Annotated in this window: 51 protein-coding genes and 1 pseudogene (1 of these 52 running past the window's edge); 50 read left to right on the plus strand and 2 right to left on the minus strand. The window is 44.9% G+C overall.

Annotated elements, in window-relative coordinates; translation table 11 throughout:
* A pseudogene (locus ABUA34_RS01525) lies at positions 1-332 on the plus strand (tRNA uracil 4-sulfurtransferase ThiI); the annotation flags it as partial.
* Between the two features lie 101 nt (positions 333-433).
* On the opposite strand, the gene ABUA34_RS01530 reads toward ABUA34_RS01525, so the two are convergent.
* Positions 434-667: an HPr family phosphocarrier protein gene (locus tag ABUA34_RS01530; RefSeq protein WP_015533130.1), complete on the minus strand. Its 234-nt coding sequence runs from the start codon at positions 665-667 to the stop codon at positions 434-436.
* Between the two features lie 92 nt (positions 668-759).
* Between ABUA34_RS01530 and mtaB the strand changes: the two genes are divergently transcribed.
* From mtaB to ABUA34_RS01575, 9 genes are all read left to right on the plus strand, one after another.
* Positions 760-2118, plus strand: a complete 1359-nt coding sequence (mtaB, locus tag ABUA34_RS01535; protein ID WP_022217237.1) for a tRNA (N(6)-L-threonylcarbamoyladenosine(37)-C(2))-methylthiotransferase MtaB — start codon at positions 760-762, stop codon at positions 2116-2118.
* Between the two features lie 66 nt (positions 2119-2184).
* The gene (locus ABUA34_RS01540; protein WP_022217238.1) at positions 2185-2442 is read left to right on the plus strand and encodes an IreB family regulatory phosphoprotein; all 258 of its coding nucleotides are present in this window, start codon (positions 2185-2187) and stop codon (positions 2440-2442) included.
* A 14-nt stretch (positions 2443-2456) separates the two neighbouring features.
* Positions 2457-2906 carry a Holliday junction resolvase RuvX gene (gene ruvX, locus ABUA34_RS01545; RefSeq protein WP_118016681.1) on the plus strand — a complete coding sequence of 150 codons (450 nt, stop codon included), beginning with the start codon at positions 2457-2459 and terminating at the stop codon, positions 2904-2906.
* A gap of 59 nt (positions 2907-2965) precedes the next feature.
* A complete protein-coding gene (locus tag ABUA34_RS01550) occupies positions 2966-3244 on the plus strand; it encodes a DUF1292 domain-containing protein (protein WP_015533126.1) in 279 nt (92 codons plus the stop codon).
* Positions 3245-3249: 5 nt separating this feature from the next.
* On the plus strand, positions 3250-4914 hold the full coding sequence (locus ABUA34_RS01555) for a ribonuclease J (protein WP_022217240.1): 1665 nt from the start codon (positions 3250-3252) through the stop codon (positions 4912-4914).
* A gap of 12 nt (positions 4915-4926) precedes the next feature.
* A complete protein-coding gene (locus tag ABUA34_RS01560) occupies positions 4927-5274 on the plus strand; it encodes a YlbF/YmcA family competence regulator (protein WP_238050404.1) in 348 nt (115 codons plus the stop codon).
* Between the two features lie 45 nt (positions 5275-5319).
* Positions 5320-5760: an endolytic transglycosylase MltG gene (locus ABUA34_RS01565; RefSeq protein ID WP_118757619.1), complete on the plus strand. Its 441-nt coding sequence runs from the start codon at positions 5320-5322 to the stop codon at positions 5758-5760.
* Positions 5761-5775: 15 nt separating this feature from the next.
* Positions 5776-6417, plus strand: a complete 642-nt coding sequence (locus ABUA34_RS01570; protein WP_349822747.1) for an O-methyltransferase — start codon at positions 5776-5778, stop codon at positions 6415-6417.
* 25 nt (positions 6418-6442) lie between these two features.
* The gene (locus tag ABUA34_RS01575) at positions 6443-7672 is read left to right on the plus strand and encodes a peptidase U32 family protein (RefSeq protein ID WP_349822748.1); all 1230 of its coding nucleotides are present in this window, start codon (positions 6443-6445) and stop codon (positions 7670-7672) included.
* Positions 7673-7691: 19 nt separating this feature from the next.
* Here the strand turns inward: ABUA34_RS01575 and sigK are convergent, their stop codons facing one another.
* Positions 7692-8312, minus strand: coding sequence for an RNA polymerase sporulation sigma factor SigK (sigK, locus tag ABUA34_RS01580; protein WP_117548740.1), 621 nt, complete (start codon positions 8310-8312; stop codon positions 7692-7694).
* 284 nt (positions 8313-8596) lie between these two features.
* On the opposite strand from sigK, the gene ABUA34_RS01585 reads away from it, so the two are divergent.
* The 40 genes from ABUA34_RS01585 to ABUA34_RS01780 all read left to right on the plus strand — a co-directional run.
* Positions 8597-10339, plus strand: coding sequence for a GspE/PulE family protein (locus ABUA34_RS01585; RefSeq protein WP_015533121.1), 1743 nt, complete (start codon positions 8597-8599; stop codon positions 10337-10339).
* Positions 10340-10413: 74 nt separating this feature from the next.
* Positions 10414-11475, plus strand: coding sequence for a type IV pilus twitching motility protein PilT (locus ABUA34_RS01590; protein ID WP_022217246.1), 1062 nt, complete (start codon positions 10414-10416; stop codon positions 11473-11475).
* Positions 11476-11695: 220 nt separating this feature from the next.
* Positions 11696-12904, plus strand: coding sequence for a type II secretion system F family protein (locus tag ABUA34_RS01595; RefSeq protein WP_161171708.1), 1209 nt, complete (start codon positions 11696-11698; stop codon positions 12902-12904).
* A gap of 18 nt (positions 12905-12922) precedes the next feature.
* Complete coding sequence (locus tag ABUA34_RS01600) at positions 12923-13339, plus strand: type II secretion system protein (protein WP_055144040.1); 417 nt, start codon at positions 12923-12925, stop codon at positions 13337-13339.
* A 144-nt stretch (positions 13340-13483) separates the two neighbouring features.
* Positions 13484-13909 (plus strand): type II secretion system protein, encoded by a 426-nt coding sequence (locus ABUA34_RS01605; RefSeq protein ID WP_022216710.1) that lies wholly within the window; start codon positions 13484-13486, stop codon positions 13907-13909.
* 560 nt (positions 13910-14469) lie between these two features.
* Positions 14470-16083, plus strand: a complete 1614-nt coding sequence (gene pilM / locus ABUA34_RS01610; protein ID WP_022216709.1) for a type IV pilus assembly protein PilM — start codon at positions 14470-14472, stop codon at positions 16081-16083.
* Between the two features lie 12 nt (positions 16084-16095).
* Positions 16096-16860: an acylphosphatase gene (locus tag ABUA34_RS01615; protein WP_117874719.1), complete on the plus strand. Its 765-nt coding sequence runs from the start codon at positions 16096-16098 to the stop codon at positions 16858-16860.
* A gap of 31 nt (positions 16861-16891) precedes the next feature.
* On the plus strand, positions 16892-18214 hold the full coding sequence (locus ABUA34_RS01620) for a prepilin-type N-terminal cleavage/methylation domain-containing protein (protein WP_349822749.1): 1323 nt from the start codon (positions 16892-16894) through the stop codon (positions 18212-18214).
* A 3-nt stretch (positions 18215-18217) separates the two neighbouring features.
* The gene (locus tag ABUA34_RS01625) at positions 18218-21034 is read left to right on the plus strand and encodes a hypothetical protein (protein ID WP_349822750.1); all 2817 of its coding nucleotides are present in this window, start codon (positions 18218-18220) and stop codon (positions 21032-21034) included.
* 12 nt (positions 21035-21046) lie between these two features.
* Positions 21047-21568 (plus strand): prepilin-type N-terminal cleavage/methylation domain-containing protein, encoded by a 522-nt coding sequence (locus tag ABUA34_RS01630; RefSeq protein ID WP_022216705.1) that lies wholly within the window; start codon positions 21047-21049, stop codon positions 21566-21568.
* A gap of 12 nt (positions 21569-21580) precedes the next feature.
* Positions 21581-22453: a prepilin-type N-terminal cleavage/methylation domain-containing protein gene (locus ABUA34_RS01635; RefSeq protein ID WP_022216704.1), complete on the plus strand. Its 873-nt coding sequence runs from the start codon at positions 21581-21583 to the stop codon at positions 22451-22453.
* A 17-nt stretch (positions 22454-22470) separates the two neighbouring features.
* Complete coding sequence (locus ABUA34_RS01640) at positions 22471-28764, plus strand: DUF5057 domain-containing protein (protein ID WP_349818529.1); 6294 nt, start codon at positions 22471-22473, stop codon at positions 28762-28764.
* A gap of 119 nt (positions 28765-28883) precedes the next feature.
* Positions 28884-30269, plus strand: a complete 1386-nt coding sequence (locus ABUA34_RS01645) for a shikimate kinase (protein ID WP_349822751.1) — start codon at positions 28884-28886, stop codon at positions 30267-30269.
* Positions 30269-31360, plus strand: a complete 1092-nt coding sequence (locus tag ABUA34_RS01650; protein ID WP_349822770.1) for a M24 family metallopeptidase — start codon at positions 30269-30271, stop codon at positions 31358-31360. Before ABUA34_RS01645 ends, ABUA34_RS01650 begins: the two co-directional genes overlap by 1 nt.
* Positions 31361-31610: 250 nt before the next feature.
* Positions 31611-32168: an elongation factor P gene (efp, locus tag ABUA34_RS01655; protein ID WP_055144922.1), complete on the plus strand. Its 558-nt coding sequence runs from the start codon at positions 31611-31613 to the stop codon at positions 32166-32168.
* Between the two features lie 195 nt (positions 32169-32363).
* The gene (gene spoIIIAA / locus ABUA34_RS01660; RefSeq protein ID WP_015533566.1) at positions 32364-33296 is read left to right on the plus strand and encodes a stage III sporulation protein AA; all 933 of its coding nucleotides are present in this window, start codon (positions 32364-32366) and stop codon (positions 33294-33296) included.
* 15 nt (positions 33297-33311) lie between these two features.
* Positions 33312-33830: a stage III sporulation protein AB gene (locus tag ABUA34_RS01665; protein WP_349822752.1), complete on the plus strand. Its 519-nt coding sequence runs from the start codon at positions 33312-33314 to the stop codon at positions 33828-33830.
* Positions 33831-33847: 17 nt separating this feature from the next.
* A complete protein-coding gene (spoIIIAC, locus tag ABUA34_RS01670) occupies positions 33848-34048 on the plus strand; it encodes a stage III sporulation protein AC (protein ID WP_015533564.1) in 201 nt (66 codons plus the stop codon).
* 22 nt (positions 34049-34070) lie between these two features.
* Entirely contained in the window at positions 34071-34463 is a 393-nt protein-coding gene (spoIIIAD, locus tag ABUA34_RS01675) for a stage III sporulation protein AD (protein WP_349822753.1), read from the plus strand.
* Entirely contained in the window at positions 34453-35661 is a 1209-nt protein-coding gene (locus tag ABUA34_RS01680; RefSeq protein ID WP_349822754.1) for a stage III sporulation protein AE, read from the plus strand. Before spoIIIAD ends, ABUA34_RS01680 begins: the two co-directional genes overlap by 11 nt.
* Positions 35662-35679: 18 nt before the next feature.
* The gene (locus ABUA34_RS01685; RefSeq protein WP_015533562.1) at positions 35680-36153 is read left to right on the plus strand and encodes a stage III sporulation protein AF; all 474 of its coding nucleotides are present in this window, start codon (positions 35680-35682) and stop codon (positions 36151-36153) included.
* Positions 36153-36761: a SpoIIIAG-related protein gene (locus tag ABUA34_RS01690; protein ID WP_022216696.1), complete on the plus strand. Its 609-nt coding sequence runs from the start codon at positions 36153-36155 to the stop codon at positions 36759-36761. The genes ABUA34_RS01685 and ABUA34_RS01690 overlap by 1 nt, the downstream gene beginning before the upstream one ends.
* A 12-nt stretch (positions 36762-36773) precedes the next feature.
* Positions 36774-37406 (plus strand): SpoIIIAH-like family protein, encoded by a 633-nt coding sequence (locus ABUA34_RS01695; protein WP_015533561.1) that lies wholly within the window; start codon positions 36774-36776, stop codon positions 37404-37406.
* 100 nt (positions 37407-37506) lie between these two features.
* Complete coding sequence (locus ABUA34_RS01700) at positions 37507-37926, plus strand: Asp23/Gls24 family envelope stress response protein (protein WP_161171714.1); 420 nt, start codon at positions 37507-37509, stop codon at positions 37924-37926.
* 36 nt (positions 37927-37962) lie between these two features.
* Positions 37963-38442: a transcription antitermination factor NusB gene (nusB, locus tag ABUA34_RS01705; RefSeq protein ID WP_015533559.1), complete on the plus strand. Its 480-nt coding sequence runs from the start codon at positions 37963-37965 to the stop codon at positions 38440-38442.
* Positions 38426-39706 (plus strand): exodeoxyribonuclease VII large subunit, encoded by a 1281-nt coding sequence (gene xseA, locus ABUA34_RS01710; RefSeq protein WP_349822755.1) that lies wholly within the window; start codon positions 38426-38428, stop codon positions 39704-39706. The genes nusB and xseA overlap by 17 nt, the downstream gene beginning before the upstream one ends.
* Before the next feature lie 2 nt (positions 39707-39708).
* Complete coding sequence (gene xseB, locus ABUA34_RS01715) at positions 39709-39942, plus strand: exodeoxyribonuclease VII small subunit (protein ID WP_015533558.1); 234 nt, start codon at positions 39709-39711, stop codon at positions 39940-39942.
* Entirely contained in the window at positions 39939-40823 is an 885-nt protein-coding gene (locus ABUA34_RS01720; protein WP_349822756.1) for a polyprenyl synthetase family protein, read from the plus strand. Before xseB ends, ABUA34_RS01720 begins: the two co-directional genes overlap by 4 nt.
* Positions 40824-40844: 21 nt before the next feature.
* Positions 40845-42722, plus strand: a complete 1878-nt coding sequence (gene dxs / locus ABUA34_RS01725) for a 1-deoxy-D-xylulose-5-phosphate synthase (RefSeq protein ID WP_349822757.1) — start codon at positions 40845-40847, stop codon at positions 42720-42722.
* 11 nt (positions 42723-42733) lie between these two features.
* Positions 42734-43537 carry a TlyA family RNA methyltransferase gene (locus ABUA34_RS01730; RefSeq protein ID WP_022216691.1) on the plus strand — a complete coding sequence of 268 codons (804 nt, stop codon included), beginning with the start codon at positions 42734-42736 and terminating at the stop codon, positions 43535-43537.
* A gap of 10 nt (positions 43538-43547) precedes the next feature.
* Positions 43548-44402, plus strand: coding sequence for an NAD(+)/NADH kinase (locus tag ABUA34_RS01735; RefSeq protein WP_349822758.1), 855 nt, complete (start codon positions 43548-43550; stop codon positions 44400-44402).
* A 1-nt stretch (position 44403) separates the two neighbouring features.
* Positions 44404-44853 (plus strand): arginine repressor, encoded by a 450-nt coding sequence (locus tag ABUA34_RS01740; protein ID WP_015533554.1) that lies wholly within the window; start codon positions 44404-44406, stop codon positions 44851-44853.
* 57 nt (positions 44854-44910) lie between these two features.
* Positions 44911-46596 carry a DNA repair protein RecN gene (recN, locus tag ABUA34_RS01745; RefSeq protein ID WP_349822759.1) on the plus strand — a complete coding sequence of 562 codons (1686 nt, stop codon included), beginning with the start codon at positions 44911-44913 and terminating at the stop codon, positions 46594-46596.
* A gap of 105 nt (positions 46597-46701) precedes the next feature.
* Positions 46702-47814: a SpoIVB peptidase S55 domain-containing protein gene (locus tag ABUA34_RS01750; protein ID WP_349822760.1), complete on the plus strand. Its 1113-nt coding sequence runs from the start codon at positions 46702-46704 to the stop codon at positions 47812-47814.
* Positions 47815-47924: 110 nt separating this feature from the next.
* Positions 47925-50042: a SulP family inorganic anion transporter gene (locus tag ABUA34_RS01755; RefSeq protein WP_349822771.1), complete on the plus strand. Its 2118-nt coding sequence runs from the start codon at positions 47925-47927 to the stop codon at positions 50040-50042.
* 245 nt (positions 50043-50287) lie between these two features.
* Entirely contained in the window at positions 50288-51091 is an 804-nt protein-coding gene (gene spo0A, locus ABUA34_RS01760; protein WP_015533551.1) for a sporulation transcription factor Spo0A, read from the plus strand.
* Between the two features lie 143 nt (positions 51092-51234).
* The gene (spo0A, locus tag ABUA34_RS01765) at positions 51235-52047 is read left to right on the plus strand and encodes a sporulation transcription factor Spo0A (protein WP_015533550.1); all 813 of its coding nucleotides are present in this window, start codon (positions 51235-51237) and stop codon (positions 52045-52047) included.
* Positions 52048-52207: 160 nt separating this feature from the next.
* A complete protein-coding gene (locus ABUA34_RS01770; protein ID WP_022216686.1) occupies positions 52208-53146 on the plus strand; it encodes a M14 family metallopeptidase in 939 nt (312 codons plus the stop codon).
* Positions 53139-54077 carry a M14 family metallopeptidase gene (locus tag ABUA34_RS01775; RefSeq protein ID WP_015533548.1) on the plus strand — a complete coding sequence of 313 codons (939 nt, stop codon included), beginning with the start codon at positions 53139-53141 and terminating at the stop codon, positions 54075-54077. The genes ABUA34_RS01770 and ABUA34_RS01775 overlap by 8 nt, the downstream gene beginning before the upstream one ends.
* Positions 54078-54246: 169 nt before the next feature.
* A protein-coding gene (locus tag ABUA34_RS01780) for a phosphoribosylformylglycinamidine synthase (RefSeq protein ID WP_161171719.1) crosses the window boundary here: on the plus strand, positions 54247-57671 show its 5' portion. 328 nt of this gene lie beyond the right edge of the window; the window shows 3425 of its 3753 coding nt (coding positions 1-3425); it begins with the start codon at positions 54247-54249; the stop codon falls past the right edge of the window.

A 57671-nucleotide genomic window follows, 5' to 3' on the forward strand; every position in this document is an offset into this window, starting at 1 on the left:
CGATAACAGGAGAGAGCATAGGCCAGGTTTCAAGCCAGACTGTGTTCAGCCTGAACGTTATCAACCAGGTCAGCACCATGCCGGTGTTCAGACCATGTATAGGCATGGATAAGCAGGAGATAGTAGACATATCAGAGAAGATCGGAACATACGAGACATCTATACTGCCATACGAGGATTGCTGTACGACATTTGTTGCAAAGCATCCGGTTACACATCCGGTTCTCTCTGCGATAGAGAAGTCGGAGGCAAAGCTCACAGGAATCATCGAGCCATTGTACCGCAAGGCTGTAGATACGGCAGAGGTCGTTATGTGTCGCGCAAAGCAGTAAAACAATATAAAACAGTGATAAAAGACAACAAAAAAGAGATGCTTCATAATAAGCATCTCTTTGATTATCAGATCCATATAACATACGGGGCAGAATAAATACTATTCTGCAAGGTATGGCTTCAGAGTAGCCATGATCTCATCGATACCGCTCTCTGCATGAATGTTAAGTTCGATAGGCTTTGAGATATCAAGACTGAAAATACCCATGATTGACTTTGCATCAATTACGTAACGTCCTGATACGAGGTCGAATTCTGCGTCAAATTTCGCAATGTCATTGCAAAAGCTCTTGACCTTATCGATTGAGTTTAAAGAAATCTTAACTGCTGTCATAAATAGTCCTCCTAACCCTTGTAAGTTTTTTATGTACTGTCATTATTATATTTTTATAGAATACAAAAGTCAATATAAGGAGTGTAAAATACATGCTAAAAGGAATGTCTGTGGCTGCCACAACACTTGGCTGCAAAGTCAATCAGGCGGAGACTGACAGCATGCTCGACATGCTGAAGGCTGCCGGTGCAAATATAGTGGAATTTGACGAAAAAGCAGATATATATATAGTAAATACCTGTTCTGTGACCAATATTGCGGACAAAAAATCAAGGCAGATGCTTCACAGAGCCAGAAAGATGAATCCTGATGGAATAGTGATAGCCGCAGGATGCTATGTGCAGTCAGCCAGAGAGATTCTCGAGCAGGATGAAGCTATAGATATAGTAATAAGCAACAATAAGAAGAAAAGTATCACAGAAATAGTTAATGATTATATTAATGTGAGAAACAATGGAAAAAATGCCCCAGGTAAAGATCATGAAGCCATGGAATACTTCGTGGATATATCCAGAGAGACTGAGTACGAGGAGATGGGCGGCCATGTCCCTGTGGGACACACAAGGGCATATGTCAAGATCCAGGACGGCTGCAATCAGTTCTGCTCATACTGCATAATCCCGTATGTAAGAGGAAGGATAAGAAGCAGAAGCCAGGAGGCGATCCTTGCAGAAGTATCAGAGCTTGCGGAGGCAGGAATAAAAGAAGTTGTGCTTACCGGTATACACATATCGTCATATGGCAAAGATAAGAATAATGAGGGAGCACTTATAGAGCTTATAGAGGCTATCTCAAAAATCAAAGGAATCAAGAGAATAAGGCTTGGTTCACTTGAGCCGGGGATAATAACAGAGGAGTTTGTGGAGAGAATTTCATCCAATTCGAAAGTATGTCCACACTTCCATCTGAGCCTGCAGAGCGGCTGTGATTCAGTGCTAAAGAGAATGAACAGAAAGTACACTTGCAAGCAATACTTTGAAAAATGTGACATGCTGAGAAAGGCGTATAAGTCCCCTGCGCTCACCACGGATGTGATAGTGGGCTTCCCGGGAGAGACTGAGGAAGAATTTGCAGAGACTGTCAGATATCTGACGGAGCTCAATCTGTATGAGATGCATATATTCAAGTATTCTCCGAGAAAGGGAACAGTCGCTGCCGCCATGAAAGAGCAGGTTGCCCCTGAGATAAAGAATGAGCGAAGCGATGTGCTGCTTAAGCTTGCCCATGACAACAAGACCGCATATGAAGCCCAGTTTGAGGGCTGTGAGCTTGAAGTCCTGGTGGAAGAGGTTGTAAAGAAGGACAATAAGACATATCTCAGAGGACATACGGAGAGATACATGGATATACTCATAGATGTGGGCGACATATCCATGCCGGAGAGTTTTGTGAACAGCTTTGTGTATGTGACATATACCCAAAATGGGGGAAACCTTCCTTTACTTTTGTAGTTTTTTATATTAGAATAGGAATGTTAATTGGCTCATGAGATAATAACAAGATGAGGACGTGATTTGATGAATAACGAAAGTACACAGAATATTGTTCCAATCAAGGACGCGACAGTGGACGTACGCGAGATAATTGGAGAAGTATACGATGCACTTACCGAGAAAGGATATAATCCGGTAAGCCAGGTTGTTGGGTACATAATGAGCGGTGACCCGACATATATCACAAGCTACAAGAATGCGCGAAGCCTGATCATGAAGGTGGAGAGAGACGAGATCATTGAGGTTTTACTTGAGGACTACATCAAGAATAACCTCGTGTAAAGGAAAAGAATAGTATGAGAATATTGGGACTTGACTATGGAACCAAGACGGTGGGAGTTGCCGTGAGCGATCCTCTCAAGATGACTGCCCAGCCGCTGGAGACGATAGAGAGAAAGTCGGCGAACAAGCTGAGACAGACACTTGCCCGCATAGAGGCCATACTTGAAGAGTATGGAGCGGCAGGAGAGCGCGACCGCATAGAGCTGATGGTGCTTGGCTACCCGAAGAACATGAACAATTCAGAGGGAGACAGATGCGAGGCCACCCAGGCATTCAAGGAGGATCTTGAGCGCAGAACAGGACTTGAGGTTGTTCTGTGGGATGAGCGCCTTACCACTGTGGAGGCAGAGCGGATCCTTATGGACAGCGGAGTGAGAAGAGAGAACAGGAAGACGTACATAGACAAGATGGCGGCTGCGGTCATACTGCAGAACTATCTTGATGCGAAGTGCAGCAGTCTGTGATAGACACAGACCTTCTGCCTTTGTTTTGTGTACGCCTGAAGAAGTATTAAGAGGTTTATATGGCAGAGAACAGGAAGACGGACAACAGTATCATATTTGAAGCAGAAGATGGAACAGAAGTGGAATTCTCGGTTGTGGAGCAGACCACACTTGGCGGCGTGAATTATCTGTTCGTTATAGACAAGGCGGATGATGAATCATTCCTTATCCTTCGCGAGAACAACGGAGCTGATACGGAAGAGATGGCAGCATACGATATTGTGGAAGATGAAAATGAATTAGAGGCGGTCATCAAGATATTTGACGAACTGCTTGAGGACGTAAATTTGGAGGTATAAGAAAATTGAATAAGAATAATAAAGAGACAGTGAAGATCATTCCTTTGGGCGGTCTGGAACAGATTGGAATGAATATCACTGCGATAGAGTATGAGGACTCTATCATAGTCATTGACTGCGGACTGGCATTCCCTGAGGACGACATGTTAGGAATCGATCTGGTAATTCCTGATGTCACCTATCTCAAGGAAAACGCGGACAAGGTCAGGGGACTCGTGGTTACCCATGGACATGAGGATCACATAGGAGCCATACCGTACATTGAGAAAGAATTAAACATGCCGATCTATGCGACCAAGCTGACCATGGGTCTTATAGAGAACAAACTGAAGGAACACAACCTTATGAACAACACCAGAAGAAAGGTTGTAAAGTATGGTCAGAATATAAATCTTGGGGCATTCAGAGTGGAATTCATCAGAACAAACCACTCCATAGCAGATTCGGCGGCCCTTGCCATATACACACCGGCCGGACTTATTGTCCACACCGGAGATTTCAAGATAGACTACACACCGGTATTTGGCGGAACCATAGATCTTCAGAGATTTGCTGAGCTCGGCAAGAAGGGTGTGCTTGCACTCATGGCTGACTCGACAAATGCTGAGAAGGAGGGCTTCACACAGTCAGAGAAGACAGTGGGAAGAACATTTGACAACTTGTTCAACGACAACAAGGATCACAGGATCATCATAGCGACATTTGCATCCAACGTTGACAGAGTACAGCAGATCATCAATTCAGCTTACAAGTATGGCAGAAAGGCTGTCATAGAGGGACGAAGCATGGTGAACATCATCACCACGGCGTCCGAACTTGGATATATCAACATACCGGATAACACACTCATAGATATAAGCGAGATGAAGAACTACCCGGATGAGAAGGTTGTTCTCATCACCACGGGAAGTCAGGGAGAGAACATGGCTGCGCTGTCACGTATAGCTGCATCAATACACAATAAAGTAGCCATAAAGCCTGGTGATGTGGTCATTTTCAGCTCACATCCTATACCGGGAAATGAAAAGGCGGTATTCAAGGTTATAAATGAGCTCGAGGCGAAGGGTGCACACGTTATATTTGAGGATACACACGTATCCGGCCATGCCTGCCGTGAGGAGCTCAAGCTTATATATGCGCTCACAAGACCGAAATATGCAATACCTGTCCACGGTGAGTATAGACACCTCAAGAGACATGCAGAGCTTGCAGTTGAGATGGGAATCCCTAAGGAGAATGTCAAGATCATGACCACAGGCGATGTTCTTGAGATCGGTGAGGAGAAGTTCGACGTTGTCGGCAAGGTTCCTGCACAGGGAGTATTTGTGGATGGACTTGGAGTTGGAGATGTTGGAAATATCGTCCTCAGAGACAGACAGCTTCTGTCACAGAATGGCCTCATAATCATAGTTGTGACCCTGGACAGATACAGCAACCAGCTTGTTGCAGGGCCGGATATAGTGTCAAGAGGCTTCGTGTACGTCAGGGAGTCTGAGACACTTATGGAAGACTGCAGGATCACATGTCAGGAGGCTCTCGACAGATGCCTGAGCCGCGGCGTGACAGACTGGGGTAAGATCAAATCCGTGATAAAGGATGACATGGGAGAGTTTCTCTGGAAGAGGACAAAGAGAAGCCCTATGATCCTTCCTATAATCACAGAGGTGTAGAAGGGTGAGAAAATGACAGATACATTGGAACTTAGCAGACAATTGAATGCGTGCATCAAGGATTCTGATGTCTACAAGAATTATCAGTATTGCAAGGATAAACTTAGACAGAAACCAGAAAAACTTCAGCAGTTCATGGAATTTCGTAAGAAAAATTATGAAATACAGAATAACGAAATGCTTGACAATCCATATGATGAAGTTAATAATCTATTCATGGAATATGACTCCATAGTCCATGATACTATAGTCAATGACTTTATCAGGGCGGAGCAGAAGCTGGTGAGAATGATGAAGCTTGTATATGAACAGATAGCGGACGATCTTGATTTCGATATCATAGATGAGGACGCCCGGTGATTCGCGCTGGCTGAGATGTATTTGTGAACAAGGAGAATAACGATTATGGCTTTAGATAGTGCTAGAAGTATGAAGAAGATTCTGAGGTTCCTTTTTGGACTATTCATCAATGTATGTATTTTATTTATATTGGTAAAGGCTTTCTCATACTCGTATGATTTTGCGTATCAGGTGTTTGCCACAAGGGCTGCGGATCCGGGCAGCAACCGTAAGGCAACTATACAGATAACTCAGGACGAGCCGCTTCTTGATGTGGCGGATTCCCTTAAGACAGCGGAGGTCATCAAGGACAAATACGCTTTTATACTGAAGGTCAGAATAGGCGGATATGCAGATGATATCCAGCCTGGTACATATCAGATAGCACCGAGCGATACAAATCAGGAGATAATAGAGATCATAACGGGAAATGGCAAGAGTTCCTCGGGGGATAGCAGCGGAGACAGCAGTGATGACTCCTCCAGCGAGGACAGTGCCGAGGAATAGACAGAGAGGATAATTATGGTATGTGATGAAAGACTTGCGTCATTTATCAATTCCTTCAATACAGACTACGATGAGGTTGTGACCTCGATCAGAAGAGAGGCAGAAGAGAACAGGGTACCTATCATAAGACGAGAGGCTGGAGAGTTCATCAAGATGTTGATTCTTATGAACAGGCCGAAGAAGATTCTTGAGATAGGTTCAGCCGTTGGCTTTTCTGCCATTTTTATGAGTAGATTTCTGGATGATGACGCACATATAACAACTATAGAGAATTATCAGCCGAGAATAGAAGAGGCGAAGAAGAATATAGTCAGAGCCGGGGCTTCAGACAAGATTACTCTGCTTGAGGGCGATGCACTGGAGATATTACCAGAGATGACAGAAAGCTATGACATGGTGTTCATGGATGCAGCTAAGGGTCAGTATGGCAATTTTTTCACGGAGGCTATACGGCTGCTAGCTCCGAAGGGGGTATTGCTCTGCGACAACGTGCTTCAGGACGGAGATGTCCTTGAGAGCAGATTTGCAGTTACCAGAAGAAACAGAACGATACATTCAAGGATGAGAGAATACCTGTACGAGCTCACCCGCAATGAACATTTGGAGACGGCCATACTCAATATAGGGGATGGAATGAGCCTTAGTATCAGGAAATAAACGAAAAATGGTTGGAGGAAACGATATGAGAGATAAGAAACCAGAGCTTCTTGTCCCGGCGGGCGGACTGGACACGCTCAAGGTGGCCGTGGACTATGGAGCTGACGCAGTGTATATAGGCGGACAGGCATTTGGCCTCAGAGCGAAAGCAGACAACTTTTCCATAGAAGAGATGAAACAGGGCGTGGAATATGCCCATGCACATAATGCCAAGGTGTATGTGACAGCCAATATATTTGCACACAACTATGATCTGGATGGAATAAGAGCTTATTTTGGCGAGCTGAAAGATACAGGTGTGGACGCTGTTCTTGTATCCGATCCGGGCGTGTTTACCATAGCTCGGGAGACTATGCCGGATATGGAATTACACATAAGCACACAGGCCAACAACACGAACTACATGACATACAAGTTCTGGTATGACCACGGCATAAAGCGGGTTGTGTCTGCCAGAGAACTGTCCCTTGCGGAGATATCACAGATAAGAGCAAACATACCGGACGATATGGAGATAGAGTCATTTATCCATGGCGCTATGTGTATATCATATTCAGGAAGATGCCTTCTCAGCAACTACTTCACAGGCAGGGATGCGAATCATGGTGCGTGCACCCATCCGTGCAGATGGAAGTATTCCATCGTCGAGGAGACCAGACCGGGAGAGTATATGACTGTCAACGAGGACGACAGAGGAACATATATATTTAACTCCAAGGATCTGTGCATGATAGAGTACATCCCGGAGATGATGAAAGCCGGAATAGACAGCTTCAAGATAGAGGGGCGTATGAAGACTGCTCTGTATGTGGCGACCGTTGCCAGAACCTACAGAAAAGCCATAGATGATTATATGGAGTCAGAAAAGAAGTACAGAGCAAACATGGAATACTACAAGAGAGAGATAGCCAAATGCACATACAGGCAGTTCACAACGGGATTTTATTTCGGGAAGACAGACTCAGAATCACAGATATATGATAATAACACATATGTAAAAAACTATACGTATATTGGAACTGTGAGAGAGGTTACCCCGGATGGCTGTGTATGCTTTGAGCAGAAGAATAAGTTCCTGGTGGGAGAGAAGCTTGAAGCCATGGGCTTTGATGGAACAAATATAGAGTGCGAGGTTCAGGCGATATACGACGAGGAAGGAAACAGTATGGACTCCGCGCCGCATCCAAAGCAGAAATTGAGGGTGAAGCTTGATAAGGAGCTTGAGACCGGTATTATACTGAGAAGAAAAGAGTGATCATAAGGATGTCTGGATGTCAATCCAGGCATCCTCTTAATTTGCCAAGAGCTTTTTTCTCTATGCGCGATACATATGACCTGGAGATCCCGAGCAGCCTGGCTACCTCCTTTTGGGTGAGAGGTGACTGCCCGTCAAGACCGTAGCGCATACATATGATCTCCCTCTCCCTGGATGAGAGGAGCGATGATATGCAGGAGGGAAGCAGGCACAGGTGGTCGTCCTGTATCATTTTGTCCAGAACGTTGACGTTCTCCGAACCTATGATGTCAAGGATGACGATCTCGTTACCCTCTTTATCAGTGCCGATGGGATCGTAGATCGAGACCTCACGCGCCTTCTTCTTCTCGTGGCGGAGAGTCATGAGAAGCTCGTTTTCGATACATTTGGCGGCGTATCCTGACAGTTTGCAGCCTTTGTCGGGTCTGTAGCTGTCTATGGCTTTGATGAGACCTATCGTGCCTATGGACAGAAGATCCTCGGGATCCCTCACGGCGGAATTGTACTTTCTGGATATGTGGGCGACCAGACGGAGATTGTACTCTATCAGAATGCTGCGGGCAGCCTTGTCGCCGGACAGGCACAGCGCAATATATTTTTTCTCTTCTTCGGGAGTTAGTGGGTTTTTAAACGCTTCCATATATGAGCTGCTCCCGTAATTTGATTGTACTGGCTGTACATATGATGGACGGGCTATTTTACAATTAGTACAGTCAGCTTGCTTATATAATATGTTTATTGTGCAGAAATAGTGCCTATCCACCCTGTAAAAAAGCAAAAATCTGATAAAAGTGCAAAAAGATGTATCAAAATATGTACAAAATGTTTAAAATGTGAAAATACTGTGATATAATACGCTTTAGGTATTTGGATAATTCTGCCTGTGCGTAGAATTGCGAGAGACGTGAGGAGGGTATTTAGAGAATGCGATTAAGCGTGGGACGTAAGAAGATCAGAATTGGAGATGTCCTTGTAGCAGCGGGGGCTATCACGGAGGAACAGCTTCAGGAAGGACTTGCAAAGCAGAAGGAGACCGGCAGAAAGCTTGGTAACGCCCTGGTTGATCTGGGATTTATAAGTAACGACATGCTGATTACGGTACTTACAACCCAGTTGGGAATTGACTACATAGAGCTCAAGGGAGCTAAGATCGAGGAGAAGGTTATACACATGGTGCCTGAGAACATGGTCACCAAGTATCAGGCCATACCTATAGAGATAGATCCTGATAACCCGAACATCCTCAAGGTAGCCATGGCAGATCCAATGGATATCATGGCCATGGACGATATTGGTCTTGTGACAAATCTTCAGGTAGAGCCGATGCTCGCATCTGAGGAGGGAATCAGGAATGCCATAGACAAGTATTACGGAAGCGCTCAGGCTATGGAGGCTGCTGAGGCCTACAGACAGGAGCAGCAGAATGTGCTCGGCGGAGGCGACGAGGAAGAGGGCAACGAAGAAATCGATAATTCCCCTATCGTACTTCTGGTTAAGCAGATCATCGAAGGCGGAGTAAGACAGAGAGCGTCAGATATACATATAGAGGCTCTGGAGAACAGCGTCAGAGTCAGATACAGAATAGATGGTGCACTTAAGCAGGTTATGTCATACGACCTCAGCATACTGGCAGGTATCACAGCCCGTATCAAGATCATAGGCGGTATGGATATAGCAGAGAAGAGAAAACCACAGGATGGTCGTATCACCATCATGGTTGACAGAAGAGAGTTTGATGTCCGTGTTTCTATCCTTCCAACAGTTTTCGGAGAGAAGACGGTTATGAGACTTACATCCAAGGACGGCCTGACAAAACCGAAGAGTGCCCTTGGTTTCGATGCAGAGCAGGAGAAGGTTTTCGATAATATCCTCAGCAACCCACATGGTATCATCCTTGTAACGGGACCTACAGGATCGGGAAAATCAACTACACTGTACACATCACTCAGTGAGCTTAACACAGAGGATGTTAACATCATCACCGTTGAGGATCCTGTCGAGGCGAACATCAACGGTATCAATCAGGTACAGGTTAACAACAAGGCGGACATGACTTTCGCGGCAGCCCTCAGATCTATCCTTCGTCAGGATCCGGATATCATCATGATAGGAGAGATCCGAGACGGTGAGACAGCAGGAATCGCCGTACAGGCCGCTATCACAGGACATTTGGTTGTATCGACACTGCATACTAACTCAGCGGCTTCGACCATCACCCGTCTTATCGATATGGGTATTGAGTCATACATCGCCGGTGATGCTGTTGTTGGAGTTATTGCACAGAGACTTGTGCGAAGACTTTGTACCACATGTAAGCAGCCAAGACTTGTGGAGGATGATGAGAGAGTTCAGCTCGGTGTTCCGGCTGACGAGGAGGATGTCATCATCTACGAGCCACAGGGATGCCCACTGTGTAACGACACAGGATATTCAGGACGAATCGGTGTATACGAGATGATGCCTGTATCAAGAGAGCTTCAGGCTGTCATCGCTTCCGGAGCTACAGCGGATGTCATCGAGAAGCAGGCCCTCAAGGAAGGAATGCTCACACTGAAGATGGGAGCTGCCAAGCATGTTCTTGACGGTATCACATCCATAGCAGAGATGAACAAGATCGTTCACAGTACAGTAACCGTGGCCGAGGGAGTGGACATGGGAGAGCTGTAAGATATAAGAGATATATAATGAGATTATATATAAATTGTAATTATTAATGCAAAAGGGAAAGGAAGGGACAAGTTATGTTAGACATGAAGGAATTACTTGCCTTCTCTGTAGAAGCAAAGGCGTCAGATGTTCATATAGCTGTAGGTATACCACCTAAGCTCAGAATCAACGGTAAGCTCACCGAGGTTGAGGTTCCGGCACTGTCACCTGCTGATGCGGCAGAGGCAATTGGATCTACTATGAAGGACAGGCATAAGGCCATACTTCAGGACAGAGGAGAGGTCGATTTCTCATTCGATTCACCTGAGACCGGACGTTTCCGTGTCAATGTATTCATGGACAAGGGAAACATGGCAGCAGCGTACAGACGAGTTGAGACACAGATCCCAAGACCTGACCAGCTTGGTATTCCAAGGGAGGTTGTTGAGCTCTACAAGAGAAAGAGAGGTCTGGTTCTCGTAACAGGACCTACAGGTTCTGGTAAGTCAACCACACTTGCATCTATTATAAACAAGGCGAATGAGAACCTTACGGATCACATCATCACACTTGAGGATCCTATAGAGTACATTCACCATCACAATAAGGCAATAGTTAACCAGCGAGAGGTTGGTATGGATACACTCAGCTATGCGAATGCACTCCGTGCAGCACTCCGTGAGGATCCTGATATCATCCTCGTAGGAGAGATGCGAGATCTTGAGACTATCTCCACAGCCATAACCGCTGCCGAGACAGGACACTTGGTATTCTCCACACTGCATACAATCGGTGCGGCAAGTACCATCGATCGTATCATAGATATCTTCCCTACAAACCAGCAGCAGCAGGTAAGAGTTCAGCTCGCGATGGTTCTTGAGGGAGTTATCTCACAGTCGCTTCTTCCTATAGCGAGCGGCAACGGACGAGTTGCAGCCTTCGAGGTAATGCTTGCATCGCCTGCTATACGAAGTCTGATACGAGAAGCCAAGACTCATCAGATCCAGTCAACTATCCAGACAAGCAGAGCCTTAGGTATGATCACTATGGACGATGCATTGTATGAGCTGTATGCTTCAGGGACCGTCACAAGAGAGGTTGCCATGACATACGCACAGGATCAGCAGTACCTGAGAAAGAAGATCAACGGACAGTAAGATATATGGAATAATCGATTGCCATATGGAAAAATGTGGTATAATAACCAAGCCGCATTGTGCACATTGTCTAAAAAATAACGTGCAAATAATTAAATGTTGATTAAATCTGTGTGGTATAGTAAGATATTTTACATATAATTTATGTTGCATTATTGCGCTTTTAAAGTGCAGATACATGAAAACGTAAGAATATTAAGATTGGGTCGGAGGAGAGACAATGGCAGTATTTAATTACAAGGTTGTTGACAGAGATGGTAAGAACAAAAAAGGTACCATCGAGGCCCCTAACAGAGATGGTGCTGAGAAGAAGCTGAAGTCAGAAGGCTACTCGATCATGAGTCTGACGGAGCAGAGCAGCCCGCTTGGGGGTATAGGATTTAAGAAGAAGGTCAAGTCAAGAGACCTGGGTGTATTCTGTAAACAGTTCTCAGCGGTCATCAAGGCCGGTGTTACCATCATATCCGCACTGGAGCTGATGGGAGATCAGATCGAGAACAAGACGCTGCGAAAGGCCATAGCAGATGCGCGTACATATGTAGAGAAAGGTGGAACTCTGGCGGATGCGCTCAGAGTTAACCCGGATGTATTCCCGCCTATCATGATCAACATGGTGGCGGCTGGTGAGATGTCTGGTAATCTTGAGATTTGCTTGGACAGACTGGTAGAGCATTTCGAGAAGGACAATGCATTGTCATCCAAGATCAAGGGTGCCATGACATATCCTATCGTAGTTCTCTGTGTTATGGTTATAGTTATCATAGTAGTGTTGGTAGCGGTTATACCAAACTTCTCAAGTATGTTTGAGGAGATGGGAACTCAGCTTCCACTCGCAACTCGTATGATGATGGCGGCGGCAGATTTCGTTATGTATAAGTGGTGGCTGCTCATAATTATAGTGGCAGCTATAGTGTTCGGTGTTAAGTTCTTCAAGAAGACACCTTTTGGTGAACAGCTCTTTGCGAACATAGGACTTAAGGCTCCAATATTCGGAAATCTGAATGTTAAGACAGCCTGTGCAAGATTTGCAAGAACCATGAGTACATTGATGGCTTCAGGTATATCCATGATAGATGCGGTTGAGCAGGTTGCTAAGATGATGGACAACAAGATCATCAGAGATGGATTATTAGATGCTAAAGTTCAGGTGTCAAAGGGTGTTCCGCTCTCGAAACCGCTCAAGGATATGACGATGCTTCCACCTATGCTCTCGGCCATGACTAAGATTGGCGAGGAGACAGGTGATATAGAAGAGATGCTTAACAAGGTCGCTGACTATTACGACGAAGAGGTTGAGGCTGCTACAAATGCACTTACAGCCGCTATGGAGCCTATGATCATGGTACTTCTTGCGGGCGTTGTAGGAATGATAGTTGCAGCTGTATATGGACCTATCATGAGTATGTACAACGCTATGGACAATGTATAAACAAAAGAGGGAAGTTAGATGAACAGAAACAAAGGCTTTTCACTGGTGGAGCTTATCATAGTCATAGCAATCATGGCTATTCTTGCCGGAGCACTTGCACCGGCGCTCATAAAGTACATAGCAAAGTCAAGAAGATCGACCGATGTGTCGAACGCCCAGACTATAGCGACGGCAGTCGCCAATGCCTTATCGGTAGAGAAGGCATATGATGATGCCACACCTGGTGATTACCCGGTGAATACCGATGGCACACAGCTTGGCACATCGAATGCGTTCACATCAGAAGTCACAAGTCAGCTTGGGACAAGTACATTCAAGCCAAAGTATGACAAGGACAAGCAGTTCACTATCACAGTCAATAGTGATAAGGCTACATTCACCGTAAAGGTGGACAGCTCAGAGCTGTATCCGGATGTGTGTGATGCTTACAAGTAACATACGTTTGGTAGCTATTTGATATATCATGTATGACCTGCATGATAACTAAAAGGTTAAACCCGGTAGAACGAGGATGCCGGTTTGATATAGTGCAAAGCACATAACAACACACAATAAACAACTAAAAAGGAGAGTAATATTATGAAGAAAAACAACAAAGGTTTCTCATTAGTAGAGTTAATTATCGTTATTGCTATCATGGCAATCCTTGCTGGAGCTCTTGCACCGGCACTTATCAAGTACATCGCTAAGTCAAGAAGATCAACAGATGTATCAAATGCACAGACAATCGCAACAGCAGTTACAAACGCACTTTCAGTAGAGGCAGCTTACGATGCAGCAGAAGCTGGTGATTATACATTATCAACAACAAAGCCTGTTGCAGTAACAGGAACTGGCGCTGCATTTACAAGCGAGGTTGTATCACAGCTTGGTTCAGCTGCATACAAGCCAAAGTATGATAAGAATCAGTCATTTATGTTTACACTTAGCTCAGACAAGTCTACTTTCACTGTAACAGTTGATGGTTCAGAGCTTTACCCAGACGTATGTGCAGAATACAAGTAAGATTCTGACAGACTTGTGTAAACTTACGGATTGTTCATGAGAACATGATTGATGTTACATAAGTGTAGCACAGACGGTGATTATACCTGTTGCAACCTCGTACAGGCAGTGAGTGTGATCATCGTCAGGTGCTGACACATTATCTACTATTTATATTTATAGTAGCTGGGGATTTTCCCCGGTTGCTATATCTTTACACAGAGCTGAATATGAAGGAAAGAATGTTATATAGAGTGTTATATAGTCTGATCCTTTATACTCACTCTTTCTTTGCAGTCAGCGGTTTTTTGTATATGTGACATGTCACATAGCATGACTTATGGCGGCAACTGGCTTACCTAGGTAGAGCTGGTACTTATTTTTCAGTGAGTTTCTTCTATATAAAAGGGTCATTATGTGGATGAGATGAGCTATTAAAAGGGTGACAGAATGTTGACCTTTATCCGGAAAGCACTTATCCGGAACAATTATATGAATGGGGTGAACAGCGGTAAGCTGGTACTCAAAGCAATGTGGAATTTTCCATACAAAACTACTGATTAGCGAGGGAGGCTATAAAAATGGCGAGTAATAATAAAGTCTTAACAATCGACATTACAAATGAAAGTATTACTATCGTTGAAGTTACACCTTCAAACAAGAAGCAGTCAACGATACACAACGCTATCATCTTCGAGACACCGGAAGATGCCTATGAGGATGGCGTGATCAGAGACAAAGAGAGAATAGCAGAGGCGATCAAGTCTCAGCTCTCAGCAAATGGAATAACAAACAAGAACGCGATATTCGTTCTTACCTCTACAAAGATCGTTAACAGAGAGGTTCTTGTACCTTTCGTTAAGGAGAACAAAATCAAAGGAATTATTAATGCGAACTCATCAGAGTATTTCCCTGTTAATATAGAGGATTACGTAGTGTCTCATACAGTGCTTGAGACAGTTACTGATGAAGAGAATAACAAGCAGCTCAGAGTTCTTGCAGTCGCTGCACCAGAGAACATGGTAAGATCATACTATGATCTCGCAGCTATGGCTGGACTGAAAGTAGTAGCACTTGATTATATTGGTAATGCAATGCTTCAGTTGATCAAGACTCAGACAACAGAGGCAATGACAACTATGGTAATCCAGTTGGGCAGTGAATCAACAGTGCTCAACATCGTAAAAGGAGATACACTTCTCCTTCAGAGAACAGTTCCATACGGTACCAATGTGGTAGTCAACGAAGTTATGGATGCGAAGGGCGTGGATGCAACTACAGCTATGACTCTTCTCCAGAACGAGAGACTTCTCACAGTTGATTTCGATGACAATGCTATAACAGGAGCATTCAGATATCTCATCAACAATATCGGCCGTGTGATGGACTTCTTCACATCAAAGAATCCTGATAAGCCTATTGACGATGTATTCCTCACAGGTGATGGAGCCCTTATCAAGGGAATCGACGGCTTGTTCAAGGTTCAGCTCAATGTATCAACCAGAGTAATGGATACATTGTATAACATCAAATTTGACCCAAAGATTGATCTTAAGATTTATAATCCTGTATATCTCATGGTTCCTATCGGAGCTGCCTTTGACCCTATGGGCTTCGAGCTTGGTGAGACTGGCAGCAAGGGCGGTGCAAGCAGTGTTGACACAACACCACTGGTTATAGCATTTATCATCATAGCAGTCATAGTTGCAGGTGGTGTTACAGCGTACTCGTTCATAGCGAAGAACAAGGCTCAGTCAAAGCTTGACCAGGTGAACAGAGATATTGATTCTATCAAGGATATAGAGCAGATCGTACAGGACTATGAGGATGCAGAGTCTGTATACATGGATGCTCAGAATATGTACAGCTACACAGAGAACCTCAATGAGAATGTTGGAACACTTATTGCGGAGCTTGAGGACAAGATGCCAAAGGGAATCAGTCTTACAGCGTTTGATTCATCTTCAACAGAGGTTAGTTTCACAGGTAACACGAAGTCGTACGAGGATATAGCTGCATTTGCAATAAACCTCAAGGATATAGAGTGCATAGACAATTCATTCGTTCAGTCTGTCACTGAGAATGTGGATCAGCAGAGCGGGGATACAACATACGACTTTACAGTTACATGTATCTACAAGGATGTAAATGCAGATGACACCGAGACTTCAACAGATGAAGTATCAGTTAATTAAGGAGGGACTATCATGGATTCAATCACAAAGGGACAGAGAAATCTATTATTATTCTTATTGGGAATTGCTATCTTAGTGCTTCCTATAAGATTTCTTGCCATGGGCAATTTCGATGACAAGAAGAGTATTGAGAGTCAGTACAACGAGAGACAGACATATTACAACAGCCTGCTTGAGAAGGATGCGAACAGACAGCAGTACATAGCTGACACTGAGAAGTACAAGGCAGACTATGAGGCTGTTCTTGCAGAATTTCCATCAGAGCTGTATCAGGATAACACGATCATGTATTTACAGGGTGTAAAGGATAAGTATAAGTTCAACTTTCCTAGTGTAACAATGGGTGAGGAGACACTTTTCTATACACTTGGCGCAGGCGCTGTGGGCGACGTTACCGTTGCTGATAATTCAAGTGCTTCAACAGATGCAGCAGCATCTGACGTGACTATAGATGAGTCAGCAGCTACAGCATCAGGTTACAACTGCTATTCAGCATCATTCCCTGTCACATACGAGGGAGACTACAAGGATATCAAGGATGTCATCGACTACATCAAGAATGGTGATTACAGAATGACTCTTGACGATGTCACTATAGCATTCAACGAACAGACAGGAAAGTATGAGGGAGATATGACTATAACCTCATATGCAGTAAACGGTGATGACAGAACTACAGATCACGCAGATGTGAATGTACAGACAGGTACAAACAACATCTTTGGAAACCCAACAGTAAAGTCTACTACGACTACGACCACAACAACAGCCCAGTAGATGCATACACTTAAATGGAGTGAACAAATAAATGGTTAAATCAAACAATAAAGGATTTAGTTTAGTAGAGATTATAATCGCTGCTGCCATATTTGCCATTCTGATCTATCCGATAACCAATGCATTGATCACAGCCACGAAGACGGGTACTACATCGACGAAGAAGCAGTATGCAGTCGAGAAGGCTGAGGAGATCATGGAGATCTTTAAGACCGCTGATCTGTCAGGAAATGTGAATATTCCTGATGGCAATGGAACAAAGACATATTCCTTTACAAAGGGAACACCATCGGGAAAGTCTATTACATTGCCGAATTCTAAAACGGCGGAATATTCGGACACAACCTATACCTGCAACGATGTATCCATAGGAAAATCTTATGAGACCTACACCTGTCAGGTGGATGTGAATGATGCGGCATATCAGGTTCTTAAGAATGGATATGTGCTTGCAGGTCTTGATGGTGGTGCGACATTCAAGAGCGATGAAAGTGGCGCCATACAGACTAATGCTACGGAATCGGGAACTATCAGAAATCTGGACAGCAAACAGTCGGCTATCATTATAGGTGCCACCTATAATGTAGCCGCAACAGGCAACAATCTTGATAATCTCGCATATCAGTATTTCCTGGATGCGAAGCTTGACGTGCTGAGAAAGTATGATGTGCAGTACAACCATTATCTTTCCGGTGGTGGAACATTCAATGAGGATCATTTCCAGAAGAATACCAAGATCAAGATATCAAAGCTGGGATCCACATATACAGTTGAGTGTTATGTGGAATACACAGATTATACAACGGTCTCAGTTATCAGATCACAGTATGAGAGCTCAGGCAAAAATGTATACAAGCCTACCACCTTATATGGTGATGGAATAGTATACAAGCAGGAGTTTACGAATGGTCTGCCACCTGTGTATCTTCTCTATGTTCCGGCGATATACAATGGTTCATACTGTACGACAGATACCATAACGGTGGATAATTCAGGAATATCTGAGAAGGCGGATGTGTATGTATTCGAGACGACAGCAGAGCTCAGCGATACATACAAGAAGATCATACGTGAGCAGTTCAATGTGGCGAACGTTGATGATCTTACATATACGAATGCAGGAAAGAACACCAAGATGTCAGATGTCAAGGTGAGACTTAAGCTGGCAGCGGGAGCAAAGTCGTCAGATCTTAATGTATATGCCAACTTTGATTTTGACAATGTTAATTCTGACTATCCTGTAGCTCGTTTGACAGAGGATCAGAGTGACAGTGTATATATGTACGATATAACAGTTACTTTGACAGATAGTAAAGGAAACAAGACGACGGTTACTGGAACAAGGGGGAAGTAACAGATGATTGAGAGATTAAAGCGAAAGCTTAGGCATAACGATGATCACGGTTCAAGTTTCGTCCTTGTAATAGTCGCAACCACATTTATGTGCATTCTTGCTTCAGCGATACTTATGGGAGCTATGATGACATACAAGCTCAAGTTTTATAAGCTGAATTCCCTGAATAACTTTTATGAGGTAGAAACTGCACTTGATGAGATGTATGCGGGGGTAGGCGCAGCGACCAATGAGCACCTTTATTCAGCGTACACAACTACGGCTGAATTGGTTGTTGTGTATGATACTAAGGCTCAGGCGTATACTACCCTTGACAATAAATCGGCAAATGAGCTTTTCAAAAAGCTTTTCATGACAGGCTTTGTTGCAGATACAAACTATAAGAGCCTTAAGAACGTGACAGATACACTTCAGTCTTTCATATCTAATGAGTATGATGCGGTGGACAATCCGGATGGTGTCAGACTTGATACATCGAACATGAAGCTTATATATACTGATGTTAATAACAAGACAACAACTCAGTATTATAAGAATAATGGAGGAATTAAGACGGAGAAGCAGTCGGGTTACGAAAATGACAAGGTTCAGTCTGTCACATTCAAGAATGTGTGTGTTAAGAGAAGTGTGGATCTGCAGGGATCAACAGCAGGAACCTATGAGCAGTCTATCACTACGGACATTGTTCTCACGGAGCCTGAGTACAATGTTTCATTTGATACAAGCAGTGTATCAAACAATACATTGTATGAATATGCGATACTTGCGGATATGGGTGTCGAGGTAGGAGAGGACAACGACAACCGGACAACCGACGCACAGGTTAAGGGTAACATCTACGCAGCAAGCGATTATTACAATAAGGATTATAATGATGTAGCCGAGACAAAGGTTACGAACAAATATGAGAGTAAGCCTACCACAATGTGGGGTACAAAGGAAAGCAGTGCATACTCAGGAATATTTGTAAATGGTAAGAATTCCACACTTACACTCAACTCAGATGTGGTTGTGTGTTCAGGTTCTCTTGCCGCATATAACGGAGCTGAGATAAATCTGTCAGGTCGTACACAGACTTTATCAGAGCTTTGGGCAGATAATATCGTCATTGGAGGAAAAGACGGAGGCTCACTGAAAGCTTCTGCAGATGCGTATATCTTTGATGATACAGAGCTTAATGCAGAGAAAGCAAGCTTGAAATTTACTCAGGGAAGTTATTTTGGATATAGCTACAATGCACAGGATACAAGAAGTCTGAATTATCTCAGACAAAAAGGATATCTTGCAACAGGATATAAGCTCAGATCACACTTTAGTGATAGTGCAATTATTGTAAATGGTAAGAATTCAACACTTGACTTACAGGATCTTAATTCACTGTATATAGCAGGTAAGTCATATATCGAATTCTCAAAGATTGCTGCTTCAAGTGTTCCTGAGGACGATGAGAATATAACAGTTGATGAGAATGCAGATTACGCATTCACAACACTGAAGGATTATTCTACAGGACAGTCTCTTGATGTGAAGACAAATCAGCTTATGTTCCTTACCCAGTGGTCTGTAGTGAACAACACTGAGAAGGTTGACCCTGACACAGGAATCACTACAGTTACACTTCAGTTCCCAAAGACATTTGAGGCAGATGCGAACATACTTGATCTGTATGATGATTTCCTCAAGGATCTTGCTACAGAAGGAGAAAAGGGCGTAACAGCTATTAAGCAGACTGTTTCAGGACATGATTATTATTATCTGTATATTGAGGATGGAAAGGATTCATCCAATGTAAGCAATGCAGAGAAATTTGCTGAGAAATATTATAAGCTTCTCCAGGATTATGGCGATGAGATAAGCAGCAAGCTTTATAATGTACAGAAGTACGAGCAGTTCCAGGTTAAGCTGGTTCTTCCGGCAGAGGGCAAGATAAATGCAAGTGGTGCTGTCACAGATCAGAATAACGATGATTCGCTGTTCCTGAGAGCATCCACAACTACCACAATGGATGTGGCTACAGCTCTTGATAATGTTTCAACAGGCAAGGTGTTTACTAATATTCTTGGAAACAAGGGCACAGACAACAATAAAAAGGCATTTAATGATCTCAAGGCGGATGCACTTAAGCTTGCTGGTTCAGGAACTGCAAGTGACGAAGAACAGACAAGCACATTCCTTTCATATATGTATATTAATATGAAGGATCATCTGTCGGTTCTTAACAATGTGGATGATAAAACAAAGCGTACACAGAATGCGTGGGAAATAGCTAATTACACTTCCTCATCGGTAGGATATTTAAGCTCATATGATAAGGATAGAGATACATATTCATATGATTACAGTATCACTCCTTTAAACCACTACGTTGATTTGGCGTATGTGTTCAGCAAAAACCTTTCAATTGAGAAGACAATTGGAAATGCAACAGATAATGAGGCTAAAACCATAGTTATCAATTCTGGTGATGTTAAGCTCCAGCCAAACAATGGAGATGGATCATTCCAGGGAATTATAATTGCCGGTGGTAATGTAAGATTTGATGAGAATGTTAAGAGCTTCCGAGGTATGATAATCACTGGATCAAAGCTTATAATTGACCATAATATGTCAATATCAGCAGACGCTGCATTTGTTGCAAATCTTCTTGAACAGTGTTCAGAGAGCACAGACGAAAAGCTCAATACGCTTACAACAAAGGTGCTGAAGAACTATACATCATCCAAGAGCGAAGGTAACACAGAGGTAACAGGAGCATCAATATCAGACATCTCATACGAAGATATTCTTGTATTCCAGAACTGGAAGAAGAATGTTGAATAGGGGGTGTAGCTGATGAAGAATGGTATAAAATCAAATAATGGATACACGCTTATAGAGATGATAATTGTTATTGCTATAATTGCAGTAATGTCAGGCGTGGGCTTTCTCACTATATCATCAATAAGAGCGTCTCAGGCAACTGCTTCACTGCAGAAGTTTGACAGTGAATTGTCGGCGCTTGAGATGAGAACTAGGACGCAAAAAAGTGGAGAGGCGGTAAGGATAGTCCAGAATGGTGCTAATTACGATATTTTCTATGGTATATGCGCTGATGGAAGGGCGGAGTCATTTACTGCTAATTCATCTGCACCTGACAAGGTGCTGGAGAGAGTTACGATATATTATGCTGACGATTACGATGCAGATTCAGTGACTACTCCTCTTTCAGAGCAGGTTATTATTATCAGGAAATCTGACAGTCAGGTGCTGACTGGATATGGAGAGTATCGTTTCTGCAAGTATAACAGCAACAATACTGTTGGAAGGGTCAACCTGAACCAGTATACAGGCGGTCATACATATGGAAAGAATTAGGGGGTGTGAAGAATGATATGTAGAAATAAAGACAAGGGCTTCACATTCATAGAGCTTATACTGTATATGGCAATCTTGGGAATATTCATGGTTGCTGTCATGTCCCTTATATCTACAACTGTTGCGTCACATAAGAAGCAGTCGTCCAGACAGAAGCTTCAGTCTCAGGCGACTGAGACATATGATGCGATAGCAGACATACTGATGGGGGCAAGTGATATCAAGATTGATGGAACTGCTTACGTACAGACTGGAACATCATTCACTCAGGTTACAGGAAGCTTTATTGTTCCTGAGGATACGTATGTGAAATCCGCAGGATCGGGAAGCACACTCCGTAAGCAGGGAGGCGTTGCTGATGTAATCCAGGATATAGTGTCAGATAGCGGTGTGATAAAGAAAAAAAGCAATAGCTATGATATAGCGGATGTTAAGCCTTTTGGCGGCGCTGGTGCTTCAGAGGATGTGCACACATTTATAGATGCTGATTATCTGTGGGTTCAGTATTCATCTGAGCTAGATAAGACTGCATTCTGTACGATTACCTACAGCAAGACAGACAAGAAATTGTATGTTTTCAGACAGGAGATGAGTGATGAAACGCTTAATCAGGCAAAGCAGGATCTCAAGAGCAGCGATTCAGCAAAGGTAAATCAGGCACAGGCGGTGCTTTCATCGTGTACAAAGTATGTGGATGCAAGCTCCAAGAAAGGTACAGTGCTTGCTAACAACGTGAAAAGCTTTCAGCTTCAGGTCAATCCTGCAGACAATAGTGTTGCAGTGATTATTGGATTTGAAGACACAAAAACAAAAGAGACATATAAAGTAACAAGTGTAGTTGGACTCAGAAATTCATTCGTGCTCAAGAAGCATGAGTGGGATTAATAGAGGAGGAAAATACAGTGTTTAAGAATAAAAAAATAGTCTTATCATCTATAGCTATTATATTCGCACTTGTAGTCAGCTCTATATTTGTGAATTATACACTGGCTAACTCCGATTCTCAGGCTTCCCTGAGTGATGCGAACGGCAGCGGAAGCAAATCTACAAGTCTGACAGGATTGTCCAATATCGATCTGGCAGTCAAGAACTCCAACGATGCTGGCAAGAAACAGACAGGAGAGGACAAATTCAGAATCGTCCAGATAGTACCTGATTCATATAGTGGTAATGCAGATATGGATGAGAAGCTGAAGGAAACCGTCACTGATAGCAAGTTTTCAGGTGATGCGAAGAAGCTGACAGGATACGATTCAACAACATATCTCTGGAGATATGTGTATGCAGGTGAGTATTTTAGACTTGCAGTGTTCAATGGATATAAGACGATAAGCGATAACATGGCTGCCGGTGCGGTGACTCTTACAACTTGTACAGTCAGCGAGCTGAACAGCATGGATACAACAGCCCAGGGAATCCTCAATCAGGCGGATTTCATATATATTTGGGCGAATGGTGCCAGCGATTATGCCAGCAAAGCAAATGATATAAGCGAGGATCTGTATAACTGGTTGGATGCGTATGCTACAGCAAACTCACATCCTATAGCATTGTGTACAGGAACTCTGTGTACATCAGAGCCAGAGCTTATAACAGGAAATAATGATGATTACAGAATGGGTGCACTTGCATACAAGCTGATCACTAAGGGTGCTGTGGCAAGATATGATAATGTCCTTGTTACAGAGCCGGATTTCTTTAAGACACTTTATCAGGAGGCAGATGATAACAAGACGACTCCTGATATAAACAAGACAACAAAGACGATCTCTGACTTTATTCTTCAGGCAGAGAGAAAAGCCAGCGAGGGTGGTAGCGATTACCTTAACTATGGAACATACTATAAGTGGTATGAGGGTGTATCAATACTTGATTTCCTTGATGGTAACATACCGGATAATATCAAGGATTCCACATATGATAAGGCTGGTTCAAGATCAGGTCTTACAGGAGACAGAAAGTCGTGGAACTTTGATAATGCCAAGATACTTGTGATTTCAGAGGACGGAGCCGGCAGTGCAATGTTCAGTGAAATCACAGAGAAGAATAGCAGTGCTACACGTGGAGACATGGCTTCTGCTGATTACACATTCAATGCGAAGACAAATACATGGGAATCTGTACAGAAGGCTCCAAACAGCGATCTGACAGGACATATGTATGCGAATGGTACTTCAAGCAGTGGTACAGGTCTTTCAAGATATGTGCCAAGTGGTGCTGATGTTTATCTCATTGACAGTGCCGATCTTGTAGAGGCGATGACCAATGGCGGTAAGGCATTTAAGAATGTCAACTTTGCAACATCATACTATAAGGATGTCAAGACAAAGTCAGTTTCCGGTACAGTGAGATGTACTGATGATGCAGGTGATGCAGTGGATCCAGCAGCAGATATGTATGCATATCTTGTAGTAGAAAATGGAACACAGCTTAATCTGGCAGGAACATCAGTAGATATTCTTATGAAGGCTCCTCTTGAGATGAAAGAGGTTCCGAAACTTGACGAGAATGGTCAGGAGATAAAGGATGCTGATGGCAACACAGTTATGGAGACTGTATACACATACAGCTTTGACAGACTCAGCCCTGAATATAGCTACAAGGTTGTAGTTGGAGGAGATGTCAGTGATGACCAGTTCTCTTATGATGATCTTGTGGTTGGAGTAGCTGATAATTCCGGTCTTGTTGACGGAAGTGATACTGATTATCAGTATGATTTCAATATTAAGACAGTTGACGAGGACAATGTATCAGGATACACATACAGAATAGACGCAGCAGGAACAGAAGATGAGAATGTTGTAGTTACATATCAGGATTTCCAGGAGAATGTTGGTAATGCAGATCTCAATTATGAGTATAAGAGTGATCTTGTATATACTAATCTGGATTTCTCAGATGCGGCAAAGGTTGTTTCGTATGTTACTGGTCTGCATGACAAATATCTCGAAACCCAGGCAGTATTCATGAATGGTACTTATGATAAGCTTGATCTCTCAGAGTATGACTTTGTATTTATTGACAAGGGTACATATAACAAGGAGATAGGCACAGCGGTATTCAAGGATCTGTGCAGTGCAGTCGAGAGTGGACAGTATTTTATAGTTTCTTCTAAGGCCGGTGACGGAAAGGGCTCAGGAGATGGCAGTGGCGATGATTCAGATCCAACCATTCCGGTAGTTGATTCACCATCGGCAAAGGCAGTGGCTGATGTTATCAATGCCAGTGTGTATCGCGATGGTTCTGATAACAAGTTCAAGGTACTTGAGATTCAGCCGGATTATCCGATTGATCTTGAGGTGGCAGCACTTCAGGATACCGTAAGTACAGCTTATACAACAAGAAGTGATGGAACAACTAAAATAACAGGAAACTATTATACAGTTCCATCTGATGTAGTAAGTGGTAAGTCTAAACAGGAGCTTGCGGCCAGAACAGAGTATTATGATTTTGATCTTACCAAGGCGAAGATAGCGTATGCTATCGATGGAATATCCATTGGAGATATTCAGCTCACTCAGGTTTCGACCGAGCAGCTCATTGGTATGAAGGAAGATATAGCAGCGACATACGATCTGGTATATATCGGTGGCGATATAAGTGCTATGGATAGAAATCCAGCGGAGATGTACAAAGGACAGAATGATATCGGTAATGCTACGCCGGGTTACACATATCAGATATTCCCAACATTCATCATGTATTACCACACAGGTACACTCAGTCAGTTGATGAATGCATCTACATATAGCCCAGATACAGCACCTATATCAGGATCAACAAATATGCTTGCATCACCAAAGGTTGGTGACAAGTATTACACAACAACATATCTTGCAGAGAATGGTAACGACCTGACAAACACAAAGTATCAGGAGCTTCTCACATACATGGCATCAGGCAGACCGATGATCATAAGTGATGAGCTTACCAGCGTATATGAGAATATGCAGGGTACAAATGCAAATGGTGATAAGCTTTCACAGGCTGAGCTCCTTCAGGGATATTGGTATAAAGATGGAAAGCTTGAGAGAAAGAATTATTATCTCGATCCATCATCAAGAATGTATCAGTTGGTAGATACTCTCTATGCAAGACATACAGGAGCAAATGGATCAAATATTCTGTGGGGATTCGATAAGGATGCAACACAGTATATAAGTGATAAGGATGGAATATACGGTAACAGTTTATGGACAAAGCGTGTTCAGTCACTTGCTGGAGGTAAGTTCAAGGAAACTGATTATATGGACTCAGACGTACAGGATCAGTCATGGTATAAGCGTCCGGGAACAGATACTGTATATTATAATTACAAGGTAGTCTATGATGATGCAACTTCAGCATCTCTTAACAGACTGGTGACAGGAAGTGCACATAGAACAAGACTTACTATCACTACAAAACCAGTTACATATCAGCAGGGAATACAGCAGACTTATATCAAGTCCAACAGACTACAGTTTACATTCCAGGTTGATGGTGACAAGTCAGTATATAACTACAAGTTGTTTGTAGATGTTGATAAGAATACAAAGTTCGAGAAGGGCGGCGGTGATTATTGTCTTGAGGACAAGATCACAAATGGTCAGGAGAAATCACTGACAGTAGCGCTTGACTCAGAATTCTTTGGATCAGCAGCATGGTATCTTGAGATAACAGATGAGGATGGCAATATAGTTGCTTCTTCTACAGGTCTCAGCAAGATAGTAAACAATAATGTATCAAAGAGTGAGATAAATGTTCTTCAGGTTCAGACAATGGCAGAGGGACAGACGGCAACCTCATGGGGAGCAACTGATACACTTTACTTTGATATTGAGTCACAGACAGCTCACAAGATTGCAAAGTACAATGTATTTGCAAACATGGCAGAGCTTGATAACGCTTCAACTACTCAGTATGCAGTTCTTGGAAGACATGAAAACAGATTCGGCGTATATGAGTTTGATACAAACACAGATGCGGATGATTATTATTCGAATCTTGCAGATGAGCTTTCAGAGGATTATGACATAAATCTTGATCTTGTGGTTGCTTCAAGTGATAGAGCTTCATTCAAGACAGGAGATGGAGTAGATGCTCAGTATGATTGCCTTGATACTATGGTAGAAGAGGCTGAGAAGCTTGCCAAGGGTGAGAAGGTTGATGGACATAGTCAGGAAGAGTACGAGAGCCTTGCCGCTGTTGCACTTACAGAATATTCAGCAGCGTCAGCAAAGGTTGCAACGCCAAAGAAGATTCTTGATAACTATCTCAAGAATGCAATAGACTATATTGATGGTAAATATACAGGAACTACAAATTACAGTACATTTATCAATAATTTCAGGACAAGCAATGCAGAGACAAAGAAAGTCCTTCAGTATATGCAGGATACAGGCGATTATTATCTGATATTCTGGCCAAAGTACAACACAATGAATCACTGTGAGGGTGACTTCAAAGCAGGAAAGATGTCAGATGATTTCGGAGCTGATTTTGCTAAGTATTATTCAGATTATGTGACAGCAAAGAACGCAGAACTTGAGGCAAAGGATAAGTACAATACTTACCTCAGACGTTCATATGGTAAGAGCTTTATGAAGAACATGTACTCAATACTTGTTCTTGGACCATCGGATTCATTTGGTGGATTTAAGGTTGACTTCAAGAAGGAAACATGTCAGTACATACTTGACTATGTATCAGCAGGAGGAGATTTATTCTTCTTCCATGATTCAATGTCACCATATGCAAATGCAGGTGCAGTTAACCTTACAAAGTCACTTTTATCAGTAGTAGGAATGAACAGATTCCATGTTGATATAACAGACAATGTTGTTAAGTATGACAATCCACTTAAGCTTGGTAAGTATAACGTTAAGAGTGTTTCTTACAGCAAGGCTTCTGTTAATACAAGTACACTGGAAGTTACATACACAGCAGATGGAACAGTTGATGATGTGACATATACATCACCGGATAGCAGCTTGTATTACCTGACACCATATGCAAATAATCCTACTGCAGGCGAAGGATTACTGAACAGTATGAATTCTAACATTATGGATGTATTTGTTGAGAAGAACGCATACTGGCAGCCATATCTTGGAAAAGATAAGAAGGTATATGTAAGTGCACTTGCAATGACAGCACTTTACTACAATGGTAATATGGCTGGTGCAACAACTACACTTCCATATGTATATGCACAGGAGTCATATAAGGCAGCAACAGCCTGGTCACAGGCTTCAAACCAGGATCAGTCAGCTTGTGCTGAGACAGTTAAGGCTACACAGCTTAACTCAGGTCTTGTAACATTGTATCCATACAACATAAGTTCATCACTGAACATATCGGGTACACATCAGCAGGCATTTGCACTTGATCTTGAGAGTGACAACATAACAGTATGGTATACTCTTGCAGGTTCAAATAACTCATCGAACAGTAAGATGCGTTCATCAAAGTATGCAGCGGATCCTGGAGATGCAATGGAGGCTTACTTCATCTACACTACAGCTTATGGCAGTGGTGCGATCACATATTGTGGTGCCGGACATTCATCAGTTACAGGTAGACGTACAAGAAACAATGATGAGAGAAAGCTGTTCATCAACGTTATTGTAAACAGTGCATCAGCAGTACCAGAGATGCCAACTATCAAGTGTTACGATCCAAAGCAGACATGGGCTGCAGAGGATGAGCTTCCAAAGGATGCAGAGGCACTTGCTTCATCAGGAAAGACTGTATATGTAAGTGAGGTTGACTCAAAGACAGATGATCCTGAGTTTGATTATAAGATTGGAATTCCGGAGAAGACAAAGGTAACAAAGGTTAACATTTACTATGATCTGGATTACGATGATTCCGATTACTCAATCAGACCAAGCTATACAGAGAATACTGATAAGATGATTAAGTCATACGATAAGATTGGTACAGCCAAGTTAACATCAATTGCAGGCGATATAAAGGATATTGTGAGAAATGGCAATGGTACAGCCCTTACACCTGATGATTCGTGTTATGCACCATATGGTGGAAATTACACATACATCGTTGTGGAGGTATATTACCAGGGCAAGACAGTTCCTGTATATACAATGATCAAGGTTAAGGCCGCAGATCCATTGTTCGACCTGACAGACAATACTATAGACGTTCCGGCACTTGGAGATTTCATTGCCGAGAAGAAGAATGTATTTGCATAATGCGTATATAGTATAAATAATAGCAATAAATATAGAAACCGGGGTGGTTATATACTCCGGTTTCTTTTTGTGTTATACTGACTCTGTTCAAAATAAGAGACTGAAGGATGGAGATACATATGGAGATAAATGGAAAGACAAGATTATTAGGTTTGCTTGGTGATCCGGTTCAGCACACCATGTCACCGCTTATACACAACACACTCAGCGATATATTGGAAATCAATGAAGTGTATGTGCCGTTCCACACCCATAAGGAGGGGCTGGCGGATGCTGTAAAGGGTGCATTTGAACTGAATATACTGGGAATGAATGCCACTGTGCCTCACAAGAATGAGATAAAGGCTTCACTTGTGGATATAGATGAGGGGGCAGCGGCAATAGGTGCGGTCAACACTCTTGTCAGGACTGCAAACGGTTATAAGGGATATAATACGGATATGATGGGGCTGTCAAGAGAACTGGAGTCCTACGGAGTGAAACTTGATGGTAAGAGGGTTATCATACTTGGAGCAGGTGGCGCAGCGAGAGCTGTGGCATATATGTGCATGAATAAGGGTGCGGATAAGGTATATATCCTTAACAGAACGATCGAGAAGGCACAGACGATAGCAGAGGACATGAATGGTCATTTTTGCAGAGAGACAATGACTGCCATGAGACTTGGTGATTATGGACAGTTACTGCAGGAAAATGTAGATAATAAGTTCGTGGTATTCCAGTCCACATCGATAGGTCTGGCACCGAAAAATGAGGCGGTAGTCATCGATGATCCACATTTTTACGACAGAGTCAGTGTGGGAATCGATCTCATATATAATCCGTTTGAGACAAAGTTTATGAAGCTTTGCAGACAGGCTGGAGCATTGGCGTACAATGGTTTGCGTATGCTCCTTTATCAGGGAATAATTGCATATGAGCTCTGGAATGATATATCTATATCAGAGGATGTTGCTGATATTGTGTACGACAGGTTGCTGCAGTCAATCAGAGAAAATGTGATCCTCATAGGATTTATGGGATGTGGTAAGACAACTGTCGGGGAAGCTCTTGCGAGAAAGCTGAACTTTGATCTGCTGGATGTGGATTCTTATATAGAGGACAAGGCTGGTTGCAGCATAAAGCAGATATTTGCCGACAAGGGGGAAGAGTATTTCAGACAGCTTGAGACAGATACTCTTAAGGAATTGAACAGCCGGCTGTCACATACGGTTATATCCACTGGAGGTGGACTTCCTATGAGACAGGCGAATGTGGATGAACTCAGGCGAATGGGCAGGATCATATATCTGGATGTTAAGCCTGAGGAGGTAGTAAGGCGACTTGCGGGAGATACGACCAGACCTCTTCTGCAGGGAGAAAATGTTGACCAGAGAGTGAGAGAACTTATGGAACAGCGAGGACCGGTATATGAGGCTGCCGCTGATATTATAGTTCCGGTTACAGGAATTGAAATAGATGAGATAGTACAGGAAATAAGTTCTTATATAGAAGGTGGGAGATGATGGTTATGGACACAGCAATTGCTTATGAAAAGGTCAGAAGGATAATAGATGAGATGAATCTTGATGCGATATTGATCACTGACAGGTACAACATGAGATATATAGCATCGTACCGCGGCGAGGGCGTTATAGTTCTGGCAGGATCAGGTAAGACAGTCATAACGGATTCAAGATATACGGAGCAGGTCCAGCGCGAGTGCGAAGGATATGAATGTGCGGATATTGCTGGAAAAGGATATGTTGCGTGTATTTCATCTATTCTTGATGGACAGAGAAAAAATTCTGGGAATCTGAGAGTTGGATTTGAGAATCTTAGCATCAGCTATAGAGAGTATTCGGAATATTCGACAGGAATATTCGGTGTGGAATGGATAAGCCTTGATGGTAAGCTGGATTCCTTAAGAGAGATAAAAACTGATGAGGAGATCGAGAATATCCATATAGCGGAGTCAATAGGAGACAAGGCATTTTCACATATACTGGAATATCTCAGACCTGGCATTACAGAGAAGGATGTTGCGCTTGAACTGGAGTATCATATGAAGAAAAATGGTGCGGATGGCTTGAGTTTTGACACCATAGCTGCATCTGGAATGAATTCATCTATGCCGCATGCTATTCCTACGGATAAGACTCTGAATAAGGGTGACTTTCTCACTATGGATTTTGGCTGTATATATGAGGGATATTGTTCAGATATGACCAGAACCGTAGCCATAGGGCAGGCATCTGATTCAATGAAATATGTGTATGATACGGTACTCAAGGCTCAGACGGAGTCTATGAACATGATAAAACCAGGAGTCAGATGTAACGATGTTGATGCTGTTGCTAGACGTATCATAGCCGATGCCGGATATGGAGATTGCTTTGGACATGGACTTGGACATTCGGTGGGATTGTTTATACACGAGAATCCGAGATTTTCACCTAAGTGTGATGACATATTGAAACCTGGCATGGTCATAACGGTCGAACCGGGAATCTATATTCCTGGACAGTTTGGTGTCAGGATTGAGGATCTGGTTGCTGTGACGGAGGATGGTTATAGGAATCTTACAGGATCAGAGAAGAAGTTGATAGAGATTTAGTAGTGGCGGCTATCACGATATAGAACTCAGGTATTATACCGCAGGTCTTATACCGGGAGCCATCGTGAGTGCCGTAGGAGTATGTACGTTTGTATTGCTGTGTATATACGACAGTAGAAAGCGCAGAAACGGAGCCTTACCTGATAAAGGTTGATGGTATGGTAAAAAATAGTTGAAAATTTATTTCATATATTATAAAATGTGACAAGAAGTTTATATCTTTAAGGAGGATAAGATAGTTATGGCAGAGATGATCTCAGCAGGCGATTTTAGAAACGGCGTTACAATCGAATTCGAAGGAAATATTTATCAGATTATAGAGTTCCAGCACGTTAAGCCAGGAAAGGGTGCAGCTTTCGTTAGAACAAAGCTTAAGAACATCAAGAGTGGCGGTGTTGTAGAGAAGTCATTCCGTCCAACAGAGAAGTGTGAGAAGGCTCACATCGAGAGAAAGGACATGCAGTATCTGTACAATGACGGAGATCTTTATTACTTCATGGATCCAGAGACATATGATCAGATTCCTATCAGCTCAGCAGCTATAGGTGATTCACTTAAGTTCGTTAAGGAGAACGAGATGTGTAAGATCTGTTCACACAATGGCAACGTATTTGCTGTAGAGCCACCTCTCTTCGTTGAGCTTGTTATCACAGAGTGCGAGCCAGGTGTTAAGGGTGATACAGCTACAGGTGCAACAAAGCCATGTACAGTTGAGACAGGCGCACAGGTATCAGTACCTCTCTTCGTTAACGAGGGTGACACGATCAAGATCGATACACGTACTGGCGAGTATCTTTCAAGAGTATAATAATTGTTACCAGCATTAGGATATAACTACCTACGATAACATATAAGAAGAATAAGAGTCCCGGTGATTCAGGATATTTGAATCGCCGGGACTTTTTTGTGCTGTAAGCAACCCGAGGTTCTAACCTCCCCACCCTCTGAATATACTTTTTATGTAGCTGTACAGACAGTGTTATATAGAAGAAGGACGATACATATGTGTGGAGAAGATATATTGCATCTGCTTCCCATCAGGATCAGGTGCATGGTTGAGAAGCTGAGGCTTGATTATGGGAGACTGTGGGAGATACGTCTGAGGGTGAATAGTCCCTTTATACTTAGATACGAGGACTCGGAGATATATGTTGATTCCTGCGGATCAAGAACCTGTAATATGAAGGATGCGTACATAGTGACTGCCAGGGATGTGAACGACACTCTGGAATGTATCTGCAATCATTCCCTGTATGCCTATGAGGATGAGATACGTCAGGGCTTTATCACCGTGTGCGGTGGACACAGGGTAGGAGTTGCGGGCAAGATCATACTCGATGGAACAAGGATCAAATGCATCAGACACATATCATTTCTTAATATCAGGGTGGCACATGAGATCAAGGGATGCAGCGGTGATGTCCTGCCATACATATACAGTGACGGCAAGCTGATGAACACGCTCATAGTGTCCGCTCCGTGTCACGGCAAGACCACACTGCTCAGGGACATCATAAGAGTAGTGTCTGACGGAGGAATGACAGTTGGTGTGGTTGATGAGAGATCGGAGATAGCGGCGTGCTACAAGGGTGTTCCGCAGAATGATGTCGGAATGAGGACTGATGTTCTTGACTGCTGTCCAAAAGCTTCAGGAATGATGATGCTGGTTCGAACCATGGCGCCTGATCTCATAGCGGTCGATGAGATAGGAGGGCAGCAGGATGTCGATGCCATTTTCGGCGTGATAAACTGCGGCTGCCGTCTGCTTGCAACTGCACATGGCTATTCCATGGATGATGTGAGAGACAGGGCAGGGATAAGGCGTCTTGTGGAGAACAGGGTTTTTGAGAGGTATGTTGTGCTTGGAGGCGATAAGGCAGGACAGATCTCTGATATATTTGACGGCCAGGGCAACCGGCTTTGCTGGTACGATTAGATGGGAGGCAAGGACATGGTTAAGGCGATAGGGGGATGTCTGATCGTATATGCCTCATTTATGGTGGGACATGCCATAGGGCAGTTGCATGGGCGCATGGTGAAGGAGATGGAGGAAATGCTGCTCTTCATACAACTGTTCAAGGGGCAGATCATGTATGCCGGATCGGAGCTCCCGGAGATACTCGCCGACAGTGCAAAGCGTCTCAAGGGAAATATTGGTAAATGGGTGAACGGTCTGGCGGAGATGTCTGAGAAGAACAGGGACAGGCCATTTGCAGAATTGTGGACAGACTCACTGGCGATGCTGAGGCGGGACAGTGCCCTGAGCTTGGAGGTGCTGGCGGATGTGGACAGGCTTGGAAAGATAATGGGAGATATGGACGTTGAGGCACAGCTCTCAAGGATAAATCTTGTGGAAGATATAATTACGGACAGATACCAGCGGGAACGCGCCAGAAGTTCCGGGATAAAGAGGCTTGCCAATTCACTTGGGCTGCTTGGAGGCGTATTCATAGTTATATTGCTCATGTAGGTTAAGAGGGAGAGACGATGACGATCCAGATACTTCTAAAAATAGGTGCAGTGGGAATTCTGGTGGCACTACTCAACCAGATACTAAAACATTCAGGCAAGGAGGAGCACGCCTATCTGCTCAATCTGGCGGGACTCATCATTGTGCTTTCCTGGGTTATCCCGTACATAAGTGACCTGTTCAACGAGATCATGGATATTGTAAATATAGGACAATAAATGAGAGTAGATGTGGGGGTAAATGATGAATCTCATGGCGGTTTCTCTGGCTACGGTGATCGTGGTTCTGATAGCGGTGAAGATAAAAGAACTGGATTCCGGGTACGGGATCGTGTTGTCCATAGCCGGGTGTGTGATGCTCATGTATTTTGTGGTGAGCAGGTTCAGACTTATAGCTTCGTACATAGACAGGCTGACTGCGTACGTGTCGGTGAATATTTCATATATAGACGTGATCCTGAAAATGATAGGTATAGCGTATATATGCCGATTTTCATCAGATATCTGCAAAGATGCCGGCTGCAATGCCATGGCATCCCAGGTGGAGATGGCGGGAAAGATAACTCTTATTTTGCTCAGTATGCCCATACTCATGGGAGTTATAGATCTGGTGGTGACCATAGTTGAGGGGTAATTTGATAGTGGTGGTGCTGATGCTCTTTATGGGGGTGTCAGTGCCTGATGCGGCAAATGTGTGTAATGAGAGTAAAGTTGAATCATATGATACAGATATCAAATATTGTCCAGAATTTTATGCTGAGAATGAAAAGGAAAATACCACGGAAAGTGACTCTGATATTAACTCAGATATATTGGAGGACGACTCCGTCATCGGAAGCCTCAATGAGATCACAAAAGACAAATCCGACGTGACCTTCTACGACATATACGAGTCCCTAAAGAGTGGTGACGTGGATTCCACCATAGACATGGCACTAAAAGTGTTTTCCAACAGTGTCATATACGAGGTCAGGACAAGCAGGGGGCTGGCGCTGCAGATCATAGCGGTGATCGTGCTCGGAAGTACATTTGCCCAGCTTGCGGGAAATATGGGCGAGTATGTATCCGCCCATGGTTTCATGGTTACATACATGGTGTTGTTATCGCTGCTGCTGGGGGATTTCGTCCTAGTGCAGTCCATCGTGCAGGACACCATAGGAGATGTCACGGAGTTCATGAAAGCGTTCTATCCCATGTATGCCTCGTCTGTGTTATATGTGAGCGGCCCGGAGAGTGCCGGATATTCACAGTCGGTCATAATCCTGGTGATATACATTTGCCAGAATGTGATAATAAAGTTCATACTCCCCCTCATCAAATGCGGCGGGCTCATAGCACTCATAAATAATCTTGGAAGCGAGGATTATTTCTCCCGGATGGCGGGGCTTATGAAGAGCCTGGCGGTGTGGGGAATGCGGACAATGTTTGCGGTGGTAACCGGGATAAATGTGGTCAAGAGCATGATAGCACCGTCCATGGACAGGCTTTCAAGAAATGGCATACTCAGGACATTGGGAAAAGGTGCAGGTATGTCCACGGTGAGCGCTGTCATCAGTGTGATGGTGAGCACAGGAGAGTTTATCAGAAACTGTATGGGGATGGCGTGTACGATCATGATAGTCATACTGGCCGCAGTGCCAATGATCAAGATAATCGTCATCATGTTCATATTAAGGTTCATCGCCGCGGTGGTGCAGCCGGTCGGAGACAAAAGATATGCCGAGGCAGCAGGCATCATGGCGGAGACAGTGGAGCTGATGCTGAGGGCGTGCGGAATAAGCGTGATGATGTTCATCATAAGCATAGCCCTGATGTCGGTGAACATATCATAGAACGGATGGAGGATGTGCATGCTTGCTGAGTGGCTGAAAAATATAGTTGTGTGCAGTATACTTTTTTCTGTCGTGCTGTATATTGCCCCGGATCCGAAGATGCGCAGATATGTCCAGTCGGCTGTGGGATTTGTCATGATGATGGTCGTGATAAATCCTGTCATAGGCTGGCTTGGGTATGCGGACAGGATAGAGTTCAATACATACAGTGAATCGCTTGGAATGGACGTGGCCGAGGGCGATGATGAGATGTATGTCAGGGCCATGGAGGAGGTAGTGGAGCGGTTTATATCTGACAATTGTAATGCCGATGCGGTGGTGCGTATAGTCACCGGGGAGGAGCTTGGGATAGACAGCATGGAGATATACATACAGTCTGATAAAGTAGACACAGACGGACTGAGATCCGCAGTGTCAGAGGAATATGGTGTTGATGAGAACAGGATTACCATCAGGAGGGGCAATACAGATCATATGCAGGAGGGACTGTAGTGGAGGATTCTAAGAAAAAGGGAATATCGGGGATCATGAATATATTGAAGAGCAGCAACAACAGATTATACAAGTTGCTGCTCATTTTGCTGTCAGGGATTTGTCTGATGATAGTTGTGTGGCCGGCAAATAACAGCAAGACTGATAAAAATGACCTAAAGAGCGGATGGACCGGACAGTCCGATGAGACAGACGCGGATGTGACCGGCGGAAATGACCGGAATATGTCAGGGGATACCACGGATTATGTGGAGTATATGGAGGAGAGACTCACATCAGTGCTTGAGCAGGTGGACGGAATATCGGATGTGAGAGTGATGATAACGGTCAAGGACAGCGGTGAGAACATAGCACTCAAGGACTCCGGAAGCAGTTCCAGTGAGAACGGCGACAGCAGCCAGAGAAGCGTGTCGGAGGAGACGGTCATGGTGAGTGAGGGCAGTGGGAGCTCGCCGTATGTGGTCAGGTACAGGGAGCCGGAGACCGAGGGTGTGGTTATCATTTGCAAGGGGGCGGAAAATGGCGATACAACGCTGAAGATAACGAATGCAGTGCAGGCATTATTTGACGTGCCGACGCATAAGATTGTGATATTAGAAGCAAATTAATGTGGAGGGACTATGAAGAAATTCAGTGGAAAGAACAGACTGGCGGTTATCGCACTTGCAGTTATGATAGGGGTGGCCGGTTACATGAGCTTTGCGGATGCAGGAAAGGACAAGAAGAAGGAAAAAACTGACAAAAAACAGGTGGAGGTGATCAACTATGAGGATCTCTCGTCCATGGCGGAAAATGAGAACTCACAGGCGGTGAAGGATGAGAATGGCCAGACCGAGGATGTGGAGCTCAATGGCCAGGAGGATGAGATCGGTGACGCTGTACTCACCAGTGCACAGGTGACAAGCAATATGGCCGCGGCAAAGTTGAACCGTGAGCAGAGCAGATCAAGGAGCAAGGAAGCTCTGATGGATGTGATAGGTGATGAGGCACTCAGCGATTCGGCAAAGAAGGAGGCGACAGATACATATGTGAAGCTGAACGATACCATAGAGAAGGAGACAGATGTCGAGACAGTTCTGGCGGCAAAGGGGTATAGCGATGCCATAGTGACGATAAGTGATGAGGCTGTTGACGTGTCGCTGAATGTGGAATCGCTGTCGGATACCGAGAGAGCACAGATAGAGGACATAGTTATCCGAAAAACAGGGTATGATATAAGCAGTGTTGCAATATCTGTCATGGGTGGCAAATAGACAGCGGAAGGATAAGCCGTGAATCGCATATACTTGCAAAATAGCTGCCTTCAGATTATAATAAGATTCAAATAACCCATACGAAACGGGAGGTATGACCATGAGTGATAAGTTGAATGATGATATCGTGATTGAAGGCAGCGCGGTTCAGGATAATTCTTACAATATAGAAGAGAGCAATTCTCTGGGCAAAGTTCAGATAGCGGATGACGTAGTGGCTATCATAGCAGGGCTTGCAGCCGGAGAGGTTGAAGGTGTATACAGACTTACAGGCAACCTTCCAAATGAGCTTGCCTCAAAGTTCGGAAAGAAGAACCCTGCAAAGGGCGTTAAGGTAGAGCTTCTTCCTGGCAAGGTAAAGGTTGATATTGCGATAGAGGTTCTGTACGAGTACAGCATACCATCAGTATCAGGTCAGGTTCAGGATAAGGTCAAGCAGGCTATAGAGACCATGACAGGACTGAGCGTTGAGGAAGTCAACATAAGGATAGCCGGTGTACGTGTTGGAGAAGGCAGATAGGATACAGATAAAGCTTTATATAGTGGAGAGGAAGATATGACTAGAAGAGATATAAGAGACAGGATATTCAAGATAGTATTTACACTGGAGTTCAATGACGCTGAGGGCATGCAGGATCAGCTTGATTTTGCATTTGACCCTGAGATGCCGGGAGATGAGGAGGACGATCCGCTTCTGTACGGAATAGTCAGCAATGAGGACAGAGATTATATAACCACCAAGGTTAAGAATATCATCTCTAAGAAAGCAGAGATAGATGAGATCATTTCACAGATATCAGAAGGCTGGAAGCTTCCTCGTATAGGCAAGGAGGAGCTGGCTATATTAAGGCTTGGTGTCTATGAAGTGAAGTACGATGAGAGCATACCGGAGAAGGTCGCCATCAATGAGGCGGTTGAGTTGGCAAAGAAGTATTGTGATGCATCGGCGAGCAAGTTCGTGAATGCACTTCTTGCAAAGCTTGTATCCGGTGATAAGGACAAGAAGGAGAGTGGCGCAGATGCCACAGCAGAATAACATATATACAGTCAAGGAACTCAATGAGAGGATACAGGAGTTGGTCAGCGGCGAGTCGTGGCTTGGCAGTCTGGGAGTTGAGGGAGAGATCACAGGACTCGGAACAGACAAGAGAGGTCATATGTATTTCAGTCTCAAGGATCCCAGCGGAGTTCTGGCGGCTGTTATGTTTGCGGGAAAACAGGTATATGGACTCAAGTTTGCTCCGAAGAACGGAGACAAGGTTCATGCATTTGGTCATATTGATGTCTTCGTGAGAGACGGAAAGTATCAGCTCTATGTAGACAGGCTGGTGCGTGTGGGTGACGGCGAGGTGAATGCCAAGCTGGAGAGACTCATAGCCAGACTGGACGGCATGGGGCTGTTTTCGCAGGAATACAAGAAGCCTATTCCCGCCTATCCGAGGCGTATTGGTATAGTGACGGCGGGGGCAAAGGCTGCGATAAGCGATATCCGTGCAGTGGCAAAACGGAGGGATCCGTATGCCCAGCTCTATTGTTATCCTGCGACCGTGCAGGGACAGTATGCGGCGGCAGATATATCCAGAGGAATCGAGATACTTGATTCCATGGGGCTCGACCTCATCATCGTCGGAAGAGGCGGAGGTTCCAAGGAGGATCTGTGGGCGTTCAATGAGGAGCAGGTGGCATGGGCCATATTCAATGCGGAGACACCTATCATATCGGCTACGGGGCATGAGATAGACACCACAGTTGCGGACATGGTTGCGGACAGGAGAGAATCCAATCCGTCCACAGCTGTCATGCATGCGCTTCCGGTGGTGGCAGAGACAGTTGCCGGATTTGACAGGAGACTTGAACAGCTCACCATGCTGATATCCGGCAGGATAGACAGACTTGCGAGGAGTCTGGATGGATATGACAGGCAGCTCAGACTCTTAAGTCCATCCGGAAGAATGGACAGTCAGAGGCAGCAGCTTGACAGAATAGAGAAACAGATAAATGAGCTGATGGCGGATAAGATAGAGGACAGATCTATGCGCTGCGACAGACTTCATGATAGGATGAAGAGCGCGATGGTCAGAAAGTACGACATGACAAGGAATGCCCTTGCGGTCATGACGGAGAGAATACATGGCCTTTCGCCTACAGCTAAGCTCATAAATGGATTTGGATATATTTCATCGGATGGTGAGCCTGTCAGATCTGTGGCAGGGATCACACCTGGGGATGATATAGAGATAACTCTTCATGATGGAAGAATACAGGCGGTCGTGACTGACGTGACCGGGCAGGAGGAATAGATATGGCAGAAGATACACAGAATATGGATACAGCGGACACTCTTCAGGATGTGTCCATAGAGGAGGCTCTTGCCAGACTTGATGAGATAGCGGCTGCGCTTGAGAATACTGATACGGGGCTCAAGGAGTCCATGGAGCTTTATTCTGAGGGCGTCCAGCTCATAAACAGATGCAGGAATTACCTGTGCGATGTTGAGAAAGAGATGATAACACTTTCGGGTCAGGAGGAAGCATGATAGATAAACTTATAGCGGAGAAGGCGGCAAGGATCAACGATATAGTTGAGAGCTATCTGCCACCTGCAGACGGATTTAACAGGACAGTGTGTGAGGCCATGGCGTACTCGGTAGAGGCGGGTGGAAAGAGGCTTCGTCCCATGCTCATGGAGGAGACATACAGGCTGTTCGGTGGCAAGTCAGAGGTTATAAAGCCGTTCATGGCTGCGATAGAGATGATACATACATATTCACTCATACATGACGATCTTCCGGCTCTGGACAATGACGATTACAGGCGCGGAAGAAAGACATCCCATGTGGTATTTGGTGAGGCGATGGCCATTCTTGCGGGGGATGCGCTGCTCAATTATGCATATGAGACAGCATGTAAGGCATTTGGCATGGGTGAGGATATACATGCTGTGGCGTCTGCGATGTGTGTGCTTGCGCAGAAGCCGGGTATAAACGGCATGATAGGCGGTCAGGTCGTCGATGTGGAGATGACCGGCAAGGAGCTCTCAAAGGAGCAGCTTGAATATGTGTATGAGAACAAGACCGGAGCTCTCATAGAGGCATCCATGATGATAGGCGCGATACTTGCGGGGGCAGACGAGGCTAAGGTTGCGGCGGTACACAAGATAGCATCGGACGTCGGCATGGCATTCCAGATCCAGGACGATATTCTGGATGTCTGTGGAGACAGTGCGCTCCTTGGAAAGCCGACGCTTAGTGATGAGGAGAATGGCAAGGTTACATATGTCACGATACATGGAATTGATGAATCCAGACGTTATGTGACTGAGCTGTCGGAGAGAGCAGTAAGAGAATTGGAAGAGATAGGCGGGGACAATGAGTTTCTGAAGGAATTGGTCATCTGGCTGGTAAACAGGGATAAATAGGACTCCTCTCGTGGTGTGCATATGAATATACTGGATAGAATAAATAAACCAAACGATATAAAGGATATAGACAGGGAAGATCTGCCGGAGCTGGCGGATGAGATCAGAGAATTTCTGGTGTCGCAAGTGAGCGAGACCGGTGGACATTTGGCTCCGAATCTTGGATGCGTGGAACTTACCATGGCACTTCACAGGGTTCTGGATTTTCCTGAGGATAAGCTTATATGGGATGTGGGACATCAGTCCTATGTCCACAAGATACTGACGGGCAGGAAGAATGAGATGGGCACTCTCAGACAGTTTGGAGGAATGAGCGGTTTCCCGAAGACCAGTGAGAGCCCGTGCGATGCGTTCAATACAGGACACAGCTCAACATCTATTTCCGCTGCGCTTGGAATGGCGTGCGCCAGAAGTATCAAGGGTACAAATGAGAAGATTGCAGCAGTGATCGGAGATGGCTCCTTCACAGGTGGTATGGTATATGAGGCCATGAATAATATGGCGGATATCAAGACCGGCTGCCTTGTGGTGCTGAACGATAACAATATGTCCATTGATCAGAATGTCGGCGGCATGTCCACATATCTAAGCAAGATACGTGTTGGACAGCAGTACAATGATTTCAAGGGCAATGTGGAGAAGATACTCATGAAGATCCCTGTGGCTGGAGAGCATCTTGCCAGAGGACTGAAGAAGTCAAAGGATTCCATCAAGCAGATATTTGTGCCGGGGATGTTCTTCGAGGAGCTGGGAGTCACATATATAGGACCTATAGACGGACACGATATAGATGTGATGGAGGCCACTTTCCGCAAAGCGCTTAAGCTCAACAGACCGATCCTTGTGCATGTGAAGACTGTGAAGGGCAAGGGTTATACCCATGCCGAGAGACACCCGAGCTATTTCCACGGCATTGATCCGTTTGATATACAGACAGGAAAGGTCATGAAGGACAGGAAGGTCATGACAAACACAGGAGTGTTTGCCAGAAAGCTGGTGGAGCTTGGTAAGGCTGATCCAAGGATAACGGCCATAACGGCTGCCATGGGCAAGGGAACAGGAGTGGCGGCATTTGCCGCGGAGTTCCCGGACAGGGCTTTTGACGTGGGCATTGCGGAGGAACATGCGGTGACGTTTGCCGCGGGACTTGCTACGTCGGGACTGGTGCCTGTGGTTGCGATATACTCGTCATTTTTGCAGAGGGCATATGATCAGATCTTACACGATGTGTGCCTGCAGAAGCTGCATGTCATATTTGCCATTGACAGGTCAGGGCTTGTCGGTGCAGATGGCGATACACATCAGGGCATATTTGACACTGCGTTTCTGTCACATATTCCGAACATGACCATCATTGCGCCGAAGAACAGATATGAGCTCACCAGAGCGATGGAGTGGGCTGTTGCTTACGATGGTCCGGTTGCGCTCAAGTATTCCAGAGGAGAGGCTTATTACGGACTTAAGGAATACAATGCGGATATTGAGTATGGCAGGAGCGAGATGATCCACAGGGGACAGAAGCTTGCCATAGTGGCTGTTGGGAACATGGTCCAGGAGGCCGAGAAGGTGTATGACAGACTGCTGGCCGATGGAACAAATGTCACATTTGTCAATGCAAGATTTCTGAAGCCGATAGATACTGATATGATAGATGAGCTCAGCAGGGATCATGAACATATAGTGGTTATTGAAGAAGAGATAAAGCATGGCGGATACGGATCTCTGGTCGAGGAGTATGTCATGGACAGACACCTTGATGTGGATGTGACAGTGTGTGCCATTGAGGATACATTTGTACAGCATGGAAGCGTGGAGGAGCTCAGGAGGATGCTGAAGCTTGACGCGGATTCGCTGTATGACAGGATAAAACATATAATATCGACAGATTGTACAGAATAAGAGGAAGACAGATGAAGAAGAGACTTGATGTTCTCCTTGTAGAACAGGGACTGGCAGATTCACGAGAGAAGGCGAAAGCCATCATCATGTCAGGAATAGTGTATGTTGACAATAACAAAGAGGATAAGGCCGGCACGACATTTGACGAGACCGCTAAGATAGAGGTCAGGGGCAACACCCTCAAATACGTGAGCCGTGGAGGCCTGAAGCTTGAGAAGGCTATGGATCATTTCGGCGTGGAACTTGCGGGTAAGGTGTGCATGGATGTAGGTGCTTCCACTGGTGGTTTTACCGACTGTATGCTGCAGAATGGTGCGGTGAAGGTGTATTCCGTTGACGTGGGTCATGGACAGCTTGCATGGAAGCTCAGAAATGACGAGAGAGTTGTCTGTATGGAGAAAACAAATATACGATATGTCACACCTGAGGATATTGACGATAAGATTGAATTTGCTTCGATAGATGTGTCATTCATATCTCTTACAAAGGTGCTTCCAGCGGTAAAGGAGCTGCTTACGGATAGTGGAGAGATCGTGTGCCTTATCAAGCCGCAGTTCGAGGCGGGAAGAGAGAAGGTCGGCAAGAAGGGCGTTGTCAGAGAGCTTTCAACCCATATTGAGGTTGTGGAGATGATAGTCGGTTATGCCAGAAGTATAGGATTCCGTACACTGCACCTCAGCTATTCACCTATAAAAGGACCTGAGGGCAACATAGAATATCTGCTCCACATATCAAAGGACGAGTCGAAGACGGATGAGGAATTCGACATAAAGGCTCTGGTGGAGGAGTCCCACAACGAACTGAACAAGTCATAGAGGATACGATATGAAGAATTTTTATATAGTATATAACCCGGATAAGGATGAGGATAATCGTATAACGTCGGAGCTCACAGCGTATATTGAATCGCAAAATGGTGCGTGTAAAGCCATGGACTGCTACAGCTTCAGTGCATGTGACAAGCAGCAGGTTACGGATGAGCTTGAGAGCTTTGACTGTATACTTGTTCTTGGAGGGGATGGAACACTCCTCAATGTGGCATCCAGTGCCAGCCATGTGGAGATTCCTCTGTTCGGGATAAATCTTGGAACGGTGGGATTCCTCACTGAGGGGGAGATCACCAACTGGCAGATCATCATAGACAGACTGCTTGCGGATGATTATTCCATGCAGGACAGAATGATGATCAGGGGAACAGTCAGAACAGGAGACGGCAAGGAGTGCAGGAAGAGGGCACTCAATGATATAGTTATCAGCAGGGCAGGATTTTCAAGACTTATAGGTCTTGATGTCTATGTAAATGGAAGCTTTCTGAATGCCTATGAGGGAGATGGAATCATCATATCGACCCCTACTGGCTCCACGGGTTACAATCTCTCAGCCGGAGGTCCGATCGTGGATCCTATGGCAAGACTGATGATCATCACTCCGGTATGTCCACATTCGCTGACTTCGAAGAGTATTGTGCTTCCTAGTGACGCAAAGGTTTCAATAGAGATCGCCAAGAAGAGGAAGACGCAGGACACCGAGGCGATAGTTTCATTTGACGGTGGAAATGATTTCGAACTGGCAGCAGGCGATGTCCTTGATATATGCGTGTCACAGAGAACCACGCAGCTCGTAAAGGCGAGTGACGTGAATTTCTACGAGATACTTAGAAACAAGCTTGGGGGAAAGTGATATGAAACAGAAGCGACAGGCGATGATTTTGTCGATAATCGAACAATATGATATAGAGACCCAGGATGAACTGCTGGAGAAGCTGGCCGAGGCGGGCTTCAATACGACCCAGGCCACCATATCGAGAGATATAAGAGAGATCAACCTCACCAAGGTTGCCGTGGCGGGTGGCAGGCAGAAGTACACTCTGGGAAAGTCGGCAACACATGAGTCCATAGAGTCGTACAGAAAGGTTCTCGGGGCAGGCATATTATCCATGGTGCCGGCGGAGAATCTGATAGTGATCAAGACAGTGTCGGGTATGGCTATGGCAGTTGCCGCAGCACTTGACAATGTGGAGATAAATGGACTCCTCGGAAGTATAGCCGGGGACGACACCATATTCCTGGCGGTCAGAAGCCGGGAGATGACCGATTCGGTCATGAAGACGATAGATAAGATGCAGAGATGACAGCTCTCTGTAATATGTTATGTGTAATAAAGTCTGTGCGTCAACAGGAGGATACAAATGTTACTTAATGTACATATCAAGAATATTGCACTCATAGACGATGCAAATGTTAATTTTACCGATAATCTCAACATACTTACCGGTGAGACCGGTGCGGGTAAGTCCATAATCATGGGAGCCCTGAAGATTGGTATGGGAGATAAGCTTCCGAAGGATATAGTCAGGGAGCCTGACAAGGAGGGCTTCTGTCAACTGCTTTTCCTGGTGGATGATCCCCAGGTGATTGAGCAGATCAGAGATCTGGGAGTGGAGCCATCGGAGGATGGCGAGATACTCATCACGCGGAGAATAAATAATTCCAGAACCATCAACACTATAAATGATATGGCGGTGACCGCCGCAAAGCTCAGGGAGGTATCTGCGCTTCTCATAGATATGCACACGCAGCACCAGCAGCAGACGCTCCTTAAGAAAGCGGAGCATATGAAGCTTCTGGATAAATATGGCAGAGCATCCATAGATCCCCTGAAGCAGAAGGTTGCAGAGTGTCACAGAGAGTACGTCACACTCAGGCGTGAGATGGACGAGCTCTCGATGGATGAGGCGGAGCGGAGCAGAAAGGTAGAATTCCTCAAGTATCAGATCGCGGAGATCGAGTCAGCAAATATAAAGACTGGTGAGGACGAAGATGTTGAGCATCAGTACAACAGGATGGTCAATTCACGCGATATAGTTGCGGCAGCTTCGGATGTATACAGCGTTACAGGTTATGAATCTTCTTCATCTGCGGGAAATGAGATCGGCAGAGCTCTGGCATCGATGAAGGGTATAAAGGATCTCGACGGAGAGATAGACGGTCTGTATAGTCAGTTGGAAAATATTGACGCGCTGCTGAATGATTTTAACGTTGAATTAAATGATTACATGCAGAGCATGGACTTTGACGATTCTGAGTTTAGAAGTGTTGAGTCCAGGCTTGACGTCATCAATGATATAAAGGGAAAATATGGAAGCACCGTGGAAGAGGTGTTCAAATATCTGGAGGACAGCAGGAAGGAATATGAAAGGCTGTCTGAATATGACGAATATATATCAGGACTTTCAGACAAAATAAAAAAGGCGGAGAAAGCCATGCTCAAGGCAGCAGATGCGCTTACTGCTGAGAGACAGAAGCAGGCTGAGAATCTGTGCAGAGACATCAGAGATGCACTTGCTGATCTGAGTTTCATGGAGGTTCGGTTCGACATGGTATTTGACAGGCTTCCGGAGTGTACGGCAAATGGAATCGATGACTGCTATTTTGTCATTTCGACAAATGTCGGCGAGAAGATGAGACCGTTATATGACGTGGCTTCAGGCGGTGAGCTCTCAAGGATCATGCTGGCGATCAAATCCTGCATGGCGTCCGAGGACAATATCGGCACTCTTGTATTCGATGAGATCGATGTTGGAATAAGCGGCCGTGCAGCTCAGAAGGTTGCTGAAAAAATGGCAGTTATTTCCAGAAGCCATCAGGTTATAAGCATAACCCATCTTCCGCAGATCGCAGCGATGGCAGACAGTCATTATCTCATAGAAAAGTCTGCCGACGAGGGCAAGACAGTGACAAGGATCGTCCGTCTGAACGACGAGGAATCAACAGAGGAGATCGCAAGACTTCTCGGCGGCGTGACCATAACTGAGGCAGTCATGAGCAATGCCCGTGAGATGAAACAAATGGCAGAAAAGACAAAAAAATACTGATATAAAGTTATTCCTAACACAACATACTAAGAGTAACAGCCAAGGCTGTTACTCTTTTTTTATAAGCTATTAGTTGTTTTTAAGTATATGTAGGAGGAATAGATTATGAGGCGATATAAGAAAGTGATCATATGGGTGGCTGTGGCGGATCTGTTGCTCCTTGCAGCACTATTGGTTTTATGTGTGTTGGTGGACAGACGAGTGGATGTTGAAAGGTCAGAGAAGACAAGCTCAACACTTGATGGGGGAGTGTCAAGGGCGACCACGAAGGATGCGGAGTTTGGAAGTGATATATTTGACCGGCCTGTAGTTCCGTCCGGCGAGGCGATGGGAATCTATATGAAGACGGATGGAGTTTTGGTGGTGGATGTATGCAGCTTTAAAAATGAAAATGGCGAGTCCTGTTGCCCTGCTGATGGAAAGGTCTGTACAGGGGATTATATTGTGAGTGTAGACGGTATGGAGATATCTAAGAGGTCGGAGCTGCTTGATATTGTTGCTGAAAGCCAGGGTGATAGCTTGTCCGTGAGATATATAAGGGATGGGGAGGAGAAGGTCTGTAGCATCACGCCGGAAAAAAACGAGAATGGCGCTTATCTGCTGGGCGCGTGGGTGAAGGATGATGTGTCGGGAATAGGCACGGTTACATTTGTCGACGGAACAAATTTCATGGCTCTTGGACACAGTGTGTCGGATATAGATACGGGAGTTATGATGCGGTGCAGCACCGGCGGTGTGTACACAACGGATATTACAAATATAAGCAAGTCATACTCCTCGGAACCGGGAAGACTTCAGGGAAGCATCGCATATAGAAGAGCTTTGGTCGGTATTATTGATGGCAACAGTGCCAGTGGAATATATGGACATCTGGACACCAGCTATTGCCAGGCGAAATACGGCGATGCGGAGCGTATGTATATAGCCAGAGGTCATGAAGTCCGCAAGGGGCAGGCTTATATATATTCCAGAATGAGCGGCGAGCTTGAGAAGTATGAGATGGACATAGAGTATGTGGACAGGAATTCATCCGACAAGAATATAGAATTCCACGTGACCGATGATGCCCTCATAGACCTGACGGGCGGAGTGGTACAGGGAATGTCCGGTTCCCCGATCATCCAGGATGGCAAGATAATCGGCGCCGTCACCCACGTATTCGTAGACGATCCAACCAGGGGGTATGGGATTTTTATTGAAAATATGCTGGAGGAGTGAAATTAATCCTGTTTAGTGATAAAATTAAGAACAGAAGTGCCGGACTTTAGCATAAGGCAGACCGGCACACACAAACATCCCAGGAGGGCAAGAAAATCAAGGTTTCAAAAATTTCATTATGTCATACACTAAAGAATTATAAAAAAGAGAATTTGCTTCCTGATCTTTTGACAGGAATTATCATAGCGGCGGTGTCCATACCGATATCGATGGGGTATGCACAGATAGCCGGGCTGCCGGCGGTATATGGATTGTATGGTTCGGTGTTCCCGATCATAATATTTGGATTGCTGTCCACGTCGAGGCAGTTCGTGTTCGGTGTGGATGCCGCGCCTGCGGCGCTGGTCGGAGCTGCACTGGTGACGCTTGGGGTTACGCCGGGAACAGAGCAGGCGATGCAGGTCGTTCCTGTGATAACATTCTTTACGGCGCTGTGGCTGCTGGTATTCTTCCTGTTCAATGCGGGCAAGCTTGTAAATTACATATCGACTCCGGTCATGGGCGGATTCATATCAGGAATATGCACCACCATCATACTCATGCAGGTGCCGAAGCTCTATGGAGCCGGAGCGGGAACAGGAGAGCTGTTCGAGCTTGTGGAGCACATAGCAGAGACGATAGGAGATGTAAATGTGCCGTCAATAATCATGGGACTTACGGCTCTTGCGGTACTGCTTGTTTCAAGAAGATTCATACCAAAGTTTCCGATGGCGATATGCGTCATGACAGTGGGAGCGTTGCTGTCCTGCGTGATAGATATGGATGAATACGGAATAGTATGTCTGTCGGAGGTGAGCAGAGGACTTCCACAGATCGTTGTACCACAGATAGATGAGAGGATGCTTCCAAATATCATGACGGTCAGTCTGTCGATAGCAGTAGTAATCATGGCGGAGACGCTTCTGGCTGAGAACAATTTCGCCCAGAAGAACAGATATAAGATAGACGATAATCAGGAGCTTCTGGCATTTGGAATGGCAAATCTTGCAGCGGCATTCACAGGCTGCTGTCCGATAAACGGTTCCGTGTCCAGAACCACAATGAGTGAGCAGTATGGAGGCAGGACACAGCTCACTGGAATATTTGCAGGAGTAGTGATGATCGTGATCCTCGTGTGTGGAACGGGATTTATAGGTTATCTGCCGGTTCCGGTGCTCACGGCAATCGTCATCTCCGCACTCTACAGTGCTCTGGAATTTGATCTGGCGGCAAAGCTGTGGAAGGTGAGTAAGGTGGAATTCTACATATTCTGCGGAGCTTTCCTAGGTGTGCTGGTACTTGGAACGATAAATGGAGTTCTTATAGGAATCATACTCTCATTTGCCGCAGTCATAAGGAAGGCTGCGGACCCTCCGAGAAGCTTCCTTGGACTGGTACCTGGACATGAGGAATTCCTTGCGCTCGAGAGGTTCAAGCATGCATACCCGATACAGAATATAGTTATTTACAGATTCAGCAGTAACCTGTTTTTTGCAAATATAGCCATATTCCAGAAGGATATCATGGATGCGGTGCAGGATGACACAAAGGCTGTAATAGTGGATGCGTCCGCCATGGGAAGCGTGGATGTGACGGCTGCCAAGACCCTCAGGATCATGTATGATACGCTGAAAGAGAAGGGGGTGAAGCTCTATATCACGGAGCATATAGGCCAGCTCAACGTCCAGCTCAGAAAGCTTGGACTTGGCGACATGATAGAGGCAGGATGCGTGAGACAGACCATGGAGAGAGCACTGTCAGACTGCGGCCTTGAGAGTCCATATCCATTGGTTGGTGTACATAACAGTTATCATGACATCAGGAGAAAGAGAGCGGAGCACATGGCTCAGGAGCTTGTGTGGGCATTTGGCGATGATGCGGAAGATGTCATAGAGAAGCACATCCGTGAATCCATAGGCAGTATGAAGAACGGAACCGGGGTTGAACAGCTCATGACCGGTTTCTGGAAGCAGATGGATATACAGGATGAGGAAGAATGGCTTGAGCATATGGAGGCCCACATAGAGGAGATCGTGAGGGCCACAGGCGAGGATGAGGACTCTGTTGCAGAGCGTATCGAGCGCAGGCGGAGCCAGCTTCTTCACAGGCTTGAGAGCGAGCATCCTGAATTTGTCGACAGATATAAGGCGAGAAGAAAACGAATGGATGAGCACCTGAAGGAGCACAATCCGGCGGCCTATGATGCGATCATAAGACTCAGAGAAAAAGAACATACAAAAGAGAAGTGATCATGCGCGGCATATCGACCCGAAAAGGGAAGATATGCCGCATTTTTTCATTAAATGTGCGTATGTGGTCTGCTGGTGTCAGCCGCAGTAGAAAAAATGTTTTCCGGAAGCTGATGCTGTCGTAACTTGCGAAGTTCTATATATTCCCAAGAAAACTACATTTATATATAATGTTCGTAGTGGAATAACAGGAATAAAAAAGTAAATATTGTTATTCCGTCACTATACTTGGGAAGGAGTATAACATGAGTCATGTTAAAGTTATGATGGTAAAACATGACAAAAGAGAAATTGAACAGCTAAAGCACGTATTTGAGGATATGCCTGATTATGAGTACATTGGATGTTGTGAGAAGGGTGACGAAGCTGTTAAGAAAATTGCAGAAGATAAGCCAGACATAGTGATCGCGGACGAGGTTATACCCGGTACGGATATCACGGATATGGTCGAGGGCGTATCTGGAAATAAGAACCTGAGAAATGTCAAATTTGTGCTCTGTTCATCGAAGCAGCACAGAAATTATCTGGACTTTGTATTTTCGACGATAGGTGACAAGGCAGTGGTGAGACTGCTTGAACAGCCATATGATGAGAAAAAGGTCAGAGGTGTGCTTGATGATGCATGTAAAGGACGCGGAAGCAATACAACCCAGCTTCTGAAGATGGATGAAAATGAGCAGAAGACGGACGAGCTGGAGGCGGTGGTGACCAGGATAATCCACGAGATAGGAGTCCCGGCGCACATCAAAGGCTACCAGTATCTCCGAAGCGCGATAGTCATAGCTGTGGGGGATATGGATATTTTGAATTCTATAACAAAGCAGCTTTATCCGACAATCGCCCAGATGTACGGCACAACTGCATCAAGGGTGGAGAGAGCCATAAGACATGCCATAGAGGTGGCCTGGAGCAGAGGAAAGATAGAGACTATCAACGAACTGTTTGGTTACACCATAAGTGCGGGCAAAGGAAAGCCTACGAACTCAGAATTTGTCGCTCTCATTGCCGACAAGATAAGACTGGAAGCGAAGATGAGAAATGCGGGGTAATTTGTAGTAAAATGTTGTCATAATATGTGATATTAAAAACGATATTAAAAGCACTTGACAAATTATATCATATTTAATATTATTAAAAAGCAGTTGGGATAAGCGCTTAATCCTGTAAATTTATACATAACAAGGGAGATACTATGGGAAACAAAGGGATCGAAATTGTAATTGCTGATGGCGACAGCACACAGATAGCAAAACAGATCGCCACATATGCATCAAAGGACGAGATGAGAGTAGTTGATATGGTCAGCACCGGGGATGAAGCGGTGGAATCAATAAAGCTCTACAAGCCGGATATAGTGATACTGGACATTTGCCTTTCGGGAATGGATGGCTTGGGAGTGATGGAGCATATGAGCGAATTGCCTGAGTATCAGAATACGATATTTGTGGTACTCACATCGGTGTCATCACAGAGACTTATAAGATGTGCATTTGAGATGGGGGCGACATATTATATCCTGAAGCCGTACAATCCGGTGCAGCTTGTGACAAGGCTCAGACAGATGTATATGAAGAAGAAGGAGCTTGAGTCAGGGCTGAACGACAAGCTTACATGTCTCACAGAGAAGAGTATGGCACACAAGATAGAGAATACTATAGAGAGCGATGTGACGGATATCATCAGGGATATAGGTATTCCTGCAAATATAAAGGGCTACCAGTACATCCGTGAGGGCATCATCATGGCGGTCAACGATGTGAACATGCTGAACTACATAACAAAGCTTCTCTATCCGACGATAGCGAAGAAATATAAGACCACATCCTCCAGCGTAGAGAGAGCCATAAGACATGCCATAGAGGTGGCGTGGAACAGAGGTCAGATAGACACCATCAACGATTTGTTTGGATATACAGTGAATGCGGGAAAAGGCAAACCGACAAATTCCGAGTTTATCGCACTCATAGCGGACAAGCTCAGAATAGAGTATAAGAAAAGGGCATAACAGGCTCACAGAGTAGGCAACATACCTTGAAGAACTGACAGTTATCATGTATAATAACTTAGGTACAAGAAGCAGGATACGGCAAGTACCCTGCTTTTCTTTATGTACCGGGATAATTTGCAAAATTACTAACGAATAAATAATACAAGGTGGACAAAATATGATAGAAACTGTAGTATCAGCTAACATGCTGATCGGGGAAGTCATGAGGGTGAAGAAGAACCATCTGGCTCCGGATTTCCCAACTGGAAATGAAAAGAGGCTGTGTATTGTGTCCGGTATACATGGGGATGAGGTTGCCGGACAGTACATATGTTATGAACTGATCAGAAGGATCAAGAAGGATTTTGACAAGCTTACTGGAATCGTGGATGTATATCCATTTATCAATCCGATGGGACTTGAGGCGCAGTACAGGGATGTGCCGGTATTTGACATTGATATGAACACTCTGTTCCCGGGTTCCAAGGACGGAACTGTGGGAGAGTACACAGCGGCAAAGGTCATGAAGGACATAGAGGGGGCGGACATTTGTGTTGATGTCCATTCCAGCAGTGTGTACATCAAGGAGATCCCACAGGTCAGGGTTAATTCTGACGTGGCATCGGATCTTGCTCCGTATGTTGCGTGCATGAATGTGGATGTTGTATGGATACATCCGTCGTCTACGGTCATGGAGGGAAGTCTTGCACATGCCCTCAACGAGATCGGAGTCAAGAGTATGGTAGTGGAGTCCGGCGTTGCCCTCAAGATAGATTACGATTACTCGAACCAGATAGTGGACGGACTGTTCTCTCTTATGAAGAAGATGGGAATATGGCAGGGCGAAGTCGAGACTGCACATAAGCCTAAATTTGCAAAAGACAAGGATGTTGTATTTGTAAATGCTGAGAGCAGCGGAATCTTCCTTCCTGTGGCAAAGCACTCAGAATATATACAGCAGGGAGAGATCATAGGAAGAATTGTAAATGTGCTCACGGGCTCGGTGGAGGAGACCATCAGGTCGCCGAGAAGCGGCATTGTGTTCTCACTGAGAGAATATCCGGTTATAGAAGAGGGGTCACTTGTGGCCAGAATTTTCGGAGGTGGCCATGAATAAAGAGATCATATATTCCATGAATACAGCCTACAGAGGAGAGTACGAGATACAGGGATTTTCCTATGGCAGCGGAGACAAGGCTGCATGCATAGTTGGTGCCATGAGAGGAAATGAATTTCAGCAGCTCTACATAAGCTCACTTCTGGCAAAGAAGCTTGGGGAGCTGGAGGCGAGGGGCGCCATAGTGTCGGGCAAGAAGATACTTCTGATACCATCAATCAATTACAGCTCGTTCAATGTGGGCAAGAAATACTGGATAACAGACAATTCAGATATAAACAGATCATTCCCAGGCAATCCTGAAGGTCAGGCGACAAGCCGTATTGCAGCGGCGGTGATGGAGAAGGTCACCGGCTACGCATACGGAATACAGTTTGCGAGCTTCTATATGGATGGTGAGTTTATCCCGCACGTCAGGATGATAGAGACAGGCAAGCAGAGCAACAGCCTTGCCAGCCAGTTCGGTATGCCGTATGTATTGACAGCGGAGCCTAGATCATATGATAAGGCAACGCTCAACTACAACTGGCAGATGCGCGGCACGGAGGCTTTCTCGGTATATTCGGGAGTTACCGACACCATCAATGGTGAGAGTGCCAATCAGGCGGTGTCCTCAGTGCTCAGATTCCTGACACGTATGGGCGTTATAAGATACAACTGCCATGCGGGATACATTTCCACCATCATGGACGAGGAGGATCTGCTCAGCATAAGGTCCGAGCATGCCGCCGGCTTCTTCAAGAAGCTTGTCCAGCCGGGAGACGAGGTTGTACGAGGTGACATAATTGCAAATATCATCAATCCGATGACGGGCGAGAATACGACGGACATATACGCACCGACGGACGGAATCATATTCTACTGTCAGAATTCACCTATGATATACCAGAATTCGGTGATATTTAAGATGATACGAAGACTGCATAACTAGCATGGAAAAGTTATGACATATTTGGTGAAAATGCAGGGTTAAGATACAATTTTATGCTTAAATAAGCTGAAAATAGGCAAAAAGATAAAAACTACTACAAAAAAAACAAGATAAATGCTATTATTAAAGAATTGAAATAACAAAAACGCTTTTACTATGGAGGTATGACATGAGTAAGGTCAAGAGAGTGTATGTTGAGAAAAAGCCTGACTATGCGGTCAAGGCGAAGGAACTTCACGAAGAGATTAAGAACTATCTGGGTATCAAGGCTGAGTATGTGAGAGTGCTTGTCAGGTATGATATTGAGAACATATCAGATGAGACATATGCAAAGGCTCTTGAGACAGTATTTGCTGAGCCGCCTGTAGATGTGATCTATGAGGGTGAGCCTGAGCTTGCTGCCACAGATAAGGTGTTCTCAGTAGAGGCGCTTCCAGGTCAGTTCGATCAGAGAGCCGATTCAGCAGAGCAGTGTGTAAAGCTTCTTGCAGAGGATGAGGAGCCTGTTATCAAGACTGCCACAACATATGTACTTTCGGGCGACGTGACAGACGAGCAGATGAAGGCTGTCATGGACTACTGTGTAAACCCTGTTGATTCAAGAATATGCGGTATGGAGATTCCTGAGACTCTGGTTACAGAGTTTCCTGAGCCAGCCGATGTTCATATATTTGACGGATTCAAGGACATGGCAGAGGCAGATCTTAAGGAGCTTTATGACTCACTTGGACTTGCCATGACATTCAAGGATTTCCTTCACATCCAGAACTATTTCAAGGGTGAGGAGAAGAGAGATCCATCCATGACCGAGATCAGAGTTCTCGATACATACTGGTCAGATCACTGCCGTCATACAACATTCTCAACAGAGCTCACAGATGTAGAGTTTGACGATGGAGATTACAAGGATCTTCTTGAGAAGACATTTGACGCATACAGAGCAGAGATGAAGGAGATGTACAAGGACAGAGATGACAAGTTTGTATGTCTCATGGATATAGCCCTTATGGGTATGAAACAGCTCAAGGCAGCAGGCAAGCTCGATGATATGGAAGTGTCAGACGAGATCAATGCTTGTTCTATAGTTGTTCCTGTAGTTGTGGACGGAGTAGAGGAAGAGTGGCTCGTATTCTTCAAGAACGAGACACACAACCATCCTACAGAGATCGAGCCATTCGGTGGTGCTGCTACATGTCTTGGCGGTGCTATCAGAGATCCGCTCTCAGGAAGAGGTTACGTATACCAGGCTATGAGAGTTACCGGTGCAGCTGATCCTACAAAGTCTCTCAAGGACACAATGGAGGGCAAGCTTCCACAGCGTAAGATCGTGACAACAGCAGCCCACGGTTACAGCTCATATGGTAACCAGATCGGTCTTGCAACAGGCCTTGTAAATGAGATATATCATCCAGATTATGTTGCAAAGAGAATGGAGATCGGAGCAGTTATGGGTGCAGCTCCAAGACGTGCTGTAAAGCGTCTCACATCTGATCCGGGAGATGTAATCATCCTGCTCGGCGGACGTACAGGCCGTGATGGCTGTGGTGGAGCAACAGGTTCATCCAAGGCTCACACATCACACTCACTCGAGACATGTGGTGCTGAGGTTCAGAAGGGTAACCCACCTACAGAGAGAAAGATCCAGAGACTCTTCAGAAGAGAAGAGGTTTCATCTATTATAAAGAAGTGTAACGATTTTGGTGCCGGCGGTGTGTCAGTTGCCATCGGAGAGCTGGCAGACGGACTTGTGGTAGATCTTGACAAGGTGCCAAAGAAGTACGCAGGTCTTGATGGTACAGAGCTTGCAATATCAGAGTCCCAGGAGCGTATGGCTATAGTTGTCGATCCTAAGGATGTTGACACTATGCTCGGATACGCTGAGGAGGAGAACCTTGAGGCTGTAGTAGTTGCAAAGGTTACAGAGGAGCCTAGACTTATCCTTAAGTGGAGAGGCAAGGACATCGTGAATATCTCACGTGCATTCCTCAACACAAATGGTGCTCATCAGGAGACACAGGTCAAGGTTGAAGTTCCAAGCAAGGCTGACAATTACTTTGATTCAGTTAAGGAGCCTGAGGATGTCAAGAAGGCATGGCTCGATACACTGTCAGATCTGAATGTGTGCTCACAGAAAGGACTTGTGGAGATGTTCGACAGCTCTATCGGAGCAGGAACAGTCACAATGCCTTACGGTGGTAAGTATCAGCTCACACCTACACAGACAATGATCGCAAAGCTGCCTGTACTCAAGGGTAAGACAGACACTATCACCATGATGAGCTACGGATTTGACCCATATCTGTCAAGCTGGAGCCCATATCATGGTTCAGTATATGCGGTTGTTACATCAGCAGCCAAGATAGCTGCAGCAGGTGGAGATGTAAGCAAGATCAGACTTACATTCCAGGAATATTTCAAGAGACTTGGAACAGACCCATACAGATGGGGACAGCCACTGGCAGCACTCCTCGGAGCATATGATGTTCAGATAGGACTTGGACTTCCGTCTATCGGTGGAAAGGACAGTATGTCAGGTACATTCAATGATATAGATGTACCACCAACACTTGTATCATTTGCAGTTGACGTGGCAAGCTACATGGACGTTGTGACACCTGAGCTCAAGAAGGCAGGCAATGTTCTTGTGGAGATGGATATAGAGAAGGACGAGAACGACATACCTGTATATGAGAATGTTCTGTACATGTATGACCTCCTGAACAAGAAGATCAAGGAGGGCAAGATCCAGTCTGCATACGCAGTTGGATTTGGCGGTATCATAGAGGCTGTCAGCAAGATGGCATTTGGAAATAAGCTCGGTGTTGAGCTTGAGGATACAGTGAGCAAGAAGGATCTCGTTGCCAAGAACTATGGCGCTATCATTCTTGAGGTTAAGGCAGCAGATCTTGATCAGCTCGGAATTCCTGTCAAGAAGATAGGTAAGGTTACAAAGGAGCCTGTATTTACATACAAGGATGTCACAATCACTATGGACGAGGCTCTTGCAGCATGGACAAAGACTCTTGAGAAGGTATTCCCAACAGAGTCAAATGTTCCACAGACAGAGATCAAGACTGGACTCTTCGACGCCAAGACAGTTTACACATCAAGGAACAAGGTTGCCAAGCCAAAGGTATTCATACCTGTATTCCCTGGTACAAACTGTGAGTATGACTCAGCAAAGGCATTTGAGAGAGCAGGCGCAGACGTACAGACGATAGTATTCAGAAATATGACAGCACAGGGAATCAGAGATTCAGTTGACGCATTTGCAAAGGCAATCAGCGATTCACAGATCATCATGTTCCCAGGTGGATTCTCAGCCGGTGATGAGCCAGACGGATCAGGTAAGTTCATCGCAACTGCGTTCCGTAATGCAAAGATCTCCGAGGAGGTCATGAAGCTCCTGAACGAGAGAGACGGACTTGCACTTGGTATCTGTAACGGATTCCAGGCACTCATCAAGCTCGGTCTTGTGCCTTACGGCGAGATCAGACCACAGACGGATGATTCACCTACACTGACAATGAACAGCATCGGACGTCATCAGTCCAAGATGGTATACACCAAGGTTGTAACAAACAAGAGCCCATG

The sequence above is a fragment of the Coprococcus sp. RTP21428st1_C9_RTP21428_210409 genome (assembly GCF_040227395.1).
Classification (GTDB): Bacteria; Bacillota; Clostridia; order Lachnospirales; family Lachnospiraceae; genus Coprococcus; species Coprococcus aceti.

Coding starts and splice junctions, on each gene's coding strand:
- ABUA34_RS01595 (WP_161171708.1), top strand. CDS start 11,696: ATGGCAGTATTTAATTACAAGGTTGTTGACAGAGATGGTAAGAACAAA.
- ABUA34_RS01585 (WP_015533121.1), top strand. CDS start 8,597: ATGCGATTAAGCGTGGGACGTAAGAAGATCAGAATTGGAGATGTCCTT.
- ABUA34_RS01770 (WP_022216686.1), top strand. CDS start 52,208: ATGATAGAAACTGTAGTATCAGCTAACATGCTGATCGGGGAAGTCATG.
- ABUA34_RS01530 (WP_015533130.1), bottom strand. CDS start 667: ATGACAGCAGTTAAGATTTCTTTAAACTCAATCGATAAGGTCAAGAGC.
- ABUA34_RS01620 (WP_349822749.1), top strand. CDS start 16,892: ATGGTTAAATCAAACAATAAAGGATTTAGTTTAGTAGAGATTATAATC.
- dxs (WP_349822757.1), top strand. CDS start 40,845: ATGAATATACTGGATAGAATAAATAAACCAAACGATATAAAGGATATA.
- ABUA34_RS01740 (WP_015533554.1), top strand. CDS start 44,404: ATGAAACAGAAGCGACAGGCGATGATTTTGTCGATAATCGAACAATAT.
- ABUA34_RS01590 (WP_022217246.1), top strand. CDS start 10,414: ATGTTAGACATGAAGGAATTACTTGCCTTCTCTGTAGAAGCAAAGGCG.
- pilM (WP_022216709.1), top strand. CDS start 14,470: ATGGCGAGTAATAATAAAGTCTTAACAATCGACATTACAAATGAAAGT.
- spoIIIAD (WP_349822753.1), top strand. CDS start 34,071: ATGATGAATCTCATGGCGGTTTCTCTGGCTACGGTGATCGTGGTTCTG.
- ABUA34_RS01605 (WP_022216710.1), top strand. CDS start 13,484: ATGAAGAAAAACAACAAAGGTTTCTCATTAGTAGAGTTAATTATCGTT.
- recN (WP_349822759.1), top strand. CDS start 44,911: ATGTTACTTAATGTACATATCAAGAATATTGCACTCATAGACGATGCA.
- ABUA34_RS01600 (WP_055144040.1), top strand. CDS start 12,923: ATGAACAGAAACAAAGGCTTTTCACTGGTGGAGCTTATCATAGTCATA.
- ABUA34_RS01540 (WP_022217238.1), top strand. CDS start 2,185: ATGAATAACGAAAGTACACAGAATATTGTTCCAATCAAGGACGCGACA.
- ABUA34_RS01685 (WP_015533562.1), top strand. CDS start 35,680: ATGCTTGCTGAGTGGCTGAAAAATATAGTTGTGTGCAGTATACTTTTT.
- ABUA34_RS01625 (WP_349822750.1), top strand. CDS start 18,218: ATGATTGAGAGATTAAAGCGAAAGCTTAGGCATAACGATGATCACGGT.
- ABUA34_RS01750 (WP_349822760.1), top strand. CDS start 46,702: ATGAGGCGATATAAGAAAGTGATCATATGGGTGGCTGTGGCGGATCTG.
- ABUA34_RS01630 (WP_022216705.1), top strand. CDS start 21,047: ATGAAGAATGGTATAAAATCAAATAATGGATACACGCTTATAGAGATG.
- ABUA34_RS01570 (WP_349822747.1), top strand. CDS start 5,776: ATGGTATGTGATGAAAGACTTGCGTCATTTATCAATTCCTTCAATACA.
- ABUA34_RS01645 (WP_349822751.1), top strand. CDS start 28,884: ATGGAGATAAATGGAAAGACAAGATTATTAGGTTTGCTTGGTGATCCG.
- nusB (WP_015533559.1), top strand. CDS start 37,963: ATGACTAGAAGAGATATAAGAGACAGGATATTCAAGATAGTATTTACA.
- ABUA34_RS01720 (WP_349822756.1), top strand. CDS start 39,939: ATGATAGATAAACTTATAGCGGAGAAGGCGGCAAGGATCAACGATATA.
- efp (WP_055144922.1), top strand. CDS start 31,611: ATGATCTCAGCAGGCGATTTTAGAAACGGCGTTACAATCGAATTCGAA.
- ABUA34_RS01775 (WP_015533548.1), top strand. CDS start 53,139: ATGAATAAAGAGATCATATATTCCATGAATACAGCCTACAGAGGAGAG.
- mtaB (WP_022217237.1), top strand. CDS start 760: ATGCTAAAAGGAATGTCTGTGGCTGCCACAACACTTGGCTGCAAAGTC.
- ABUA34_RS01550 (WP_015533126.1), top strand. CDS start 2,966: ATGGCAGAGAACAGGAAGACGGACAACAGTATCATATTTGAAGCAGAA.
- spo0A (WP_015533551.1), top strand. CDS start 50,288: ATGAGTCATGTTAAAGTTATGATGGTAAAACATGACAAAAGAGAAATT.
- spoIIIAC (WP_015533564.1), top strand. CDS start 33,848: ATGACGATCCAGATACTTCTAAAAATAGGTGCAGTGGGAATTCTGGTG.
- ABUA34_RS01615 (WP_117874719.1), top strand. CDS start 16,096: ATGGATTCAATCACAAAGGGACAGAGAAATCTATTATTATTCTTATTG.
- ABUA34_RS01695 (WP_015533561.1), top strand. CDS start 36,774: ATGAAGAAATTCAGTGGAAAGAACAGACTGGCGGTTATCGCACTTGCA.
- ABUA34_RS01565 (WP_118757619.1), top strand. CDS start 5,320: ATGGCTTTAGATAGTGCTAGAAGTATGAAGAAGATTCTGAGGTTCCTT.
- ABUA34_RS01560 (WP_238050404.1), top strand. CDS start 4,927: ATGACAGATACATTGGAACTTAGCAGACAATTGAATGCGTGCATCAAG.
- ABUA34_RS01700 (WP_161171714.1), top strand. CDS start 37,507: ATGAGTGATAAGTTGAATGATGATATCGTGATTGAAGGCAGCGCGGTT.
- ABUA34_RS01665 (WP_349822752.1), top strand. CDS start 33,312: ATGGTTAAGGCGATAGGGGGATGTCTGATCGTATATGCCTCATTTATG.
- spoIIIAA (WP_015533566.1), top strand. CDS start 32,364: ATGTGTGGAGAAGATATATTGCATCTGCTTCCCATCAGGATCAGGTGC.
- ABUA34_RS01735 (WP_349822758.1), top strand. CDS start 43,548: ATGAAGAATTTTTATATAGTATATAACCCGGATAAGGATGAGGATAAT.
- ruvX (WP_118016681.1), top strand. CDS start 2,457: ATGAGAATATTGGGACTTGACTATGGAACCAAGACGGTGGGAGTTGCC.
- xseB (WP_015533558.1), top strand. CDS start 39,709: ATGGCAGAAGATACACAGAATATGGATACAGCGGACACTCTTCAGGAT.
- sigK (WP_117548740.1), bottom strand. CDS start 8,312: ATGGAAGCGTTTAAAAACCCACTAACTCCCGAAGAAGAGAAAAAATAT.
- xseA (WP_349822755.1), top strand. CDS start 38,426: ATGCCACAGCAGAATAACATATATACAGTCAAGGAACTCAATGAGAGG.
- ABUA34_RS01635 (WP_022216704.1), top strand. CDS start 21,581: ATGATATGTAGAAATAAAGACAAGGGCTTCACATTCATAGAGCTTATA.
- ABUA34_RS01730 (WP_022216691.1), top strand. CDS start 42,734: ATGAAGAAGAGACTTGATGTTCTCCTTGTAGAACAGGGACTGGCAGAT.
- ABUA34_RS01575 (WP_349822748.1), top strand. CDS start 6,443: ATGAGAGATAAGAAACCAGAGCTTCTTGTCCCGGCGGGCGGACTGGAC.
- ABUA34_RS01650 (WP_349822770.1), top strand. CDS start 30,269: ATGGTTATGGACACAGCAATTGCTTATGAAAAGGTCAGAAGGATAATA.
- spo0A (WP_015533550.1), top strand. CDS start 51,235: ATGGGAAACAAAGGGATCGAAATTGTAATTGCTGATGGCGACAGCACA.